We start from the raw sequence: 57,671 nt of genomic DNA, 5'->3' as shown, positions 1-57,671 counted from the left end.
CCTGCTTGCCGTAGCTATGCCCTACCTCACCGGCCTTTTCGGCCATCTCTTCGGTGTAGGTGGCTTCGTGCACCAGCACCTGCGCCCCCGCGCACGCCTGCGCCAACAGCTCGGGCCGGTCGTTGTCTCCGGCAATCACCACCTTTCTCGGGGTGTGTTTGAACAGCAGGTAATCCTGGCTACGCAGTTGCTTGCCTTCGAACGTTACATCCACGCCCTGCTTCAACTGCCCCCACAACGGCCCTCTGGGAATGCCATGCCGATCTAATGTATCCACATCCAGGGCGGCCTCCACGTTGCGCTCGGTGAACGCATAGGCGTAGCACGGCACGCGGTGGGAAAGCGCAAACGTCTCTACCGCCATGTTCTCGAATTCGACGCTGGGCAGTTCGTCCGAGCAGATGAATTCCAGCACAAAAGGCAAGCTGAGCTGCGTTACCTCGCACGTCGCCTCCAACCAAGTTTGAATACCCTTGGGTGCCACAAGGGTCAGCGGCGCCGTGCGCCCACCCATGGCCGCACTGGCCAGAATGCCCGGCAGCCCGTAGCAGTGGTCGCCGTGCACATGGGTAATCAAAATGGCCTTCAGCGAATGAAACGACAGCCTGGTGTGCAACACCTGATGCTGAGTGCCCTCCCCGCAATCGATTAGGTACCAGCCCTTGCCCTTGCTCTCGCGCAGTGCGATGCCGGAGACGTTGCGTTGTTTGGTGGGCACGCCTGCGGAGGTGCCTAGGAAGAGTAAATTCATCCCTTTTTCGAGCCACTCGTCATGAACTTGCTTTAGAAACATAGCCTCGGAATACCAAACAGGCTTCCGAAATACAGCTGTTAACAATACTAACTAATCAACCAGAATCTCAGCATAAAATCTTCACCTTACCTTAGCAAACAATATAAACTTTATATCTTAATCCACCGCTGTGACAATAAGCCCATCACAATGACCAAACGCTGAATCTCCAATTGATTTTTCAATTCGAAAACTAGGCTTAAAACCTAACTTTACAATTTCTCGACATAGGCATCCTAAAGCACTTATTTCATTTTCAGGACTACCATTTTTAAATTTCAATGAGAGAAAGCTAGAATTTCTTAAAGGTTTAAACATAACTTTACCAGGCACTGAATTTATTTTAGTATAAATATCCATATGATCCATATCAGGAGTCTTTACAAAAACGATTTCTTTCTTGACAGACATTGAAGCCAATTCCTTGAATGTTAAAAAACCAAATCCCTCGTCACGAACAATAAGAACATTTGAAACGTTGATTGGATCTACTTTAAAATAAGCTAAACTGTATGCCAAAAAACACCTTTCAATGGGATTGATCTTCAATTCATTAAGTATCTCAACTTGTTCTTTAGCCCAACTATCAATAGCATCTTGAGATGCCGAAAATTCAGAGATCTCTCTTTTAGCGGATTTTGGCAAATAATTGACAAAACCCACAAAATCCTCTCCACTTCGTCCATGAACACTGCTGCTAAGCTTATCTACAGTCTTGATACTCAAAAAATTTTGATTACTACTCGTCGGCGTAACTGAAATTGCAGCCAAACCATGCCAATGATCACCTTCAGCTATTGGGCGCAGCCTGTTATAATTAAAACGCACATACTCACTAACATCTTTAGATTGATATTCTGCATAAGATAATTTTTTTAACCAGCTTTCGTAACAATTACTATTTAATATATCTTGATGCACTTCATTATATTCACCTCCACCCATTGCAAAAAAAACTGAAACATCTAAAGCAGCACATATCGAAGCAATAAAATCACCCACATTTACGAGCAAGTTCTCACTACCAACTGTGTTTCGCTTAACCTCAACCATTCCATTTTCTTTTAAAACATTCGGTTTCAAACGCAACTTAATCTGTGTAGATACATCTGTTTTAAAATCTTGAGGTTGCTTATTTTTTAACAATGGCCGTAAAGACAAACCATTTTTAAAATTAAGCTGCCATACATCCGAAGCACCGCCATTCCATGGTTTGCTGGAAATAAAAACCTCATCAGCCCCCATGAAAACAGAATAAAATCCTATGCCAAATTTCCCCGAGGATTTAAATTTTGAAGAACGAAGACCTGGAAACTCACTATGCACCAACGATGAAGTCCAAAAACTTGTACCAAAGTCTAAAAGCGGCCCTGTAAGCACTCTTTTAGACATCCCAACACCATTGTCTTCAACATATAAAAAATAGCCTTCAACAGTGCTTTCTAAACGAATTAAAACCTTCCCTAAAAACCCATCTTCTACTTGTCTTCTCGCTTGAATAGAGTCTCGGGCATTTTGGATTAATTCTCTAACTATGACTTCAAATTTATCACAACCTTCACCATATAACTTTTCACCTCCAAGAGTACTAACAAGGTTTTCTATATTGCCAACATGCACTTCAGCCACACAGGGGTTCCAACCCTCTGTCTGAATATGTTTTGACATTAACTCTGGAGATTCAACCCCTCTAACTCGCTTCACTCTAAACTGCGCTTCAGACCTTTTTGACTCGAGTAGTGCATTACATGAACGAATTTCTTTTTCAATCATACAGACTGTATCGTAAGCAATCCACCATGCATCTGACTCACTCTCCAAAAAACCATGTGTAGAGGTGAAAAGTAGAGTTGAACCAGAGCTATCAGTTTGATCTATATCCACAGCTGCTAACTTATTTTGTGCTTTCCAGTGTGCGAATGACACCCCTCTCCTTTTAATTAACGCATGTAAGAAATCAGGAGCTCTTTCATTATCTATATGGGCTGCATCCGCACAACGCAGCATACAGGCTATTTTCACAGGATCAATACGCCACGGCCTCGGAAATCCAGCCAAAGCATTAATCTGACTTGGCAACTTACTTTCTACTTCTTCAATTGGCCAATGATGGCTTGCTGCTATTTTCCCTATAATTTCCCCTAAATGTTTTCTTAAGCTATTATCTTCTATTAAGTATAACGCCGCACCACTTTCAGGATCCAACCAGTTCTTTTCCGTCAAACGCTCTGCTTGATGTGCATGAAGATGTCTTAATGCAGCAAAATCGGCAATTTTTGTTGCCTCATCAACATCAATACCCGCAGACAAACTAGCATAAGTGTCTTTCCATATTTTTGTAGCACGAACACCATTCACTCCATTGTCGTAAGCCTCGAAGCATAGCGCTGAATCATGTAGTAAAACAGCACCTCCAAATACATAAGCTTCTAGAGGATTAAGTTCATAGTTCTCTCCACATATTAGATCAGCAGTCTCCCACAAAGCATCTAAGTGACTAACATCATGCTGCGTTAACCCAGGCAGAGACTCTGAAATCTTTGAAACCAAAGCAGAAGATTTATCCCTAAAATTAATATAAGAGCTTCTTAATCTCTCTAACTCCTTCGTATACTCTCCATCTCTTTGGCCTAATGTGCACTTCCATAATGAAGTTCTTTCAACTCTTTCAATAGACAAAAGGACACCCTCAAAATAAGAAAACATGGCAACTATCAATTTCAAAGAAACAAAAATATAGCTCATGCATACAGAGCTATTAGATAGCTATTTGCTTGACTGTACCTTATTACCTCTAATACTAGCAAAGGCAACATTGATATATTTGAACGCCTACCTTTCATTTCATTACGCCAACCCCACACACCCCATCTTCCTATCGAACCACTGCTGCCTAAGCCCCCGCTGCTTCTCTAACAACAACGTCAGATACTCACGCAACGGATGCACAGATGACAACGCGACGAGATGCTTACGAAGCCTACGCTGATAAGGAAACTGCTCAGCAGGCACATGCAATGGTGTGGCGTTTTTAGTAAGCCATTCGATGTCGGGCAGGAGCAAGTGAGTGGCGTTACTGTCGAGTGCTAGCGTGACGCCTTTTATGTCGAAGTCACCGGCGTAGATATGTGTTCGGCGGGTTTTGTGCCACGCCTCGGCCAGTAACGCAAAGCCGCCGCCGTAGTGGCTGTCGCCACGGTAAACGACCAGCGGGTTTGCGTAACCACTTAGTGCGGGTAGTTCCGGCGAAAATTCATAGAAGCTGTCCAGGTTTTCGACCTGAATCAGGGCGCTGAACGCGCTCAGCTTTATCCCCAGTACATCCACATCGCGAATAGCCCGTGGTTCATTGGCAAGCCCGGTTGTTGGCTGCGGCGGAAAGCTGACGAGCACCCGCCGCGCTCGGGGGCTTTCGCGGGTTGCTTTGTCTTCTTCTACGCCCTCTTTCGCTTGGGCGCTGCTGGGCAGGCCGCTGAGTGATCGGCCTAGCGGTGCCAAGCGGGCACTTTCCAGTACATCATTGATCTGCGCCAGCAGCTCGGCATCGAAGCGCAGGGCTTGGCTGGAGAGCCGCCTGCCGAGATCGATATCCTGCTGGCGGCACCAGGCCACCACGTCTTCCACCCATTGACCGCGCGTTTTGTCTACTATCGGCTGACGGCGAAGCTGTTGCGCTACGTCATTGAGACCAGAGCGGGCGCGCCCCGTTAGATTCATACCGCCACCGCCAGGGCCACATCGTGAATCAGCCGCAGGTCGTTATAGGCGCTGGCCCTGCTCTCTTCCTGGTGAAGGCGAAAGGCCTGTTGCTCGCGGCGCGGCAGACCCTGGTATTCGGCGATCACCTGAAACAGCCAGATTTCATCTGCCCACTCCAGGCCGCTCTGTTGCAGGTAGGCCAAGGCGCTGACCGGCTCGGCGGGCGGCTGGTCGAGCACCGCGAGGTAGAAACGCTCGACGTCCAGCTTGAGGGCCTGCTGGCGGGCGGCGGCCAAGCTCTCTTCGGCGAGCTGCACGGGGTTGGCCACGGCCACGTTTTGTGCGGCGTGGCGCGGGGCGGGCAGCTCGTGCAGCAGCTCGGCTAGAACGCGGGTGTCCAGGGCGCGGTCCAGCGCGGGGGCGGCAGCGGGGTTGAGCGGTGCGGCGCGGTTGAACAGCGCGGGCACCTCGCTGCGCTGGGCGTAGTTGCCGGGCACGAAGCCCGGGTGTTCGCGCAGGAAGGCGGCCATGCCGGTCATCAGGCGGCTGCGGGCTTGCTGCTTGCGGAAGCGGGCCATGAGTTCGATCAACCGCCGCTGCACTTCCCGCAGGCTGGTGTAGTGGTGGCTCAGGCGGTTCTGGAGCTGGCTGATGAGCAGCTTGCGCAGGCTGCCGTCGCTGCCCACCAGGGCGATCAGCTCGTCGAAGTCGATCAGCGCGAGGCCATCGAGCAGGCGCACGATCTGCTTCTGGGCGCGGTCGTTCTCGCGGATCTTGTCGTTGAGCTGGCTGACGAAGCCGAAATCGCTGTTGAGCCGCTGCCACAGGCTGTCGATGGCGTCGGCAAAGCGGCCGTTGAGGTCGTCTACCTCCTGGCGCAGGCGCAGTAGCTGCTGCTCCTGGCGCCAGTGTTCGCCCTTGCTGCGGGCTTCCCGGTAGCTGTCGACCTGAGTGCGAATCAGCTCCAGGGTTTCGGCCACGTCGGCATTGACGTGGCGGCGGGTTTCGTCGGCGAGCATTTCGGCAATCAGGTCGCGCACCTTGGGCGCGAGTTTGACGCCGCTCTGCTCGTCGGGCCGCCATAGCACCCGGGCGGCCAGCAGCTTGCGCAACGCGCCGTCGCTCAGGCCTTCCAGCGGCACGTCGTCGCGGGTGTAGGCCTGCATCAGCCGTTCGGCGTGCTTGCCCAGCAGCGCCAAGCGTTCCGCGCCGGTCTTGAGCAGGCGGCTCTCCAGCTCGCTCACGCCACTGTCCGCCCCATTGCCCATACTTCTACTCACAGCAGGGCCTCCTGCGTGCCCGTGTCCTCGTCGGCATCGATGGGCAGGTTCTCTTCGTCGCGGATGAAGCGCACCACGTCCACCAGGTAGTCCATCTTGCCAGTCACCACGAACACCTGGCGTTCGCTGTGGGGCTGCATCAGGTAGCCGTGCTCTTTCAGCCGTTTGAAGATCTGCTTCACCTGGGCATCCAGCTGGTCGCTCTGGGAGCCAAAGAAGCTGTCCGTGGCCAGCCGCTCCAGGCGCTCGCGCAGGCTCTGGTTGTCCTCGCACTTGGCGCTGAACTCGGCGGGCTTGAGCACATCGTCAGGAGCCGCCAGGGCGTCGCGGCCCAGCGCTTCCTGCACCAGTTGCAGCCACTCCAGCATGGGCAGCAGGCTGTTGAGGGTGTCGGCGAGCTGGCGGGAGAGCTGCTCCCGGGCGGTGTCGTCGAGCTGCCGCCAGGCCAGGAAGTAGACGCTAGCATCCTCGTTGCTGGCCAGCCGCCGATTGAGCGGGCGCAGGTAGGCGTCGATGGCCTCGCGGGTCTCTTCGTTGGAGAGGTGGCGGTAGGCGTTGTCGTCGCTGACGGTGCAGACGAAGTCGCCGGCCAGCAGGCGTTCCAGTAGAGGGCCGTGTTCGATCATGCGCTCACCTCCTGTTGGCGCTGCTTGATTTTCTGCGCCAGCGCGCTGAGGCGCGGTTCGATACGCTTGAGCTGGCGCTGTTGCTGGGCGTCCCGTTCGATGAGGTAGCGGTTGGCGAACAGCAGCAGCACGTCGGATTCCGGGTTGGGGAAGGCCCCGACGATATGGATGCGGTTGCTGTCGCAGGCATCGAACAGTTTTTCGACGTTGTGGTAGGCCAGCGTGCCGATCTCATCGATGGGCCAGTGGATGGCGATGTCCGCATCGCCCCGCAGCAGGCGGGTAAACGCCAGCAGGAACTTGCACAGAATCAAATACGCCATGCCATGGCTGGAGGACTCCAGCAGCTGGCGGTCATTCTTGATCACCAGGTCAGTGCCGCCTTCGTTCAGGTGCAGCTCCAGGCGCAGCAGGCTCTCGAAGCTGTACTGCTGATCGCTGCGCAGCAAATCGACCACGTCGGCCAGGGCGTTGAGGTAGTCGTCGCTGGGCAGCGTCTGGCCGGACTCCCGCCACGCCTTGTAGCGCTGGGCGAACAGCTTGAGCGGTTCCCAGAAGCCCAGCTCGTCGATGGTGGATTGAATGCGCACTTCCGCCTTGCTGATGCCTTCCAGGCGCAGGTCGTCGGCGACCTCTTCCGAGAGCCGACGGCTCTGAGCGCTGATGCGCCGGTTCAGGTCGCGGAAGACGATGAAGAACTTGTCCAGGTCGTCGCTGAGGTTGCGGCCTTCCTGAATCAGCTGCTGCTGTTGGTCTTCCAGCAGTTTGAGCATGCCGCGTAAAAGCGGCAGCAGTAGCCGTGGGCTGTCGCTGGGCAGCTTGTCGCGTTCGCTTTGCAGGGCATCGGCAAAGCCGCTGCTGGCGTCCTTGATCAGTTGGCTCTCGACGTCCAGGCAGCCTCGGCGCAGTTGCTCCAGCTGATGGTGGCGGCTGGTCAGGGCTTGGCGGGTGCGCTCGATGCGCTCGTCCACGTCGCCCACGCTAGCTTCCGCTGGCGCACCTTCGGCCACCAGCTCCAGGCCGTCCAACTGATTGAGCAGCGGCGTCAAGGTGTCCAGAGTGCCACGGGCGCTGTCGCGCTGGGCCTTCAGGCCGTTCACTGCCTGCTGGTGGGCCTCTCTGGCGGCGTGGAAGGCGTTTTTCAGATGCGCTTTATCGCGCTTGAGCTGCTGGTCCCGCTGGGCCAGTTCGGCCTCTTCCGCCACCAGCTGGGGTTTGTGCTGGCCCCACTCGATGCGCATGAAGCGCTGGTACTCGGCCAGCTCCTCCTGACGGGCGGCGGTTTTACGAATGCGCTCGTTCTGGGCTTCCAGGCGGGTTTTGGTGGCCTTGAGCTGGGCGGGGTCGACGCCCTGCTCGGCCAGCTCCTGGCTGAAGGCCTCTTCCAGCTCGGCGCACTGGCGCTGGTGTTCGGCGTTGGCATCGCTGAGCTGCTGTTTGTAGGTGCGTAGCTGGGCATCGAGGCTATCGAGCTGGCTCTGGGCGTCGGCCTTGAGCTCCAGCAGTTGGCCTTGGTGGGTTTCGGCCAGCTCGGCCAGGGCGTCGCGCTTCTCGTCGCGCAGCTCGGTTTGCGCCTGCTCCTGGCGGGCCAGGGCGGCTTCGATGTGGGCGCGGCGGGCTTTCTGGCTTTCCGCGTGGCGGGCCTGCTGCTGGCGGCGCGCTTCCAGGGCGTACTCCACCTCCTGCTCGGCGCGCTGGTGGGCCAGGCGGGCGGTGTCCTGGGCTTCATCGGCCTGCTGTACCCGCTCGTTGTGCTGCTTGAGGGCCTTTTCAGCGGCGGTGCAGGCGCTCTGGGCTCGAGCTTTGGCGCTCTCGGCTTCTTCGATGGCGGCCAGCAGGCTGGCTTCGTCCTGGGCGTAGTCGGGCAGCGCAATGGCGGAAAGATCCAGCGCCAGGCCGAACAGGTCGTCGCTGGCGTGGTCGGCCAGCTGGGGGGCGAGGTCGCGGCGCTCCAGCAGTTCCGGGGCGATCACCTTGCCAAGCTGCTGTTCCCAGCCGGGGCGGTGGTAGCGCAGGAAGTGGCGCAGGCTGCCCTGTTCGGGGGTCTGCTGCTGGTAAAGGGTGTAGCAGTGCTGCTCGGCGCGCTCCCGCTGCTGGCGGCACTGCACGAGATGCTGTTCGGCGGTGTCGCGCTCGCGCTTGTGGGCTTCCAGCTCGCGGCGCAGCGCTTCCAGGGTGGCCCCGGCCGCACTGCGGGCCTGCTGGGCATCGTCCAGCCGCGCCTGGGCCAGCTCGGCTTCCTGGGCTTCTTCGCGGGTTTGGCTGGGCATGGCCAGCTGGGCCTTCAGCTCGGCCAACTGCTCGACGCCTAGCTCCAGCTGGGCCTGATACTCGCTCTCCAGCCGCTGGCGGGCCTGCTGGTAACGCTCGTTGTGCTGCCGTTCGGTTTGCCACTGCTGCTCGCGACGCTCGGCTTTCTCCTCCACCAGCGCGTCGATCAGTTCCTGGTTCTCTTGAGTCTGGCGGGCGAGGTTTTCGGAGAGTTCGCGCAGTCGGCCATCCAGGCGCGCCTGGCTTTCCTTTACTGCGTCCTGCATCACTTGCAGGTGTTGCTGCAACTGGTCGCGCTGTTCGCGCCACTGGGGCAGCGCGTTGATGTCCCGCTCCAGGCCGGGCATATCGGCATCGGCGTACTGCTCGAAGCGGGTTTGCAGGTCGTTGAGGCGGTGCTGGGCGTGCTGCAGCTGGCTTGCCACTTCGCTGTGCTGGTCGTTGAGCGCATCCCGCCGTTCGCCGTAGGCCTGCTCTTCGGCCTGAAACTCCCGCTGGTGGCGGTTGAGTTCGCCTTCCAGGTCGGCGACCTGCCGCTGGGCCTGTTCGCGGTCGGCGGCCAGCTGGGGTTTGAGTTGCCACAGGGTGGTGTCGAGCTCGGCCAGCTCGCGGTCGATGCCGGAGAGTTTGACCAACGCGGCCTGCAGCGGCTCCAGGCGCATGGATTGGCGCATCTGGTGAATCCACTCGCGGGCCTTGGCACTGCGAATGCGGGTAACCGGCAGCTCGACGCCGTCCTCTTCGAAAATCGCCGCCAGCATGGTCTTGAGGGTGTCCATCTTGCCCTCTTTGGCGTGCACCGCCGAGACCAGCTTTTCGATATGGCGAATGCGCCGCTCGGGGTTGACCAGGCTGAACTGGGCGGCGATCTGGCGCAGCTTCAGGCCATCGCGGCTGTTGCCGTGGAGCTGGGTAAAGTCGTTCTGAATCACCGAGCGGAACTCGGAGGTGGCCCCCAGCTTGGGCGACATCGGCGTGCCGCTGCGGCGCAGCCCGCTGGCCCACTGGGTGTAGTCCAGCGCCAACGGGCCCTGCTCGGTGTCGACCAGGTAGTCTTCCGGGCGGTAAGGCGCGCCGACGAAGCGATACTCCACGCCGCCTTCCTGCTTGCGGGTCAGCACCGCCTGGCACACGTTACCCGCTTCGCGGCGGTATTCGTATACCAGGTAGCTGTTGCGATGGGGCAGATAGAACGCATCGAATTTCATGCGGGTTTTCGGCACCACCTTGTTGGGCAGCTCGCCGTAAAACACCGGCACCAGCCGCTGGAGCGTGGTTTTACCCGACGCGTTGGTGCCGCAAATATTGGTGTGGCCGTCCACACTGAGTTCGACCACGCCGTTCAGGTGGCCGTGAATCATCACGATGCGTAGCAGATGCGCCATGCCGTGTCCTTGATCGTTTAACGTCCGAAAACGCTATCTTGCCAGACACCTCCAGCGCTTGTCTTACTCTTCTCTAACGTGCGGGGGTCATCTCCAGGTCGCTATCAACGGCGTGCTCGCAACCCCTCAAAAAAGCTCACCGCGTTGGCTTCCAGCCCTTCCAGGTAGTAGCCGCCTTCCTGCACGACCAGGGTGGGCACGTTCAGGCTGGCTACCCTTTGGCCAAGTTCTGCAAACCCGGCGGTAGAGACGGCCACTTTGGCTTGAGGGTCGCGCTCGTAGATATCGAACCCCAGCGCCAGTACCAGCGCGTCGGGTTCGAACAGGCGAATGGCCTGGCAAGCGTCCGCCAACCTATCGAAGAACACTGCTTCTTTTGATCCGTGCGGCATGGGCAGGTTGAGGTTGTAGCCCAGCCCTGCCCCTTTCCCGCGCTCCTCTTCGAAACCGGAGACCGCCGGGTAGAAGTTGGTGGTATCGCCATGGATGGAGATATAAAGCACATCGTCGCGCTGGTAGAAGATCTCCTGTATGCCCTGACCGTGGTGCATATCCGGGTCGAGCACGACGATGCGCGGAAACCGTGCGGTGAGATGCTGGGCAGCAATGGCGGCATTGTTGAGAAAGCAGAAACCACCCGCAGAGTCGATGCCCGCGTGGTGGCCCGGCGGGCGAGACAACGCATAGGCAAAAGGCTCCCCAGCCAGTAACGCCTCCGCACCCGCCACGGCACTTTGCGCCGACCAGTACGCCGAGTGCCAGGTGTGCTGCCCCACCGGCGCGCTGCCATCGGCCAGGTAGCGCGCCGCTTCGGCCAGGATGCCGCGTAGGGCGTTGGGCGAACGCACGAAGATATTGGAGAGCACCTCCTCCCCCCAATCCTCGCCCACCGCCTGCCAGCGCCGATGAGCGCTTTCCAGAAAACGCAGATAGGGCAGCGAGTGCACGGCCCTGATCGGCCCCACGCCGTGATCCGCAGGGCTCCGAATATCAAAGCCCAGCCGCTTGGCAGCGGCCAGCAAGTGCATGGCGCGCTCGGGCACTTCTTGAGGCGTGCGCATTTTGCCCCGGGAGAAGTAGGTCTGCGGATGATGAAGCGCCTGATCCGCGTGAAAGAACGCCTTCATGGTAAGGGGGCTCCGCTGTCGCTCACCCCTTTCACCACGAAATCGCGGGCGACGCCGATGTGGTAATCGATGGCATCGCGGCACGTGGCCGCCTGGCCACTGGCTAGGGCATCCAGCAGCTTGAAATGACTGGTGGCGATGGTGTCGGGGGCTTCGTGGGTCTTGGTGATGAGCGTGATACATAGCCGCAGCTCGTGGGTCAGGTTATCGAAGGCGCGCAGCAGCCGCTCGTTGCCTGCGTAGTGCAACATGAGGCGGTGAAACTGCAGGTCTTCCTCGATACGGCGCGTCCCGTCGTTACTGGCGGCCGCCTCGCACAACACCTCTACTTGTTGCTTCAATGCGCGCTCAGCCTCGCCGCTGTAACGCTCGGCCAAACGCTGGATGGCGTGCCGCTCCAAGCACAGCCGCAGATCGAAGACGTCTTCCAGTTCAACGGCATTCAACGCCCGGACGAAAAACCCCCGCCGTGGTTTCGAGATCAGCAGGCCGCGACTCTCCAGCAAACGTGCTGCTTCACGCACAGGTGCACGACTCACGCCCAGGTCTTTGGAAAGCTGGACTTCTGACAGGCGCTCGCCGGGTAAAAAGTGCTGCTGAATAATCGCTTGCGTTAAGTAATCGGCCACCTGCTCGACAAGGTTATGCTGCTGAATGTAGGTATTGGGTGCTGCTAGCGGAGGGGCCATAAAGTGCACTCTCGATCATTCATATACTGCTCAGTATGACAAAAAAGGGCTCTTTGTCGACGGCCGATTGACGACTGTCGACAGTTTAACCAAGCACTGCTATGGTCAAAGAGGACCTCCAACAAACATCATAATCGGTCTCTACCGTCACGCCTCGCTCGCCTAACGACGACGTAAACACATTACGTGCTAATAACCGAGGAGCAGGAAACATGAAGACACCATTGGCTTTGGCCATTACCGCTGCAGCGCTTGCCCTTTCCACCGCCGCCACTGCACAAGAGCCCCAATCAGGCGGCACCATCGATACGATCATTCAGCCTGAGCCGCCGGGCCTGGTGCTGGGCATGATTCAAAACGCCCCTACCCGCACCGTCGCGGGCAATATCTATGAGGGGCTACTGCGTTACACCACGGATTTAGAACCCATGCCGCAGTTGGCCGAGTCGTGGGAGGTCAGTGACGATGGGCGCACTTACACGTTTCATCTTCGGGAAGACGTGACCTGGCACGACGGTGAACCCTTCACCGCCGATGACGTAGTGTTCTCCGCCGATGTTTTCCACCGTGAGTTGAATCCCAGCGCGCGGGCCGTGTTACAGCATGTGGAAAGCATCGAGGCCACCGATGACCACACGGTGGTGTTCACACTGACGGAGCCATTCGGGCCTTTCCTGATCTCGTTCGAGGCGGGCACATTCACCATGGTGCCCGAGCACCTCTACGCGGGCACCGACTTCCGTAATAACGAGCATAACGACCACCCCATTGGCACGGGCCCGTTCAAGTTTGCCAACTGGGAGCGCGGCACCGTCATCGAGCTGGTCAAAAATGACGACTACTACGAAGAAGGGCTGCCCTATCTGGATGGCGTCAACTGGCACGTGATTCCCGATGGCGGCTCCCGCGCGGTGGCGTTCGAAAACGGTACCATCGATGTCTTGCCCAGCGGCACCGTAGAAAACTTCGATATTCCGCGCCTCTCGGCCATGGATAACGTCTGTATGACCGAAGAAGGCCACGAGTACTTCAGCCCCTTCGCCATGCTGTGGATGAATAACCGTGAAGGCCCGACCGCCGACAAACGCTTCCGCCAAGCGGTCATGTACGCCATGGATCGCGAGTTTGCCAAGGACGTGCTGTGGAACGGCCTGGGCAACGTACCGCTCTCGGCGTTTGGCTCTAACGCGCGTTTCCAACACGACGACCTGGAGCCCTACGATCACAACCCTGAGCGTGCCCGCGAGCTGCTCGACGAAATGGGCTACGACGGTGAGGAGATCACCATCCTACCGCTGCCCTACGGCGAGACCTGGACCCGCTGGGCCGAAGCCGTGCAACAAAATCTGCGTGAAGTGGGTATCAACGTCAGCACCCAAGCCACCGACGTGGGCGGCTGGAACCAGCGCCTGGGCGATTGGGATTACGACCTGGCCTTTACCTACCTTTATCAGTATGGCGACCCGGCACTGGGGATTTCACGCACTTACCTGTCCGACAACATCGCCAAGGGCTCGCCCTGGAATAACGTCGAAGGCTATGAAAACGAGCGCGTCGACGAACTTTTCAACGCGGCCGCCACCGCCTTCCCCGATGAAGAGCGTGAAGCGCTGTATCACGAAGTACAGGAAATTTTGCATGAGGATGTCCCGGTCGGCTGGCTGATGGAACTGGGTTTCCCGACGCTGTACCGCTGTGATGTGAAAAACCTCGTCACCTCGGGCGTGGGGGTCAACGACGGCTTTAAAGATGCTTGGTTAGATCGCTAGGCAAGCCACCCAGGTAGCGCGAGCTGCCTGGGTTTTTTTAGCTATCGCTCGTTAGCTATGTCTCGAAGGTATCCGTCAGGAAACGACTTATGGTTTATGCGCGCCTCGTTCTGATGCGGCTGTTCAAAGCCGTGATTGTGCTGTTCCTCATCGTCATTTTTAACTTTTTACTGATTCAAATGGCCCCCGGGGACCCGGCCGCCATTCTGGCGGGCGAAGCCGGTGCCGCCGACCAGGAGTTTCTCGACCAGCTGCGCGAGCGCTTCGGTCTCGACCAGCCGATGTACGTGCAGCTGTGGCGCTATGTATCGGGTATCGCCATGCTCGATTTCGGCTACTCCTACCGGCTGGGCGTCCCGGTGTTCGATCTGATCATGGATCGCTTACCTGCCACCCTACTGCTCACCGGCACCGCCTTCGTACTCTCGCTGGTGTTGGGCATCGTGGCCGGCTCCATGGCGGCCGCCCGTGTCAAGAAACCGTCCGGCTCGCTGATCATGGCGTTAGCGCTGGTGTTCTACGCCACGCCGCTGTTTTGGGTGGCGCTGATGTCGGTGGTGGTGTTCTCGGTTTACCTGGGCTGGCTGCCCGCCTACGGGCTGTATACCGTGGGCGCGGGCCACACAGGGTTTGCGCTGGTGCTCGATGTGGCTAAACACTTGGTGCTCCCCGCCACCACGCTGGCGCTATTTTTCATGGCGATTTATACCCGCATGACGCGCACCTCCATGCTGGATGCCGCTCAGCAGGATTATGTCAAAACGGCGCGGGCCAAAGGGCTCAAGCCGGGGGTCATTCAGCGCCGCCACGTGCTGCGCAACGCTCTGCTTCCCATCATTACGCTGGCGGGCCTGCAGGCCGGGCAAATGGTGGGCGGGGCGATCCTGACCGAAACCGTGTTTGCCTGGCCCGGTATCGGCCGCCTGATGTTCGAAGCGCTGCAGCAGCGGGACTACAACCTGCTGCTGGGCATTTTCTTCTTCTCGGCGGCGCTGGTCATCGTCTTCAACATCATCACTGACGTGGTGTATCGCCTGGCCGATCCGCGTATCAAGGGGGCGTCATGAGCTTTTTCGCACGCTTTGCGCAGAACCGTGGGGCCCTCGTAGGGCTGGTCATTCTGCTGCTGATGATTGCCATGGCGGTGCTGGCCCCCGTGCTGTTTCCTGAATCGCCCTGGCGCATGGTGCAGCGGCCTTTTTTGCCGCCGCTCTCCCAGGAGGGCTTTTTGCTGGGCACCGACACCATGGGCCGAAACGTGGCGGCGGGCCTGATGCATGGGGCGTGGGTCTCGCTATTGATCGGGCTGGTATCCACCTGCGTTGCTTTATTGATTGGCGTTCCCCTGGGGGCCATTGCCGGTTACTACGGGGGCTTGGTCGACGACGCGCTGATGCGCTTTACCGAGTTCTTCCAGACGATTCCCAACTTTGCGCTGGCCATCGTCCTGGTGGCGATCATGCAGCCCAGCGTCACCTCGATCGTCCTGGCGATTGCAATTGTGAGCTGGCCGCCGGTGGCGCGCTTGGTGCGCGCGGAGTTCATGTCGCTGCGCAACCGTGAGTATGTCGAAGCCGCCCGCTTGGTGGGCCAGTCCAATAGCACGATCATTCTCCGCCAGATTCTGCCCAATACATTATCGCCGATTATCGTGCTGGCCTCGCTGATGGTGGCCACCGCGATCCTGCTGGAGTCGGCGCTGTCATTTCTCGGTTTGGGCGATCCCAACGTGATGTCCTGGGGCTACATGATTGGGGCGGCGCGAACGGTCATTCGTCAGGCGTGGTGGCTAAGCTTCTTTCCTGGTTTGGCCATCCTCCTGACGGTGCTCGCGCTCAACCTAGTGGGCGAAGGACTCGACGACGCCCTTAACCCGAAACTTTCCCGCGAACGCTAGGAGCTCCCCATGACGGATGTCACTACAGAAACGGTCCTCAGCATTCGCGAACTGAGCATTGGCCTCCCGAGAGGGGCCGACCGAGCACTCGCGGTCGAGGGCGTGAGCTACGAGGTCATGCGCGGAGAAATCATGTGCGTGGTGGGAGAATCGGGCTCCGGCAAGTCGATGGCGGCGAACGCCATCATGGGCCTACTGCCCAAAGGCGTGAACGCCACCCAGGGCGAAGTGCTGTTCGAAGGGCAGGACCTGCTCGCTATGACGGAAAAGCAGCACCGCACCCTGCGCGGGTTGAAAATCGGCATGATTTTCCAAGAGCCGATGACCGCCCTGAACCCGCTGATGCGCATCGGCGCACAGATTGCCGAGGTATTCGAAGCCCACGGCCAGCTTACCCCCAAGGAGCGCCAGGCCCGCGCACTGGAACTGCTCATCGAAGTCGGTATTCCGCAGCCGGAGAAAGCCATTCGCGCCTACCCGTTCGAGCTTTCCGGTGGCCAGCGCCAGCGAGTGATGATCGCCATGGCGCTGGCGCTGGAGCCCACGCTGCTGATTGCCGATGAGCCCACCACAGCGCTGGATGTCACCACCCAGGCGCAGATTCTGGAGCTGATTCGCGACCTGCAGCAGCGGCGCGGCATGGCCGTGATGTTTATTACTCACGATTTTGGCGTGGTGGCCGAGATTGCCAGCCGCGTTTGCGTGATGCGCCACGGCAAGATCGTCGAACTGGGCGACGCCCGCTCGGTGCTGGAGAACCCTCAAGACGCCTACACCCAGGCGCTGATTGCGGCCATTCCCAGCAATGCGGTGCCGCCCCACCGCGACATCGGCCATGTAGCGCCGCTGCTGGAAATCAAGGGGCTGCAAAAAGTGTTCCGCTCGCGAGGCGGCTGGTTCAAGCCTGCCCGCGAGGTACATGCGCTGAATGACGTATCGCTCACGCTCGCCCGGGGGGAAACCGTGGGTATCGTGGGCGAATCCGGCTCGGGGAAATCGACTCTGGGCCGCTGCGTGGTGCGCCTGGAGCATCCGGATAGCGGCGAGCTGCTGCTGGACGGCGTCAACCTCTCGCAGCTAAAAGGCGACGCGCTGCGCCGCGAGCGCCACCGGGTGCAGATGATCTTCCAAGACCCCTACGCCTCGCTCAACCCACGCACCAAGGTGGGCATGGCGATTGCCCAAGGGCCGATGGCAAACGGCACGCCGAAGGCCGCCGCACTGAAACAGGCGGGAGAATTGCTCGATATGGTGGGCCTGGGCGCCAGCGCCGTGGAGCGCTATCCCCACGAATTTTCCGGCGGCCAGCGCCAGCGGATCGGCATCGCCCGAGCGCTAGCGCTCAACCCGGAACTGATCGTTGCCGACGAAGCCGTCTCCGCCCTCGACGTCTCCATTCAAGCCCAGGTGCTGGAGCTGCTGGAGGAACTGAAACAGCGCCTGTCGCTTTCGCTGCTGTTCATCACCCACGACCTGCGCGTCGCTGCCCAGCTGTGTGACCGCATCGTGGTGATGCAACACGGCCGTATCGTCGAGCAAGGCAGCGCCGAGCAGATTTTTCTCGCCCCGCGTGAGGCGTATACCCAAGACCTGCTCGACGCCATTCCAGGGCGCGAAGCGCCCGTGGCCGCCACCGCGTGATTGACGAAATGGACACGATAGGCGAAGGAACCCACATGCAAATACCCCTGAAAACGCTGCGTGCCATCGTCGGCGCGCCTCATGTATTGACCGGCGACGATGTGAGCAGTCGGCGTGAGGATTGGATGACCGGTGCGCCCTGCCAAGCAGGCGCTATCGTTCGGCCGGCGGATACCGAACAGCTCTCGGCGGTGATGCACGCCTGCCATGAGTCAAGGCAGCCAATCGTGACTCACGGCGGTTTGACTGGGCTGGTGCACGGCGCCGAAGCATGCCCCGACGAGCTGGTGATTTCCCTCGAACGCATGACGGCCATCGAAGAGATAGACCGCGTGGGCGGGACGCTGACCGTGCAAGCAGGAGCACCGCTGCAGCGGGTACAGGAAGCCGCCAGAGAGGTGGGCCTACAGTTCCCGCTGGATTTGGGCGCGCGGGGCAGTTGCACCATCGGCGGCAATATCGCCACCAACGCCGGGGGCGTGCGGGTGATTCGTTACGGCATGATGCGCCAACAGGTGCTGGGGCTAGAGGCCGTGATGGCCGACGGCCGGGTGGTCAGCTCCATGAACCGGATGCTGAAGAACAACGCCGGGTTCGATTTAAAGCAGCTCTTCATCGGCAGCGAAGGCACGCTGGGGATCGTTACCCGCGCCGTGCTGCGCTTGCAGCCCCCGACGCCTTTTGAACAAACCGCCATGGTCGCCTGCCCCTCCTTTGAAGCGCTGACAGAGTTGCTCAGCCAGATGGGGAAAGCGCTGGGCGGCAGCTTGGGCGCTTTCGAAGTCATGTGGCAGAACCACTACCGTTTGCTGACGGAAACGCTTGGCCGCCACGCTCCACCGATTGCCCCTGAGCACCCTTTCTATGTGATCATCGAATCGCTAGGCAGCGACGCCGAGCGTAACGCTACCCAGTTTCGTGACGCCTTGGAAAGCGCGCTGGAGAGCGAACTGATCGTCGATGCCGTCCTGGCGCAGTCGAGCACCCAGCGCGACGGCCTGTGGGCGATACGCGAGGATATCGAAGGCCTGGTCAAAGGCCTTGCCCCCGTATTGACCTTCGATGTCAGCCTGCCGATTGCCGAAATGCAGCGCTATACCGATGCGCTGGAAGCGCAGTTGACCCAACGCTGGCCCGACGCACGACTGGTGGTGTTTGGTCATTTAGGCGATGGCAACCTGCATATTTCCGTCAGCGCGGGCAGTGCCGAGCTGTCGGTTCGCCGCGAGGTAGAGGCCATGGTCTATCGACCGCTGGCCGCGCTGGGCGGCTCGGTCTCTGCAGAGCACGGTATCGGCCTGGAGAAACGTCCCTGGCTCAGCACCTGCCGCTCTACCGAGGAAATCGACCTGATGCAGACGCTAAAGCACGCGCTTGACCCATACCGGCTACTGAATCGCGGTAAGATTTTAAGTTAACCACTTTTATAGTTAGGATTCGCCCATGTCCTCGCATACAACGCCCCGCTACCCCGCGCACCTTACAGGCGAAGGTCCCCACAACCCTTTCCCGGGCATTAAAGTGCTGGAGCGGAAACTTGGCCGGGAGCTTCCGCACCGGCTGGGCTCTAACGAGGGGTTAGACATGCCCCACCGCGCCCTGCGGGAGCACTTTGGCGACGCGGTGGCACAGCACGTGTACTGCTATGGCGATGCCGAGGCCTTGGGGGTACGCCAGCGCTTGAGCGCACAGCAGAACATTCCGCTGGAGCATCTGCTGGTGGATGCCGGTGCCGATAGCCTGATCGCCCTGGCGCTGCGCACCACCTGCACGGCGGGCGATGCGGTGGTGAGCACCGCAGGCACCTACCCCACGTTTGGTTACTTCGCCCAAGGCCAGGGCTGCCGGTTGATCGAGCCCAGCTACCATGAAGCCCCCGGCGTGCTCGCCCCGGATTTAGAAGCGCTGGCAGCCGCCGCCCATCAAGAAGAGGCGCGGTTGGTGTATCTAGCGAACCCCGATAACCCCAGCGGCCACCTGCATAGCGATAGCGCGATTCTCAAGCTGCGCGAGGCGCTGCCGGAGGCATGCTGGCTGCTGCTGGACGAGGCCTACGGCGATTTTCGTGACGACGCGGGCAGCGAGTTCCTCGGCAAGGCGCTGCCGGGTGTGATTCGCCTGCGTACGCTCTCCAAGGCCCACGGCCTGGCCGGCATGCGTATTGGCTACGCGATTGCCGAGCCCGACGTACTGGCGATGATGATGAAAGTGCGTATTCACTACGCGGTGTCGTCGTTCACCCAGGCGGCGGCTGAAGTCGTGCTCGATCACCCCGACGAAGTACGCCAGCACATCGAAGCGGTGAAAGCCCGCCGCGAGCAGCTGGCGCTGCACTTTATCGGCCTGGGGGCCGACGTGCTGCCCAGCGCGACGAACTTCGTCGGCATTCGGCTACCCAGCGCGGAGTTGGCGGCGGCGGTGCATCAGGAGCTGTTGGCCGAGGGCGTGCTGGTAGCCCGCCTCGCCCACCCGGAATTGGCCAACGTGATCCGGATTACAGCGGTCGAAGACGCGTTGGCACCCGGCAGATTGGCCACGCTGGAAAAAGCGCTTCAGCAGCACGGCTAGCGCCGTTTGCCCCGGTGCGATGCCGGGGCGATTAAAAAGCGATCAGCCACCGTTATGCCGGTGTTAGCCAGTGCCGGTAGGCGTCTAACTCGCCGCGCACTGCTTGGCGATAAAGATGCTGCAGCTGGGCCGTCACGCTATTCGCCGCCATCGGCTCGCTAAGGGGCGGCGCCCCGGCGCGAGTGCCGATTCTGCGCCCATCCAGCTCTCTTAGCGGCAGAATTTCGGCGGCGGTGCCGGTCAAAAATGCCTCATCGGCGGTGTAAAGTTCGTCGCGGGTAATGCGCCGTTCTTTGACTTCGATGCCCAACACATCCCGGGCCAGTTGAATGACGCTATCTCGGGTGATGCCCTGCAGGCAGGAGGTCACTTCCGGGGTGTGTAGCACGCCATCGCGCAGTAAAAAGACGTTCGCCGCCGAGGCCTCGGCCACATAGCCTTCGGGGTCGAGCATGATGGTTTCATCAAAGCCCGCTTTGACTGCCGTGTTGAGCGCCAGCATCGAATTCACGTAGTGGCCGCTGGTTTTAGCACGGCAAAGGCTGATGTTGACGTGATGGCGCGCCCAGGAAGAGGTCAAGGCGCGCAGTCCGTGGGACGCTGCGTGCGGGGAAAGGTAGGGCCCTAAATCCCAGGCGGCAATCATGACATGAGTGGTCAGCCCTTGTGCACGCAGCCCCAGGCCTTCCGCGCCTAGAAACACGGTGGGCTTTAAATAGGCGCTGCTTAGCCCGTTTTTGGTCAGGCTCTCACGCTGAGCATCGATCAGTTCGGCTTCGCTAAACGGCAGCGGAATATCCAGCGCGTGGGCGCTTTCCACTAGCCTTCGCGTGTGCTCCGCCACCCGAAACAGCTGCGGGCCTTGCGGCCCTGCGTAGGCGCGCACGCCTTCAAAACAGCCCATGCCATAGTGCAGCGTATGGGTGAACACATGCACTTTGGCGTCCCGCCAGGCCAGCCACTGGCCATCCTGCCAAATCCAGCCGTCACGATCATAAAGCGGTGTCATCGGGTCATTGTCTCCCACTGTCGTTGCCAGCCATCGATGAGCGCCTGCTGATGCGGCTGCAGCGCTTGGTAGCCCCAGGCGGCAATTTCGTCGTTTTGCGGGTCGAACACAGCCGTGTGACTGCCCGCGAGGGTTTGGATCACCGCGTGACCGCAGAGCGGCACATAACCTTCGGAGTAGCCGCCCTCATGCACCATCACCAGCTTGCCGTTGCAGCAGCGTTCTGCCACGGCCATGACGTGGGCCGTCATGGTGGCGAAGGCTTGGCTGTTGAGCAGCATCTTGCCGAGCGGGTCTTTGGCGCAGGCATCATAGCCACAGGCCACCACGATCAGGTCGGGGGCGAACGCTTCCAGCGCTGGCAGCACCAGCGTTTCCATGGCATACGCATAGGCCCCCAGGCCACAGCCAGGAGGCAGCGGCAGGTTCAGGTTGGCGCCTATCCCGGCTCCTTCGCCCTGCTCATCGAAACCACCGGTGTCCAGCGGGTAGTTGGCCGCTTGATGTATGGAAACGGTGAAGACATCGGGGTCGTGATAGAACGCCGCCTGCTGGCCGTTGCCGTGGTGAACGTCCCAATCGAGTATCGCCACGCGCTTGACTTGGCCAAGGGCGCGAGCACGCAGCACCGCCACGGGAATATTGCCCAACAGGCAGAACCCTCGGCCCTGGTCGGCTTCGGCATGGTGGCCCGGCGGGCGGCACAGCGCATAGGCGTTAGCCACCTCGCCCAGCGCCACGGCCTCCACAGCGGCAATGGCCAACCCTGCTGAGCGCGTCGCCGCCGCCCAACTGCCCGGCATGTAAGGCGCGCAGTCGCCGCCATTGCCGCCCTGGGCATTGTCTCCTGCCTGCAGTTCATCCAGGTAGCACGGGGTATGAAAACGCTTAAGGTCGGCCAGCGTGGCAGCGGGGGGCTTGACCACGTGCAGCTCGTCGATCAGCCCGCTGACTTCCAGGATATTTTTCAACCGCCGCTTACTCTCGGGGCTTTCCGAGGCGGCTTGGGGCTGCAGAAATTCGCCCGGCGCAGAGAATACGCCGATGGCACCCTGATCGTGCCAAAAGCAGCGCTCGTGCCAATAGAAACCGGTGCTGATCATACGTTAAACCCCTGCATAAAGGCCGCCAGGTTGGCGCTTAAATGCTCGGTGGGGTAGCCACCCTCCTGTACGATGACCGTGGGTAGCGCGAGCGCTCGCAGGCGTTTTCCCACCTCGATGAACGCCTCGGTTTCCACGTTGAGGCCCGCGAGCGGGTCCTCTTTATGGGCATCGAGTCCGAGTGCCACCACGACGGCATCCGGTTCAAAGCGCTGCAGGTGGTCGATCAGGATCGCCAGGGCATCCAAATAGACCTCGCCATCGCTGCCCACCGGCAGAGGGAGATTGACGTTGGCCCCTACACCTTCATCGCTGCCCTCTTCGTCCGCGCCGCCCCAGAAAAAGGGATAAAAATCACTCGGGTCAGCGTGCAGCGAGCCTGTCCATACGTCGCCCCTGGCGTAGAAAATATCCTGGGTGCCGTTACCGTGGTGCAGGTCCACATCGATGATCGCCACCTTGGCAAAACGTTCGCGCAGCACGGTGGCGGCCAGCGCCGAGTTATTCAGCAAACAAAAGCCGCCAGCCCGCTCCGGCCCGGCGTGATGGCCCGGCGGGCGGCATAGCGCATAGGCAACTTCCTCCCCCGCCAGCACGGCTTCAGCGGCTGCCTGGGCAGTGGCGGCGGAGGCCAGTGCGCCTTGAAAACTGGTCGCGCTAAGCGGGCAAGCCATATCGTGCAGGTGCCAGCCCGCTTGCCCAATGGGATGGCGGGGATAGTGGAAGCCGCCGCCGCAGGGGTGAATATTGGGTGCCACGAACTCGGCGGCATTGGGCAGCGCCTGCCAGCGGGCGTAGATCGTTTCGAGAAACGTCAAATAACGCGGCGTATGAATCTGCTCCAGGCGTTTACGCAGCGTGGGAGAGTCTGACTCCACTGGCGCAGTGAGCACTAAGCCAGCCTTCGCTAACCCCTGCGTTAGCAGCTCGGCACGCACCGGGCCCTCTGGCGAGGCGGCGGGCTGGCCACGTAGCAGGAAGGTAGGCGGCGCATGCATCGCTTGGTCAGGGTGGTAAAAACACTTCATGAGTCGCAGTCCTTAGCTAGTCACAGCAGTGACGGTATCCAGGTGGAGAGCGCCGGGAAGGCCGCCAGCAGCACGATCACCACCAAGAACGAGACGTAAAACGGCAGCGATGCCACGATGGCCCGTTCGTAGGGCACCTCGGCTATTCGCGCGGCCGTCATTAGTGTCATTCCCACCGGCGGTGTAACGTTAGAGATATTGAGCGCCACGATCATCAGGATAGCGAAGTGGAGCGGATCAAAGCCAAGCTGAATCATCGCGGGCACTAGCACTGGCGCAATGACCACCAGCGCGGGCAGTACGTCCATCACCGTTCCCACCACCAGAAGCAGCAGGCAGACCAGCATCAGCTGCACGAAGGCCGCATCGCTAAAGGTGGTGATGATACTGGCCGCATCCCGAGCGATACCGGAGCGGGTCACGAACCAGCCCAGCACAGCCGAGGTGGCCAGCAGGAAAAACACCACCCCAGAAAAGCGCACGGTGGTGACGAGCGCCTCCCAGATTTTTCGCCACGTCAGGTTCCGGTAGAACACCACGCCGATCACGATGGCGTACACCGCCGCAAACCCCGACGCTTCGGTAATGGTCGTGAGGCCTGAGAGAATGCCGCCCAGAATGATCAGCGGTACCACCAGCGCGGGTAGTGCCAGCACGAACGACATGATCGCCATCTTAAACGGCGTGGGTGCCTGCTTCGGGTAGTTGCGCTTCCAGGCTAAAAAGAAGCTGACGCCCAACAATGCCAAGGCCATTAGCAAGCCAGGGATGATTCCACCGGCAAACAAGTCGATGACCGAAATATCCCGCAGCAACGTAGCGTAGACCACCATCACCACGCTGGGGGGAATGATCGGCCCGATGATCGACGAGCATGCAGTCACTGCCGCCGCATACTCCGCGTCGTACCCCTGCTTTTTCATTTCGGGAATCATGATTTTGCCGATGGCCACCGTATCGGTCACCGCTGCCCCCGTGAGGCCCGCAAAGAATACCGAGACCGAAATGTTCACGTGAGAAAGCGAGCCCCGTACTCGGCCAAACAGCGCATTGTTGAAGGCAATCAGCTTGTGGGTTAGCCCGCCCTGGTTCATTAGCTCAGCAGTGAAAATGAAGTAGGGTACGGCGATCAGCAGAAAGCCGGAAACGCCGGAGAACATACGGTCGGCGATGATGCCGAGCATCCGTTCGCCGCCAATGGCAAAACCGCCCGCCAACCCGGACATCGCCATCACGACGGCTACCGGCGCGCCAATCAGTAGCAGGACGACGAACGCAATGATCGCAGGTGTCATGAGCGGTGCTCCCTATCAGCGGTGTCGATAAGCTCGCCAATCACGTCCTGCTCGTCCATAAAGTGTTCCAGCAGTGCAAACCCATGCACCAAGTGCAGCAGCATCATCACGCCGCTTATCGGCACCACGATGGCAGTGACCTTGCTAGGAATGCGGATTTGGTCAGAGACCATGTACACCTGGGTGGCGCTAGTGAAGTAGTCCCAGCCGTACCAGGTGAGCAAGAGTGCAAATAGGCCGATCACCGCTAGGCAGAGCCCGGCGGCCACCTGCACCATCACTTTTGGCAGGCTGCGTACCAGCAGTGTCATGGCGACGTGCTCGCCATAGCGCAGTGAAATCGTCATCGAAAGAAAACCAATCCAAGGTAGGAACAGCCGCGCAAGCGAGTAGGTCCAGCTCAGCGTGCTGCCCGTGATCAGTTTGTATAAAAATGCGGTAAAAGAGATGCCCAGCATCGCCAAAATACAGCCTACACACACCACGATAGCGACCTGATTGACCAGATCGCTCACGCGACGTAAAGGAGTCAAAACGCCCATGGCCATTCCTCACGCTGGGGCGTAAGGCCCCAGCGTTGATTACCGTTATTGTCCGTAAATTCGCAGATCATCTTCCGCTAGCTGCTGGCCCACGCGTTCGACCTCATCCAGCAGGCCCTGCACACGCGCTTCGTCCATTCCGAAGTCATTGACGATCCACTCCTGCCAGGCGGGGCGGGCAATCTCGGCCATGCGCTCACGTTCGGCATCGGGCATCAGATAGCAGGCCTCGAAACGCTCGCATGACTCGACCCAACTGGCGGTGGCAAGGGCGCCCGACATGCCGTGGCTGAGCTGAATAGCCTCCCGTGCCGAGCTAATTACCGCCTGCTGATGGGATTCCGGCAGCGATTGGTACCAGGACTCGCTCACCATCCAGGGCGCGCTGTTATACACATGCCCGGTGAGCGTGGTGTAGTCGGTCACCGCATCGAAGTTGAACGTGGTATTGAGCACCGGCGCGTTGAACTGGCCATCGGCTAATCCGGTTTCCAGTGCGGTGATCAGCTCGCCCCAGGGCAGTGGCGTCGCGGAGGCGCCTAGCGAGCGCATGATGGCAACGTGGGCCGGGTTCTCTTCAGTACGAATATTGAGCCCTTCTAGGTCTTCCAGGGTCTCGATCAAGCGGACGTTGTTGGTGAAAGCCACGAAGCCGCCGCCGTCATCGAAGGTACCTAGATAGCGCATGCTTGCGGCCTCCACGGTGCCCGACATAAAGTCGGCAAACCACTCGCTATCGAAGAACGTCCACGCCTGCCGCCAGCTGGTAAAGAGGAACGGCGCGGTCACCGCTTGGTAGTCGCCATAGAACGACGACATGGCCCCGGCAGACATGATGGTGGACTGTAACGTACGGCCACCCTGCACTTCCGAGCCATTTTCTACTTCAGAACCGAGCTGGCCACCGCCGAAGATCGTCACTTCGAGATCGCCATCGGTGCGGGCTTCCACGAGATTCTTAAAATGCACCAGCGCCGGATAGATTTCGTTGTTGCTCATATCCTCCGGAAGTTGGGTCGCAATCACCATTTCATAAGATTGGGCCTGGGCCGTGTTGCTGGCAATGGCCAGCGGGAGGGCTGCTAGGGCAGTGAAGAGTAAAGAGCGCTTAGCGTTCATAACACACCTCGTTTTGGTTATTGATGGTCTTCGTTATGACTGGCGTTGCAGTGCTGCTGGCGTAGCGGCCTTTATTGTTGTTGTCTGGCCAGGCCTGCAGCGTGGTTTTATGAATGATGCTTGGGCAGTGACTCCCATAGTTCGATGGCGGCGGCGAGATCCTCAAGAGAGGCGCCTACCGATTTAAACAGCGTGATGGCCTCCTTACCCGAGCGCCCTGGTTTGGCCCCGGACAGCACCTCGGCCAGCTCCGCTTGAATGGCGTCAAACTGAAAAGCGCCCTCCTCGATGGCCTGCAGAATATCCCCCGCTTCGCCTTTTGCGCCTGCGTAGGTGTCTACGAACACCTGCGCACGGCCTAAACACGCGGCATCGGTTTCGCGCATTTGTGGGCGAAACGCGCCGATTAAATCCACGTGCGTACCCGGCGTGAGCCATTCGCCTTTGATGATCGGTTGGGTGGAGAGCGTCACACAGCTGATGATATCGGCCTCCGCGACAGCGTCGGGTAACGCGTCTACCACCTGAGTAGCAAAGCGGTCTGCATACTCCTCGGCAATCGCGGCGGCTTTATTGGGGTTACGGCCCCATATCAGCACCCGTTTGATGGGGCGCACGCTGGCGTGGGCTTCGATCACCATCGGGGCCAGTTTGCCGGTACCCACCACTAGCAGGGTGTCGGCATCTTCATTGGCCAATGCTTGAGCCGCCAGCGCCGAAGCAGCGGCGGTACGGCGGCGGGTTAGTTCGCTGCCATCGATACACGCCAACGGCTGGCCGTGTTTGCCTTCGCTGAGCAAGTAAAGCCCCGAAATAGCCGGAACACCGTGCTCGGCGTTTTGCGGAAACACGTTGACCATCTTCACACCGATATAGCCAGCAGCTTCCCAGGCGGGCATCAGCAGCATGGTGGCTTCGCCGTCTGGCCGGTGCATGGCGTGATGGTGGCGCGGTGGTGACTCCACTCCGTTCACAAAGGTATGCCGCAAACGGTCGATGACGCCCTGCCAAGTGAGATGCTGTGCGACTTCCGCTGCCGAAACGACCTGCATATCAAGCCTCCGGCAGCGCAGCAATGACCATGATTTCCACCTTCCACTCGGGCTTGGCCAATTTGGCTTCTACCGCAGCACGCACCGGTGGGCGACCAGGCACGACCCAGGCATCCCAGGCTTGGTTCATTTGGTCGAATTCCGCCATGCTGGTGACCCAGATTTGCGCCGAGATCAACTGCTCCTTAGAGGTGCCTGCCTGGGCCAGCAGTTGGTCGATACGTGCTAACACCTGCTCCGTTTGTCCGCGCATATCGGCGGTGGCATCCGAGGGTACTTGGCCTGCGAGATAGACCGTGCCGTTATGCACGGCGACTTGGCTCATGCGGAGGTTGCTGTCTTGATAGGTCACGCCCATGGGGTCTCTCCAAGGAAGGTGGGGTTCCTCTTGAGACTACGACGATGCCTTGGCGTGTGCTTGCCCGAAACTCGGGTAAATTTGCCCGCAAGTCAGGCAGACAGGGACGTCAGCCATTAGCGGTCAGATGAGGGGGAAATCTCAAAGTAGCGCCGGTAGGCGCGGGAAAAGCTGCCCTGATCGCGAAAGCCCACCAGCATGGCAATATGGCCAAGGCTTAGCGCGCTATGTCGTACCAGCGTGCGCGCATGCTCTAGCCGCCTGCGCTGCACATAGGCCAGCGGCGTCACCCCGGTTAATTCACGAAAACAGCTGTGAAAGTGCCCAGGGCTCAATGCACACAGGGCTGCTAGCTGCTCGACACGTATGTCATCTGCCAGATGTTGGTCTAGCCAGGCATCCAAGCGCTCTAAATCCAGCCGCTCGCTAATACAGCGAACCCCGAGCTGGTCAGCCGTCTGTTTTGGCGCATCGTGCAGGTACATATAGAGCGCCCGCAGCAGCAGAACGGCAATTTCGTTTTGCAGCGCCGGGCACTGATCCAGCTGATGCGCCAGCGCATGAGTCAGTTGATTCAGGGCGGGGGGCACGGTAAAGAAGCGCGGCTTATCGAATAAGCGCTCGATCTCACTGCCTTTTTCCAGCGTGGCCAAGTGCTGCACAGGGATATCCAGCACCAGCGTTCGATTGCTGCCATCGCCTTGGTACTCATGATGGCGGGCCGAGGGGATCAGGCAGCCTCGACGAGCGGTTACCCGCTCCCCTTGGCCTTCCATGGAGAGTTCAGTCACGCCACACGTCGCCAGTATCAACTGGTGAAAATCGTGAGTGTGTGCCACCTGTTCTTGCGCTAGGTTGCGGCTATGCAGCTCGAACTGGGACATGACCGTACCGTTCGGGAAGTGTGAGAAGAAGACTCCACTATAAAACGATCGCGGAATAAAAAGCGAGGGGGCGTTAACGCTTGGTTAACGCCCCCTCGCTACTGCCTTGAGATAACCGATCAGGCGTCGGGCAGTGCCGCGATGACCATGATCTCCACTTTCCACTCGGGCTTGGCCAGCTTGGCTTCCAACGCGGCGCGCACCGGCGGGCGACCCGGCACTACCCAGGCTTCCCACGCTTCGTTCATTTCTGCGAACTCGGCCATGTCGGTGACCCACACCTGGGCAGAGATCAAGTGTTCTTTCGAGGTGCCCGCCTGCGCCAGCAGCTCATCGATACGCGCCAACACCTGCTCGGTTTGCCCACGCATGCCCACCGTGGCATCCGCCGGCACTTGGCCCGCAAGGTAGACGGTACCGTTATGAATGGCCACTTGGCTCATACGCGCATTGCTTTCGTGATAGGTCACGCCCATGGGGGTATCTCCAGCGAAGAGAGGTATGTTATTGCGTTGATATGCCATAAAGCACCGCCTTTATACGACGCTTGGCGGCATTCAACAACAGAAAGGGCGCGTCTGGGTGGTGTTAGTGCGGGGGGAACAGCCCCCCAGCAGCCTTGCAGCTGCTGGGGGTTTGCTTAGTCATGCATTAGGTAATGGAGTAATTGGTGTTCCAGTTGTCATCGAGGAAGTTATTGAGATCCAGGTTTTCGAAGTTGGCTAGTAACTGAGTATCGAAACCTGTATCAGTCTGCTCTACTCGGAATAGTTGAGCATCATCATTGATCTCAACCGTATCGCCATTACCCGCTAGTAGATACACAACTTCGTCATTGACTAAGCTCAAGTTTGCCAATAACCCCGTTCCATCGTTAAAAAATTCAGCCGTTGTAAAAACAGCAAAGGCTATATCGCTAGAACCATCATTGAATGCTTGAGCATCATCATATTTGGCGAAGTCAGCACTAACTCCACCTCGTAGGCCCGGAATTTCTGTCGCCTCATCCCCAATTCGAAAGGCATCACCTGCCGCACCTGTAGTGAAGTTGGTAATGAGATAAGGCGTGCCTTCGGTTGAGGTTGAGGGCAATTCTCTAGCCGAGCCAAGCTCGGCCACTTGGCCATCTATAGATTGATAGCGATTGCCAAACGCATCAATCATCTCCTCATTTTGATTGCCGTTAATAGTGTTGTCTGTAAGTCTAATATTAGAGGCGTTTTGAACAACAAACTCTTGCTCTAAAGATCTAACATTAGCAAATTCATCCTGTATCTGCCATTTGAAAATACTTGTTAAGTCTTCAGCAAAATCGCTTTGATTGATAGCGCCATCAATGATATTCACTATGTCGCTTCTAATTTCTTCGGCTTGACTAACCGACAGCCAATCGTAAACGACAGGAACGTTTGCATCGATAACGTAATCACCGCTGACATCTGCACCTGCCAGTGCGTCCTCCAAAGTGTATACATTGTCAAAAACAAAGTTATCTAATTCACTAAGCTCTAAGTACTGCGTCTCAGTTACACCTGAGTTTGCCACTAAACTAACACTTTCGGCCAGCACTACCGCATCTGTACCTATAGCATTTATTATGCTGCCAGGCTCATCAACAATATTCCATGTTGCAAACTCACGCACATTCCATTGCCCGCCTTCTGGAGGCTGATTAACAGCACCGTCTAGGAACGCTCTAATATTCGTTATATCCGCGCTTGCCCTTTGAACCGTCAAGTCTTCTAAATCCAGGAAATCTGTGTCTTCGTTAACGTAATAAAACTCAGTCAGCTCTCTGGTTCCGTCGACTATGCCCGAGGTCAACCTAAACTGCACAGGCGTATCATCAATGTCAAAACTAAATGCGCCAGAGTCTCTTAATGACACATAATCTTCAAAAGTCAGGAAATTATTTCCTTCATCAAGATCAGCATAAACAACATCAGCACCACTCAGCCATTCTTCATTTGAGCTCACTAAATCGAGCAACACTGATGCCGCATCTCGAATAGACCAATTAATTAAGCTATCAAGCTGAAGTTGATCACTATTGCTCGCGCCATCAATTGCCGCGTTAGTGTTTTGCACTAATGCTTGAGCACCTTGAACATCGAAGATCCCCGCATCAAAAGGACTTTGAGGCACAACGATAGCATAACTAACATCGTCGCCTTCGCCTGACTTATCAAGCGGCTCACTCGCCTCCAACACGCCCAAAGCTTGCTGGATGGTATAAAGCACTTCAATCGGATCCGATTGATAGTCATAATTATCTAGCGCAACTAACGATTGGTATTGCGCATACGTAATTTGATTATTCGTAACCGTGACACTTTCTGCCAATAAAACATGTGCCTGATTGATTGCCTGTATAATATTGCTGGCGCTGTCGGTAACCGTCCAATTGAATAATGCCTGAACGTTGCCATCGTTATTTTCGAGACCAGACGCTCCGTTTAGAACCGTTCGCACATCTGTCAACTCTGCAGCAGCATCTTGCACAGATAGCTGCCCGGCAACGTAAGGCGTACTACTATCAACCAAAATAAAACTATCTACGGGCGCTAAAACATCAGATTTTACCGCACGCACTGCATCAGACATGTCAGTGTATTCGACAACTGTTTCCCCTAACACGAATCCTTCAGAATCAGGATTATTACCTTCGACGAGGGTATAGGCATTTACTAAGCTTTCATAATCAGCAGACGTAATGGCTGCATCCGTCAACCTGATTCTGTAAGCTTCTACCAACACTTCTCTATTTAGATCAGCGTTAATAGCCGCAAAACTATCAACAACAGACCACTGATAGATCGCCGTTAACTCCACTCCCCTATATTCAGGCACACTTCCTGCAATCAAATCCCTTACATCGCTAATATACGCTTCAGCAGTTGCTATATCAATTTCACTGTCAACGCCCAAACCCTCGTTTATATCGAACTGATCTTCAGAGAAGAAGTAGTCGTTGGCCAAGTCGCCTGGAGCCGCAAAACTGTTGTCTGTGTTATCGAACACGTAAGCTAACGTGTACACCACTAAGTTATAATCAAAGCCGCCTTCACCCAGGCCATTGACCAAGGCATCATACTCAGCGGCCAGAATGTTGCCATCTGCGCCACCATTGGCCGCAAAGATACTATCTGCGCCTTCAAGTACTTCTGGAATGCCGCTTGTACTGCTCTCAATGACAGCCAGAATATTGCTGGCAGAATCGGTGATGTTCCAATTATAAAAAGCTTCAAAATTGGCGGCATTGCGGTTGGTAGAACCTTCAAGAATGCTCTTGACGGTTTCAATATCCGTCAGCGCATTGGCGACACTCAACGGGCCATTGGGGTTTGTATAGGGCGTGTTGCCTGTAATGGAGTAAAACTCACTGGGAGCGAGTACACCCTCAGCCTCGGCACCCACGGCTGCGTTCAGGTTCGCATAGGTGACAGTAGTTTTGACTGCACTTTCCCCGGCATCTAAGCGCAGCGTATTCCCTAACACCCCCAATAGCTCTTCATACTGAGCTTGAGTGATGGTGGTACCTGTCACACGCACCGTTTGGGCGTTCACAACAGCATCGTCGCCAAACGCAGTATCACCCGCGTTGACGTTACTGATTCCGTCGAGCAGGTTGCCAATGCTGTCTTCGACCTGCCACACCACTGCATCACTGCCGAGTAGCGCAGTGCGGTTCTCTGCACCCGCGATAATGGCGAAATAGCTCGCTCCCTGGGCGACGGTCCAAACGTCGTTGAACGATGTTTCCAGGTCGATCACATAGTCGACAACCAGGGGGCCATTGCCAGCATCGATGACAGAGATGGCGTTAGCCAACGTGTATTCCACTAGCTCACCGAGGCGAATGTAGTTGAAATCCGCTGTGCTTAGCGCTTCGAACTGCGCAATCGTAATGATGTCGTCACTAACGTTGACTGCATCTGCTCGAGTGAGATGAGGAACGTTACCTGCCGCGAGAATGGCGGACGCACTGTCGACGACCGTCCAGTTGAACAGCGCATCGGCGTTGGGTGTTTGAGTGTTAAGGGCGCCATCGAGGATTCGTTCTACCGCTGCCAGCGTTGTGGCGGCGGCGTCGACGCTGACCTCACCAGCTTCAAAGGGCACGGTGGTGTCGATGTCGTAATTGGCGGCTAGCTCATCTGCATTGACGGCGTTTTCCAGCGTATAGCGAACGATGGTCGTACCCAGCTCGAAGTTGTCCAGCGTGTTGAGCTGGTCGAATTGAGCCGACGAGATCACTCGGTTGCTGGCCGAGACTTGGTTCGCCTCGGTCACGTGCCCTTGATCCAGGTCGGCGATGATAGCGTCTGCTGTATCGCGAATGACCCACTCGAACAGCGTGAGCGGCGGCTGATTATTCGCGCCTTCCAACACCCGGCTAACATCGGCAAACGCAGTTTCCGCCTGGGCGACGGTCACCGTGCCTGCACTGAGTACTTCTTGTAGATCGATGATGTAGTTGCTGGCGAGAGGATCGGCAGCCAGCGCTTCGGCCAGCGTGTAATCGACCTCGGTCTCGCCGAGCACGAAGTTAGGCAACGCATTGAGCTGTACGAACTGCGCAGGGGTAATGATCGCTTCCGTCACGCTGATGCTATTGGCTTCGGCAATTTGTGGGCGTGCGGAGGGCGTTCCTAAAATCGTGGCAAGGCTATCGACGATATTCCACTCTAGGAGCAGATCACGGGTGAGATTGTCGCTGTCAGTGTTTTGGGCGAGATCCAGTAGCACACGCGTGCTATCGATCAACTCAGCAGCCTCGCGCACGGTTAAGTCACCCGCGGAGAAAGGCCTACTTGGGTTGAGCGTGTAGTTAGCAGGCATTACGTCGGTCGCCAACGCTTGTTCCAACGTGTACGGCACGACCGTGCTGCCCAGGTCGAAATTATCCAAGGTATTGAGATCAGCGAACTGATCAGGACGGATGGTGGTGTTAGTGAGCGTCACGCTTTGCGCCCCAACGACCTCAGGGCGACCTAGACCACCGCTCACCAACACATCTTCGGCATCCGCGCGAATCGACCACGTATAAATATCGCCTAATGCAATGGGGGCAGTCGCCACATCGAAGTCGCCCGCCAGCACGGTTTCGACCAGCGCCAGCTGGTTGCCTGCAGCCGTCAACCCCAACGTGCCTGCCGCAAACGGCTGATTGGGGTTGATCAAGTAGTTCGCTGGCAGTTCGTCATTGGCCGCCAGCGCCACTGCTTGTTGTAGCGTTAGATAAGGTACCTCGGCACGGGTACCGATCGTGTCGGAAAGGTCGCTATTCGGGTCTTGAGCATTTCTTTGCGCGTCCCGAAGCGGGTTATTGTTGCCGTCTCGGTAGGCATCGATATTAAGGCCGTCACTGGCGTTATCGATGGCGTCCAGTGCCTGCTTTACTTGGCCAGCAATGGAAGGAAGGCCCAACGCATCGGCCATTTCCTGATTGGTCAACTCCCGGCCAGCGTCGCTCGCTTGATTGAAGGCAGTTCCCAGCCGCGAGAGCGCATCGGCACTGCTAATCCCTGCCGTGGCCACCATGGCCAACAGGCTCGCCACTTTGACACCCGCAATGAGCAGATCCAGATTAGGCGATGCCTCTGCCAACGGATCTGTCGTCATCAGATCGATTCGCTGGTCGAGGCCAAGCGCCGTTTTGATCGCCGTTTGGGCATCAGCATCGTTCAAGCCGAACTGTTGCGAGAGCTGCACCATCAGGGTGGTCAACGGGGTAATCACCGTCGCATCTTCCGGTGCCCGTAATACGCCGGTAAACGGCAACCCTGTGGAGATATCTACACCACCAGTGGCAGTCAAGATACCGCTGCCCTGCAAACCACTGAAGAAGCCATCGTCATTCGTGGTGACTTGATTCGAGTTGACGGCACGCGTCACGGTGGCCCCGGAAATATACCCATCGACCACATAGCCGCTGATGGTGGCAGGACCACCATCACCACCGCCACCGCCGCCTCCACCGCCCGCAGCGGCAGCCCCTACCGCAATGGCGCCGCCGCCGACATACAGCCAGGGGGGAATATCACCAAACGAGCTGACTGGCTCGCTACTACTGCTTGCGGTACTCGGGAAGCTGCTGGTGCTCGACGGCTGATTGGCGAAAGACGCGCTAGGCACGAATAATAAGTTGCCGAAATCTTCGCCGCTGGCAATGCCTTGTTGAAGGGCATTGCTAGGACTGATGAGAAATAGATCGCCCTGCTGGACCAGCGCGCCGCGCTCGATGACCATTTGCGTGCCGTCGGGACGGGTGATCAAGACATTGCCGTCGGGCAATAGCTCCCAGGTTTGTACGTCAGGAAGCTGGCTAAGCGGGACGAGAAGACCGCTATCATTGCCCAGTAGCTCCATCAGCGAATCGATATCGACGACGACACGGCCGTTTTCCAGCGCCACATCCGCGGCGGCCATGTCGATACGCTGACCGCTGTTCATGATGAGCGTTAGACTACCGTTAGGTTGGCGAATCACTTCCGCCACCCCTTGTAGATCATTGACGGCGACCATTTGGTCGGCCAGCGCCTGCTGTGCGAGTAACGGCAGCACCAACGTCGCGGCCATCCCCCCTTGCTTCAATGCTTTTTGGTTGTTGGCCATCCAACGACGAACGAAGGCCATGCGCTCTTGAGGATCGGCCGGAACGTCGATACGCACCACGTCGTCACGCGTATTGGCCAGTGAGTCCCAGTCGCTTTGGGCTTCTTGATGGCTGACCCTGACACCGTTGAGCAGATGGCCACTCATAACTCCGGGCCGCGTTGACTTAAGCATATCGGCTGATGACTTCGCCATTGAGCACATCTCCACTAAAGATTCGCAAGCGCGTTGCGCCAAACGTTTTTATGTAAGTCTGGCGTTGACCGCCTTAGCGCTCTCATCCGTCGTGGATGACGAGCAGCCATAAAAAAATTGATCCGAGTATTTCATAAAAAAGCAGGAAATAAACCTGCAAAAAGGCGGGGTAATCCCGTTCTTCCCGGGATTAGGGGAGAGCATCGCGGGCAAAAACATCAGCACGGCTTGAGAGGCAGGCACAAAAAAAGGCCTAGCGATAAACGCTAGGCCTTTGATGTTGGTGCCGGTGGCCAGACTCGAACTGGCACACCCGTAAAGGCGGCGGATTTTGAATCCGCACAGATGTACTTTAAAGGCCGCGCTTGCACAAGGCCTTGTAGCTAAATCAGCACTTTAGCGTTTTACATTCTTTACACACAGCACGTTGGTCACACCCAATCTGCGACCAAAACGCGACCACAATAGCATTTGAGTCCCCGACTAATGATTGGCAACTGCTTAGGCGGCGACTCTCTATCGAGGGCTTAATCAACATAAGGACTATTTTTCCTGACACGCTCACAACGCGAAGGCGTCTCATTGAACCGCCGCCAGCCTTTGGCTATTCACCATGTTACGAACATGAAGGGAGTATGAGTGCATACCAAAAAACTTTGGGATCGCGCCTGCAATGCGTAAACAAAGGCTTTTCAATGAGTTAATTTTTTCCATTTTTTTCAATCCAATAGCAGCCGAATGACAACCAGCCAACCAATTGGCAACCAAATTACCACCGCTGCAGCAAGACGAGGGTGACTACATAGCAGGCCGCATAAAGCGGCTTAGACAGTGAATCAGGGTACAACCTGATAAGCGCACCATTGGAAAAGCAGGCTTCTGCGCTCAGCCCTACCTTCCGTCAGCAGACGTTAGCCAATTCGTTCACTGTTTGTAATGCTTCACTTCAGGTAACAGGCTCATCATGATAAACCAGCGGGCCAATAAAACGCCCGTAGCGATCCAGAGGTATGAGGTTAGTCTTTAAGCACCCGAGGCCATAGAGCAGCTCATCTGCTGGGCTAGTGACAAATTGTGTATGCTGGTTGTCGGACTGAGCCACTGCCCAGTGCGTAGCGGCTCCGTTACTCTTTTGTTACGTATATTTCATTCAGCACTTTTGCAACTGTTATGATGACTACACTTTTCCGAAAGGTAGGTGAGATGCAATAGCATTGACACCTCGCCCGCCAGGTACAGTTCATGACATTGATATCTAATAAAAATGCCTCTTCCAAGCATCGCCCCCAACACTCGTTCATACGCTTGATCATGCTTCCCTTTGCTACTTTGCGTGGGCGCTTGGTCGTTGGTGCCGTAGTGCTGTGGAGCTTGCTTTGTCTTGTCATCTTAACGTTCGGTTGGCAGGCAGGTAAGTACCTGGTTAATGAGACTAATCACCAGCATCTGCGTTATGAGACAGAGCTCATCAGTAACTCGATCACCCTTCAGGTGAATGAGCGGCTCAGAGAACTTGAACGCTTGGCCGAGAGGGTTCCGCTGCCTAGAGAAGGGGCTCTATTTGAACAGCATGGTCACAAGTTGGAACCTCTCTTCGAAGCGCTAATACTCTTTGATACGAGTAGCCAAGTCGTTGATGAATGGCCTATCGACGGAGGACGCCGTGGCAACAATTTCGCCGACCGGGAATATGCTCGATTCATGAGCGCTTTTAAAACGCCTTATGTCAGTGAACCTCTCATGGGTCGCATCACTAACACGCCGTTGGTGCTCATGCTAGTTCCTCTTCGTGACGATGAGGGACACTACACAGGTTTCTTAGGTGGGTTAGTTAACCTCAAGCAAAGCCAGCTATTTAGAAACTTTGACCTACTTCGATTAGGTGAAGGTGGCTATGTGACGATTACGACAGCGTCTGGTCAACGCATCTACGACCCTTACCAAACAGACGCCATCGTGACATTACCTAGCACCATTTCACCTGTCTTAGCACAGGCGCTGGATGGCTGGGAAGGTGAGAGTCATGAGCGCTCACTATCCGGAGAAGATCAACTGGTTGCCTATCGACAAATTTGGCCTGCGAATTGGATTGTCGGTGTGCATCTGCCACAAGTGCAAGCTGAAGCACCTCTTATTGCGGGTATGAAGAAAATTACCACCTACGTATGGGGCATACTCATCTTTATTTTGCCTCTTATCTGGATATTGATTTGGATGGCGTTGCGACCTCTAACGCATCTTGCTCGGCAGGTACTGGAGCTACGAAGTGGTTTCCGCCCTGTATTGGATATTCCGACCACGATGAAAGAAGTTCGCCGTGTCGTTGATGTGATTAACGTGACGGAACTTGCTCGCCAGGGGGTCTTACGTGACTTAGCCGAACGTGAAGCTTTATTGAGAGGTACGTTGTCTGCGTCTCCACAAGGCATGTTTGTAACGGATCAGCGTGGCCGATTGACGTTTATCAACGATGCGTTACTTCAGCTTCTAGGCGATGATACTCCTCGAAGCATGCAAGCCTGGAGCCGCCGGATTCACCGTGATGACCGCCGAGATGTCAGAAAAGCTTGGTTGCGCAGCCTTGTAAAACAAACGAATTTTGCGCGTCAATTTCGCTTTATAAGCGCCAATGAAGGCGTGCTCTGGCTAGATGTGAGTACCGCGGCTGTACGTGTTGAAGGGCATTTTATCGGGACTGTCGGCACAGTGCTCGATATCACTCAGCACCAACAAGACTATGCTCAAAAACGCTGGGAAGCAGAGCATGACTCTCTAACCGGTTTGCTCAATCGTCGCGGTCTGACGAGGCACCTCGAAGAGTTGCTTATTCAGTGGCAAGGCTCGGAAAAACCAACCGCGGTCATGCTTTTCGATTTAGATCACTTTAAGCCAGTCAACGATCAAGGGGGGCACGCTCTAGGCGACCAAATGCTTCAACAGATTGCGCGTATCGTACAGAGCGAAATTCGCAGTAGCGATTATGCCGCTCGACAAGGGGGAGATGAATTTGCCGTATTGCTACCGGGCTGTACTCCAGCACGTGCACTCACCATTGCCGAGTCTCTGCGTGCAAGCATCGCGGATAGCTCGATTGAGGCGCAAGGACGCCAATGGCAAGTGACCGCTAGTATAGGGGTCAGTCATTTCCATCAAGGTGACAAGACAATCGACGACATTCTTAGTCGTGCCGATACGGCCAGCTATCGGGCAAAGCAAAGTGGACGTAATAAGGTTGAAGGAGATGCCGATGGCTAGCCGAAAATCACTTTACCAAGCTGACACTTAGTTACTTTCGTCCAACTTAGGCCCTTAATGTATATCAAAGGCTCTTAGATTTGATATTCGCCTTACAGATTAAGGGATAATTATTTGCTCCATGGACGAGTCACAACAGCACACGACTTCGACGCGCTTATAGTTGATATGTTCATTCGCTTGCCAAAACGCTAGCTGGTTCATGCAAGCGCTATAGAGCTGATGTGGGTTTGCTTAGGCAAAGATAAAGCCATCATCATTAAGCTTATACTCGTTGTTTTCACATAAAAATTTTACCATGTATAAAAAGCACTACCTATGACTGCTTTACTCTTTTAATCAGTTAGCGATGAAACTGCTTTTCTCGTTCTGGCTGCCAAAATATAGCATCAATACGCAAATTTACTTTGGTGTTGTTAGATAGCGGCCACTCGATCACATCACCTACTCTTAAGCCAATCAATGCAGCTCCAATAGGTGCCATAACTGAAATCCCATCCTCAACAACCCCAATTGAATGAGGGTAAATCAATGTGCGCACCATCTGACTACCGCGGGTTAAATCAGTAAACCGTACTTGGCTATTCATGCTTACTACATCATTTGGAATATCTTGAGGATCAAGCACTTCTCCGCGAGCCAGCTCTTCCTCCAGCAGCTGCGCCACCATCAAGTCTTTTTCTGTTGCACTGTCAATCAAGCGCTGAAGACGCTCAGCGTCAAGACGATTGATAATTATAGGAGGACGTTGGACCATTTTAATTTCCTTAACACATGAAAAACGTACTTATAGCCAATATAAGAACACCACATTCATATCGTCATGACAGAAAAGCCCTTCCCCAATAAGGGAAGGGCATCTATTGAATAGTCTATGCCTTTTTACCAAAAGGCTAGATTACCCCCTGATCAATCATTGCATCAGCTACTTTTCTAAAACCCGCTATATTAGCCCCTAGCACTAGATTATCAGGCTCGTCAAACTCTTCTGCTGTTTCAGCACATTGTCGATATATATCGGCCATAATTTTTTTAAGTTTCTGGTCTACTTTCTCTAATGTCCACTGTTCCATACTGCTATTCTGGGCCATCTCTAACTGGCTAGTCGCCACACCACCAGCGTTTGCTGCTTTACCAGGCCCATAGGCAAGATTTGCCGCTAAAAAGGCATCCATTGCTCCTTTCGTTGAAGGCATATTAGCCCCTTCGCTCACACAGACTATGCCGTTTGATATTAACGCTTTAGCATCTGCCTCAGTAAGCTCATTTTGTGTTGCACAAGGAAATGCTGCCTCGCCTTCAATGCGCCACACCGCATGGCCATCTTGAGGATATTCTTGTACTGATGTGTAATGTGCTTCTGGACGTACGTTGACATATTCGTATAACGATTCTCGCCGCTTTTCTTTTATTTCTTTGAGCAAAACTAAATCAATACCTTTTGGGTCATAAACCATACCCTTAGAGTCACTACACGTAACTGGTTTAGCACCCAGCTCGTAGAGCTTCTCAATCGTATAAATGGCTACGTTCCCTGCTCCTGACACTAAGCAACACTTACCACGCAATGTGTCATTTTTAGCCGCCAACATATTTTCAGCAAAATAAACGGCACCATATCCCGTCGCCTCTTTACGGCCTAAGGATCCACCCCAGTTCAATCCTTTACCCGTGAGAACGCCTTCATAACGACCGGTCAAGCGCTTATATTGCCCAAAAAGATAGCCAATCTCGCGGGTGCCCACGCCAATATCACCAGCAGGGACATCCGTATGCGGCCCAATATGGCGATAAAGCTCCGACATAAATGATTGGCAAAAACGCATAATTTCATTATCTGACTTACCCTTGGGATCAAAATCGGATCCGCCTTTCCCACCTCCAATGGGTAGCCCTGTCAGCGCATTTTTAAAAATTTGTTCGAATCCTAAGAACTTAATGGTGCCAGATGTCACACTAGGGTGAAAACGCAAACCTCCCTTAAAGGGGCCTAGTGCTGAATTGAACTGCACACGGTATCCTTTATTGACCTGAACACACCCCGCGTCATCTACCCAGCTTACACGGAACATAACCTGACGTTCAGGCTCAACGATACGTTCAATAATACTGTGGTCATGGTAGTGCGGTGCTCGAGCAAATAATGGACGAAGGCACTCTAGTACCTCTTCAGTTGCCTGATAAAATTCTTTTTGAGCAGGGCTGCTTTGAGCTAAACGCGCCAGTGTATCTCCAACATACGGCATGACTCTCCCCCTTCATAATTAGAGCGCAAATGATCTAGTAGATGCTGAGAGAGATTTAACTACGAGCACTGTAAGCCGCATACCCTATGCAGCTTCGGCATGAGAAAATAATTTAAAAAAATAGACTAAAGTAGCAAATCAAAAGCACCAAAATAGTGCAATCAAACATCACTAATAAACGATTTATAAACGATATTCCTGGGGGGGAGGTTCATCTTTCTGTCCAGACACTAAATTCAGAACCTACCTATATGCCTAGTAATACGAAAACTGCACCAGGATTGAGCACGTATTTCGATTTCCCCTTCTATCTCATCGACATAGGCCACAGCTAACTCTCCCAGTACCAAGCGATCAGACCTACCGGATTCTCAGCACTTTCGCTGGACTTTAACGTGAACCGTAGGGCACTAATATATCTTTACCCGTGGGCCATAGAGATATAACTCGGTTCCTCGCATCTCTCCGCAAGCTGCAGAAGCCAAAATCATAGCGTTTGACGTGTTTCACATGGGGGCGATAGCTAACTTGAGAATAACGGAAAAAGGGCGAACCATGACGGCTCACCCTCTCTTATTTGATATTAAAAACCGCTAATGTTTCACTTATTCAGCATTGGCAGCTCAACAGGCGAGATATGTTGAGCATCACCCACTTGCTGACTCGACATGGATTCAGGATAAGAAATTTTATTATCTTCTCCAGATCCTCTTTCGGCCATCGCCATGCTAGAAAATAGAGCTAACGCAACAACGGCAGAAATATGAATAATTTTCATGCTACAAAGCCTCATACAAGAGAAAATATGAATTAAATGGGCCAATGATTAAACAATGGCTTGATTAGTTGCCACGATAGGTCGAGTAGCCATAAGGGCTTAATAGCAACGGAATGTGGTAGTGCTGTTCAGTGTCTTCCACTTCGAAAGGCACCGGAATATCGGGGAAAAAAGTGGCTATGTCGCGCTCTTCAAACCAAGCCCCCGTCTCGAAAGTGACGCGATAGACACCCGGCAAAAATTCTTCACTGTCTGGATAAAGTGCGGAAACACGACCCACTTCATCCGTGGTCGCCGTTGACAAAGACTCCCAGCCTGCATCGGTACGGCGCTCCAACTCCACCTCAACGCCGGATGAAGGCAATCCACTTTGAATGTTAAGCACATGGACGCTGAGCGGGTTATCGCTTGCCTCCGCCATGGCTACCACACTACTGAAGATAATGCCGGTTACTAATGCAGTGAGTGTACGTCAGGGATTACCTGTAAGAGTCAAAAAATTATAGTTCTTGGCCGCAGAGCCTGAGTGCAAGGTGACTTGCCTGATAGTCAAAGCCTAGCACTCTAGCTCTGCGTTTAACTCACAGCTTTTTAAGCTACACAACAACCAATGTAGCGCATGGTAGTATCGATAACTCCTGTATATCCGTTCGGCGAACAAACCTTCCTCTGCGCCGCGACTTCGATAACGCTAGGTGTCCACCTATTTGTTAGTGAACACTAGCATAAGTAAATTAAGCGTATTGGAGGCACCTTACAAGCGCCGCCGCTTCAGTGCCGTAAATTGTCGAAACATACCAACAGCCCGGTGCCTCGGTGGCAAGCATCGCGCTGGAGCATGCACTGAATGCCAACCTGGTGCACAAGTGGATTCGTGAAGCCCGCCAATAGGCGCCCAAGAAGCTGACGGCTGGACGGTTGCTGCAAAAGGCATTTTGCCACTCAACGAGCAGTTCGGAGTGTTCAGCAAGCTTGGCGTAATTATGTGACATTAAAGGGATTGGTGAAGCTTCCGGCATTACCGACGATGGCACTGATCTCTTCTTTGGCCTAGGCGCTCAATTCATGTTAACTGACCAGCTCGGCATTTTAGGTAAATGGAAGTGGTATGACCTTTACAACGACATTGATCTGCTGTCCATCGGGGCGATGTAAAAATTCTAGAATGCTCTAACTGCCACCAACAAAAAAGGGGGAGCTGCCTCCCCCGTTTTTGCTCACATTAGCTGGGATGCTGCCTATCAATAGACAAAACATTACTTAATTTTTTTGACCTCCGATCGGCACTCGAGAGTGAATCGGCGACTTTATATTTGCTAATACGAGCGGACATTTCTTCAGCCTGCTCATCAAGTGAACGACTGGCAGCCGCCACTTCTTCGACAAGCGCGGCATTTTGCTGGGTCACTTCCTCTAGTTGACTCATAGCGCGATTAATCTGCTCAACACCTGCTGACTGCTCGTGGGTCGCTGATGCCATTTCTTCCATCAGGCGGGCTACTTGTTGTACGCGCTCCGCAATAGTCGTTAAGGAATTGCTAGTGGATGTCACTAGCCCTTCACCCTCATTAATAGTGGCGATGTTATTTTCAATCAACTGGCGTATTTGGCTGGCCTCCTCAGCACTGCGACTGGCGAGCTTACGCACTTCACTAGCCACGACAGCAAACCCTCGGCCATGTTCCCCTGCACGCGCAGCCTCTACAGAAGCATTCAGGGCTAATAAGTTGGTTTGGAAAGCAATATTATCAATTGCCGCAATAATCGTCGTGATCTGGTCACTAGAAGAATGAATGTTTTGCATGGCTTGTTGTGCTTGCTGGGCAACGGCTGCGGCACCTTCCGCTTCCGTAGCCACATCATGTGTCATGCGTTGCGCTTCATGGGCATTGCCAGCCGTTTGGCGCACGGTAGCAGTGATCTCTTCAAGGCTCGACGCTGTTTGTACTAATGACGCTGATTGCTCTTCGGTGCGTTGTGCCAAATCTTGATTGCCTTGGGCAATTTCACCACTGGCCAGTTCTACTGACTGTGCGTTGCGCTTGATCTCTCCAATTAGTGCTTCTGTATCTTGTGACGCATCATTGAACGCATGATAAAGCTTAGACAGTTCGTCTGTTCCAGGCACGGCAAGCCGCTGGGTTAAGTCATTGCCTCGTGTAGAGATATTCTTTAACGCTGCGGTTAAAGGGCGCGTCAGCGTGAGGACAATCATCGCGGCGGCAGCCACAGCAAACAGTGTGGCCAAAACCGAAATAATCATAAAGCGCCACAGGGCACGTTGTGCATCACGTTGCAATGCAGCGGTTGTGGTAATGACTTGCTGCGACAGATTGTCTTCAAGCGTTTTTAGACGGCTAATTTTCACCGTTTGCCACTCAAACCACTCGTTGGGGTCTACATTGTACCCACCTACATCGTACTGCTGAATAGCAAGCTCTCGGCGGTCAATTAGGCGATCAATGTCCTGGCCACTCAAAGCATCTGTAAGTTGGCGTCGTTCATCTGCGCCAGCAAAGGCACGAAAGCCTGTTAAAAAAGCTGCTTCTTCACCTATCAGTGTCAAGTAACGGTTGAGTGTCTCAAACGTCATGCTATCTGCACCAAACGCTGCAGAGAGGATAGCGCGCTCAATGCCGGCTAAATCCTTGGCTTGTAAAAGGTTGAAATAAGCAGCCAGCTGTCGGCTGATCTCCCCTTCGCGAGTTTGCTGAGCAAGTGATCCAATTAACCCCATGAGCTGCTGATTGATGCCTGTATAGTGTCTTAGTGTGGCATTGACCTCGATAGAAAGTTGTTCTACATCTTGGCGTAAGCTGGCTGTTCGTTGCCACTGCCGCTCCAGTTGATCAAGCTGTTCATTGGCAGCAGCACTTAGAACGTCGTCCGGAAGGCCTCGACGCTGTTCAATAAATGCCTCAGCTGCAGTATCCGTTTGTGGCCGCTGCTGACTTAGTCGTTGACCAAAGGCCTCCCCGCCACTTGCTAAATAACCTGACGACATACCACGCTCAATTTGTATTTGATGTATCAAGTCTCCAGCACTTTGTGCCAGCGCTGTCATGGTTTGGAGCTGTTTTAATTCCCGGACGGTGGCTTGTCTATCAAGCACACCATTGATAGCAAACCATGCTAAGGCAAGTAGAGGGAGGGCGAGCACCAAAGAAAATTTGGCATACATGGGCAGTCTATTTAATAACGTGTTCATTGCTCAGCTTCCAATCAGCGCATATCAAAAATTAGCTATAATTTGCATGCTAGCAATTTAGCTAGCGATATGCAGCGGTAATTATTCAATACTACTTGCTTAGCCAACCATAGATTTCTCACCATGCTAATAAACCTGACGAATGTATCAAGACGCTGAACATGACATTTCGCTTCGCTCTCCTCTATCACGCGCTGGCCTTCAGGTAATGATACGACTTAAGTGGAAGGCAAAACCTGCTCTGCGTCATTTTTTCGATGCCATGTTTACTGATCCACACAGGGTACACTTTTGTAAAATCTTGTCTGGCATCAGAAAGATGCTATCAAGCTGGTTAAAAACCCAGTATAAATAAAAGGCCTAGTGTCAGCCCTCTTACTAACCGTCCATACACCAATATTGCCTATAAGCTTGAACGGTTACGATCGTTGATAGAATAAACGCCTTGCCAGATGAAACCCGCGCAATATAAATAATTCTCATACTCAAATTCAAAGCTCATCATCCCCGCCGTGAACGTGTTGCAATCAGCACACCCTTCACATATAGTGCACATAACCTTATAACTTTTACTAAAGAAAGCATTGTGACAGCCGATAAAATCATAATCGCCAGGCATGTCGTTGTGGCAGGGATCGCTACCTTTCTCATCCTCAACACGAACTGATGGGCTTTCAATGCGTACTAATTTACCAATTACTCAGGTCGAGTACCCTTACGCTTCAGATAACCTTTTGATTTCTCGAACAAATTTGAAAGGGGAAATCACTTATGCTAACCCAGCATTTGTTGAAGTCAGCGGTTTTGAGCTTGAAGAGCTGTTGGGGGCCAATCACAACCTCGTCCGTCATCCTGATATGCCACCAGCGGCTTTTAAAGATTTTTGGGAGACCATCCAACAAGGGAAACCTTGGTCAGGCCTAGTCAAAAACCGACGTAAAAATGGCGACCATTATTGGGTGCGCGCCAATGCAATGGCTATCCAAGAAAACGGTCACATTGTGGGTTATGCTTCTCTACGCACTAAGCCATCTGCTGAAGAAGTACAGCATGCGGAAAAGATTTACCGCGACTGGAGTAACGGCAAAGGTAAAAATTTCACCCTGCATCGTGGTCAAATCCGTCGACGCCATCCTTTAGCATTTTTGGGCCGCTGCAAGTGGGGATCGGCTACGCTGCAAACTCGCCTTTTAGCTTTTGTTGCTAGTTTTTCGATTGGTTGGCTAACCCTTACAAACTGGACACTCTCTCATGACCTCTTTCAACTTGGGCTAGGCGTTTTGCTATTCGTTGTGGTTGCAGCACTGGGCCTAGGCTTGTGGAATAGAGTGCGCCGGATGGTTGAAACCTCACGTGAGTTTGTCCTTCAAGTAGCAGCTGGCAATCTAGCAGCCGACGTTCCACCTCACCAAAATGATGACGTTGATCGGCTTGTCGATGCACTGGTCACTATGAGAAAAGGCCTCAGTGCCATCGTCAGCGATGTAAATGACGGTATCAGCAAAGTAAACCCTTCTGTCGCTAGTATTCGGCAAAGTAACGAGTCCATTGCCGAGCGTAGCGATAACCTAGCCTCTTCAGTTCAAGAAACCGCAGCCAGTACTGAGCAGTTGACGGCCACTGTTAAGCAAAATGCCGAAAATGCGCAACAAGCAAGCCACCTTGCAATGTCCAATATGCAGGAGGTGCAGAACGCAGGCGAAAGCATGTCACAGGTGGTTCAACGCATGCGAGCCATTACCGCAAGCGCTAAACATATGGCCGATACTGTCTCTTTAATCGACTCTATAGCATTCCAAACGAATATTTTAGCCCTAAATGCGTCCGTAGAAGCAGCACGTGCAGGTATTCATGGAAAAGGGTTTGCCGTCGTTGCCAGCGAAGTACGTAGGCTTGCAAATCGTTCCTCAGAAGCGGCCAAAGAGATTCACCACTTAATCAGTACTTCTAATAGTGAAATTGCGGCAGGTGCCAATTTAGTGCAAACAACCGAGCTGGTCATCACACGTGTCATGGAAGCGAGCCAGCGGGTGACCGATATTATGAGTGAAATCAGCGCAGCCTCTTTAGAGCAAAGCAGCGGTATTTCACAAATAGGCAGCGCCATCAATGTAATGGAGCAAGGCGTTCAGCATACAGCCGAGCAACTTCAGTCTACGAATACGTCAACTCAAAGGCTAGAACAAGAGGCTCATCAGCTATTGAATGCAATTCGCGCATTCCGCACCGCTCCTAGCGGCACTGAATTGACCCTTGAAATTTCAGCAGCCGCTGAAAGAAACGTCGACCTAACGCGCAAATCGTTTACGTTGCCATCCTCGATATTTATTACATCGAAGGGAGCTATGTAATGAAAATGTGTGTCCCCCCTATACCTCGTAACGAACCAGAACGCTTGAAAGCATTATGGCGTTATACCATGAACGACCGGCGTAAAGATGCGCTTCTAGAACGCATTACGTCGATGGTCGCGAAGCTTTACGATGTTCCTTATGCGCTAGTGAGTTTTGTAGACGACGAATGCCAGTGGTTCAAAAGCCACCATGGATTAACAATAAAAGAAACGCCCCGTGATATCTCTTTTTGTGCACACGCCTTGTGTGCAGAAGGCATATTCGAAATACCGGATGCTACTCAGGACGCCCGCTTTCTCGATAACCCCCTGGTGACGGGCCCACCTCATATTCGTTACTACCTCGGTGCACCGCTGGTTTCGAAGGAAGGTTATAGCCTAGGCACGCTATGTATCTTAGATACGAAAATAAGAGCTTTCAGCGAAGCACAGCGAACACATCTAGCAACGCTGGCAGACCTAGTGGTACAGCGCCTTGAGCTTCATCGATTGCATTGCCAAGAGCGCGTTGTAACCACATCGGGTCTTGGGCTTTGGGAATTAGATACCTCCTCAGGTACCACGTGGTGGAATGACGTCGTGTACACACTTTATGGTGTGAGCGCTGACTACCCTCATGATAAATCAAACGCTATTAGTGTTTACATGGCTGAGGATCAACACCGGCTGGAAGCCGCTTTGACACAGGCTGCCGAGCAGCGGGTGCCCTTTGATCTTGAGTTACGCCTCGTGCACAAAGATAAAGAATTCCCTACATGGGTTCGCGTAACAGGAGCTCCCGTCTCAGTAGGCAAGGATATCATGCAAATAGCGGGGACTATTCAAGATATTACGCCACTCAAACAAAATGAGCGACGCTTACAACGACAACAGCGGCTTGAAAGACTGGTAAATCATTTACAGACGTCCTTTATTGCTGAACATGAATTATCCCAAGCTTTTTCCGATACCTTGGCTGAACTGGTGTCGCTAACGGAGAGTGACTCAGGCTTTATCGGTGAAGTCTTCTATGATGAAGAAAATGCACCTTTTCTAAAAACCCATGCCATTACAGATATCAGTTGGGATCAAGCTTCACGCAGACTGTTTGAAAAAGCGTCTCAAGGGGGAGTTGTATTTAGTAAACAAACGTCTCTTTTTGGATACGTATTAAAAACGGGCAAAATGTTAATTGCTAACACGCCTGACCAAGATCCACGGCGGGGCGGACTGCCTAACGAACACCCTCCTCTCAGTGCATTTGTTGGCATTCCAATCACCGATAATGGCAAGCTGATCGCGATGATTGGCTTGGCAAACCGTCCTGGCGGATACCAGGCAGACCTTATAGATGAACTTTCTCCATTTTTACGCAACCTTGGCCAATTAATTAGTTCGTTACGTTTGCGTATTCAGCATGAAGAAGCACATAAAAGACTCGAGCTGTCGGCAAGGATTTTTTCTGATAGCCAAAACGCCATCATGATCACGGATCAAGACAACCGAATCGTTGATGTGAATCGCGCCTTTGAGATTATGACTGGGTATACCCTCAGCGATGTTGTAAACCGTCAGCCCAATTTTCTCTCCTCAGGCTGTCATCCCCGAGCGTTTTATAAAGACATGTGGCAATCATTGTTAAACGATGGTAGTTGGCGTGGTGAGCTTATTAACCGCCGCAAAGATGGAGAACTACTTTATGAGGCATTATCTCTTTCGTTGATTCATAACGCCCAGGGAGATATCACCCATCACGTGGCTATTTTTTCAGACACGACGCGGCTCAAGAAGCATGCTGAAGAACTACACCTTGCGAGCCATTTTGACAGCCTGACGTCTTTACCTAACCGACATCAAATGCTTAACCAAGTACGTGAAGCTATTGCACACGTCCATGACGGAAACACACTTGCCATTGGTGTTTTAGATCTTGATGATTTCGAAAAAATCAATAAAAAACTTGGCCATAAAACTGCCGATAACATTTTAATATCTGTTGCTAAACAATTACGAGACCGTGTGGGCCCCCAAGGAATTGTGGCACGAATAGGCGGCGATGAATTTGCTTTGCTACTTCCCGATATGAATGCTAAGCCAGATCAATTGAGTGCAATCATTAAAAGCTTTGTAGTTGAGCAGCCGAATGGGCGTGATTCACCTGCCATATCAGTAAATGTAAGCTTAGGAATTACATTATTTCCACTTGATAATGCTGATTCAGATACGCTATTGCGCCACGCAGATCAAGCTATGTATCAAGCCAAGCTTCAGGGAGGAAACACGTTTGCCTTCTTTGATCCTGGCCATGAAAAAAAGTTAAAAGCACAACAAACAATGAGGGATGATATTTCTCAAGCCCTTCAAAAAGGTCAATTTGAACTATATTTCCAACCACAAATTGACGCAGCCTCTCTTAAATTGCTGGGCGTAGAGGCACTTATTCGCTGGAACCATCCACAGCGTGGTTTAGTCATGCCAGATCAATTCTTGCCTATCATCAGTGGTACTAATACTGAGTTATCATTAGATGCCTGGGTTATGGAAACAGCCCTAGCACAGCTGTCAGCATGGCAAAAAGAGGGCTTCAGCATTAGCGTTAGCATTAATCTAACCCCTCAGTCACTTGTGCATAACCAGTTCATTGACATGCTGCGGGACACGTTATCCAGGCACCCTGACGTACCACCAAACTTCATCTGCATTGAAGTTTTGGAGTCAGCAGCACTGGATGATTTATCCAGCGCGACCAAAATATTAAACTTATGCCGTAAGATGGGCTATAAAGTCGCCCTTGATGACTTTGGTACAGGTTACTCATCATTAAGTTACCTTCGTAATTTGCCGATAGATTTAGTTAAAATCGACAAATCTTTTGTGATGGGAATGCTGAAGCGCTCAGAGGACCTGGCGATTGTTGAAAGCATTACCTATTTAGCCAAACGCTTTAGCAAGCAAGTCGTCGCAGAGGGCGCTGAGAGCGACGCACACATTGAAACATTACAGCGAATGGGTTGTGACGTTGTCCAAGGCTATGGGGTGGCCAAGCCTATGCCTGCAAGCCAGCTCATCTCTTGGGCAACATGTGAGCAATCTGGGGGAAAAAGTCAGTAAAAAGCAAACAACATAATTATACAAAAATAATACAAAACACCTGTGGCGTAAAATAAAAAATAATCTTAGGATATGTATTTTGTTATCCTGCTAACATATTTTTTTTAGTCATCAACTACCTGTTGTTAGGGAATATGATCGCCCTGTAGGCATTCACTAAGCACATGATTTTCAGAATTTAAGAGTGATCACAAAAGGAATTTATATGTACAGCCACTACTCAGATCACTTATGTAATGGCGATAAATCGGCCTATTCGCTTTCAAAACTGTGGCTTTCGAGGGTCTGTATCGCCCAATTGGATTCGGTGATCACTAATGAACCATAGATCGACTCTTAGTTCAGGCGACTTTGAGGAACGTCGGCTTCAGGCGCTTGCAGATTACCAGATTCTCGATACGCAGAAAGACGACGCATTTGATGAAATTGTCGAGGCGGTCTCATTGATTTGCGACACTCCCATTGCGGTCGTCAACTTTATCGACCGTGATCGGCAGTGGTTTAAATCTGAAAAAGGACTAGGTGTTCAAGAAACACCTCGCGATATTTCAATTTGTGCTCATGCTCTGCTGCAGCCAGGCGTTTTTGTTGTGCCGGATACTACGAAAGACACCCGTTTTGCTGATAATCCCTTGGTTACAGGAAAGCCTCACCTACGTTTTTATGCGGGTGCACTACTAAAAAGCCGAGATGGTTATCCGCTGGGAACGCTATGTGCACTTGATTATGAACCTCGCGAGCTGACAAAGCGCCAACGTTTTGCTCTCCAGGCATTAGCCAACCAGGTCATGGCCCATATGGAGTTGATGCGCAGTCATCGTATACAGGAAGCGTTAATTAGTGAATTGCAAACCATACGTCAGAAGCTAGAGACATTATCCTCCACCGACTCATTAACAGGCTTACTAAACCGCCGTGCTTTTGATGAACGTTTTCAACAAGAAATAGCTATGATCCAGCGTGGAGCCCCTTCTGGAGCATTAATGCTGATTGACCTAGATAACTTCAAAGTTATTAATGATACTTAAGGTCATCAGGGAGGCGATGAAGTCATAGTATGCTTTATCGAGCTTTGCCGTCGGGTATTTCGTCAGTACGATGTGATTAGCCGGTGGGGCGGTGATGAATTTATGGTCATGCTGCCACGAACCAGCCCATCAGATGCTACCCATGTGGCAAGCCGCCTGCATCAGCAACTTGCTGATACGCCTATGATCATGAACAATGGAGCCTCACTTTATTGTACGGTCAGTATTGGTATTTGTGCGGTTACCAGCGCTTGTACGATGGATACATGTTTATCGATGACTGATGCTTTACTTTACCAAGTCAAAGAAGCGGGCCGTAACAGCACTGCGGTTCAAGCAGAAACATAAGGTAAGAGACTTGAAAGATTCTACTTTTAGCTTTCTGGAGGCCATTATAGCTATATAAGCTAAATGGCATTTTCAGCCACAATCAAAAAGAATCGAAGTCATGAATAGGTGCCATGTGAGTTGAAGAAGTCCGATGAACAGCATCAAAGGCATCCTGGAGATCTCTGACTACGTGCTCAAACGTTGGTCTCGCATAATAGAATCCTTGTTGCAGAGAAATGCCAGCATCCATCAGCCAACGAGCTTCTGTGACAGTTTCTACACCTTCAGCAATTAATGTCATGTTCAAACGGCGCCCCAGAGAGACTAGCGTGATCAACAACGTTTGGCGGCGTGGATCGTGATCACAATTCATGACCAGCTCGCGATCAATTTTGAGCTTGTTCGGTGACAAGGTGGTTAGTAAATCTAGGTTGGCATAGCCGCTACCGAAATCATCCAGAGCCACTGTAAAACCCATCTCTTTATAGGCATCGATAATATTTTTAATGTGCTGACGGTCACGTACCTTTTCCGTCTCAGTAATCTCAAAGATTAGCTGATCCACAGGCCAACCGACGCGCTCGGACACCTCTAAGGTCGACTTAATACACGCCTCAGGCTCATAGACAGCATTAGGAAGAAAGTTGATTGATAGTGGCTTATCCATTCCCAACCGACTAGCTAGCTCAATAGCTTTCACCCGACAGGCTTGGTCAAAACGATAAATCAATTCATCGGTGACTTGATTCAGAATAAAAAAAGCCGATTCGTCGTTGACACCCCTCACCAGAGCTTCGTAGGCATAAATTTCGCGCTGAGCGACATCAACGATCGGCTGAAAGGCCATTGAAAACTCAAACGGTATGCCGCCGCTACAATGTGGGCACTGCCCCTCAGTACCATCGCAGTTCACCATAATTTCTTTCCTTATGCTTAATAATATTTATTGCCTTATTCAGACAAAAAAAGCCTTCACCGACTCATAAAAACTATAAAATACAGTCACTTAAGACATTTTTAGCTGTTTTTTTTCGATTTTATTTTACTTGGTCTTCTTGCCAATCAAACCCTTAAGCTAAGCTCTTTTTCACTGCTCAACGTTCTTGAGTAAATGCCTTATTCGCGGAAATAAATGCCAAGCACAGTACGATGGCTACATCGTGCTCTGACTCATGCAAATGGCGGAACTGTGGCAAACTCATGTTGATGCCTATAGAAGTATAACCGTGCTAGAGCATGGGACGACAGTGGCAATAACAACTGTTGGTCAAATCTAGCTCCAACATCGAAAATGAATTGCTCAGCACTGTTTGAAATTTCTTCTGCGAATCATGCTGCCGATATGATGCGTGCCGACGTACATTCGGGATGCCTTCACAAGAGATTCTCATCCAAAGGCACTTCGAGTCCTATCCAGAGGGAGTACAATTGATCGTATGGCATTCGTGCAAGAGACATATGCGAACATACGCTTTTCTCAACTCGCCGTAGGCACCAGCATTACGTGGTTATCTTACTCTTCCCTAGGAGCAGGCAGTTGCGCTGGAAGCGACATGATAGCTGCCCGTGTCATCGGCCTAGCGAAGTAGAACCCCTGCAGCAGGTCGCAGTTGCGATGGATCAGATCCTGCTGCTGGGCCCATTCTTCAATACCCTCAGCTACCACCACCAAATCAAGGTGGTGAGCCATGGTGATAATGCCCAGCACGATGGCAGCATTGCTGCGGTTGGTGCTGATATCGTGAATAAAGGCACGGTCCAGCTTGAGCTTATGGATAGGCAAATCGCGTAGGTAGCTGAGGCTAGAATAGCCGGTGCCGAAATCATCCAGAGCGACCCGGATGCCCATCGCTTTGAGCGCATTGATCAGCGCTATGGCAGGCTCAACGCCGTCGAGCAGCACACTTTCGGTGACTTCAAGCTCCAACCATTCGGGCGGTAAGCCAGTTTCATCCAGCGTCTCCTGGAGGTCTGCCAAAAAGCCATCACGCCGAAACTGCAGCGAAGAGATATTCACGGCGACTGGAACCACCCGCCCACCGTCAGCACGCATCGCCTCAGCGTCCTGACAGGCGCGTCGCAGAATCCAGCGCCCCAGGGGGATAATCTGACCAGTCTGCTCTGCCAATGGAATGAACACCCCCGGGGAAATCATCCCTCGCTCGGGGTGATGCCAGCGGATCAGCGCCTCAAGCCCACGGATGCGCCCGCTCACCGCTTCTACAATCGGCTGGTAGTAGAGTTCGAACTGCTCCTCTTCTAGTGCTGTATGCAAGTCGTGGCGCAAAAGCACGGCCTCTTCCGTGAGGCGATGCTGATCACCCTGGTACCAGTACCAGGTATTGCGGCCCTGCCGTTTAGCGTCAGCCATCGCTAAGTCGGCTCGCTGCATCAGCTGGTAGGCGTAATCCACTCCCTCACAGTTGCAGGCTAGCCCGATACTGGCACTGATATGCAGTGGCTTTTCTTCAATGACGAAAGAGCTGGAAAACGCTCCCAGCAAGCGCTCGGCCATGTCGATGCAGGCTTGGCGATCATGGAACCCAGAGAACAGTAGGGAGAATTCATCACCGGTATTGCGTGACAGAAAAGCTTCAGCACCAACCACCTCTCGCAGCCGATCACCTATCGCTACCAGCAGCTGGTTACCAATGTGGTACCCCAAGCCATCGTTGACGGCCTTGAAACCGTCCAGGTCGATGTGCATCACTACCAGATGCCAATGGCACTTCTTGGCGTTCTCGAACGCATCCTGCAGGCACTCGTCAAAGGCGCTACGATTAGGTAAGCCAGTCAGCAGGTCGTGGGTCATCTGATAGGCCAGCTGATCCTGCTGTTCCCGCTGTCGGGTGATGTCCTGCTGAATTCCGATGTAATGAGTGCACACTCCTTCGGCATCGAGCACGGGACTCAACGAGAGATGGTTCCAAAAAGGCGTGCCGTCCTGTCGATAGTTGAGCAGGATGACATCCAGGGGCTGGCGCTCACGGATCGCCCTACGAATGGCGGTGAGCGACTCTGGGTCAGTGTCTGGCCCCTGCAAGAAGCGGCAGTTGCTGCCTAGGACGTCGTCCGGCCCGTAACCCGTGAGCGCATAGAAGGCGTCGTTAGCATAGACAAGCGGCATGTTTGGCTGAGTGGCATCGGCCATCACCACACCGTTAGGCGTTGCCTGGATGCCGCGCTCCAGCAGGGCGAGCTCGGCGATGGCTTGGCTGTTCTCAATGGCCACAGCAGCACTGGCAGACAGAGCCTCAATAAAACCTACCCGGGTATCCTCGCGCGAGGTAGGTTGCTCATGCTTTAGCGGTAACCATGCGACCATGGCGCCAATAGGCTGGCCATGACGATTGAGTAGAGGCGTGGCGACGCGAAGGGTGTCCTCGACCACCTCCATCTGGGTGCGACAGTGGCTCACCGATCCAGCAATCAGCCCTTCTTCCTTGACCCGCACTCTTAAAGGGGGGCTTTCCTCATCTTGCGTGGGATTGTCTCGCAAACAGGCACGTACTAGCTCGCCCTGCTGTGTTAGCTGATAGATAGCACCACCGCTAGCGCGGGTAGCATCGAGCACGGTGGTCAATATTCTGTCGAGCACGGTATCGATATCGCGCTCACGGCTCAGTGCTACGCTAGTATCAAGAAAGTTGGCCAAGGTTCGCTGCAGCTGGGCAGTGGCATTAGCGAGCTGATCGATTTCAATGATATTCGAGTGCACGGCCGGGCGTTCGGTGAAGTCGAACGCCTCGATGGCGCGGGTATGGCGGGCGATACGCTGAAGGGACACCACGGGATGACGGGCAAGCCTTAGAGTAATCAGCACGGAGAGGACGAAGATCAACAGCGATACCCACAACTGCTTGGAGAGCAAGCGCCCAGCGTCAAGGAAAAGCTCCTCCTCGGGTACCGCCAACACGGCAACAAGCTCCAGAGAGCCGATCGGGGCCAAGGGGATACGCACCTGATACCAGCCCTTATCACCCTGCTCAATGGCGGGGCCTCCAGCCCTGTTGAGTTCGAGCGCATAGGCGTCTTTGAGTGCCTGCGATTCCAACTCTTCTAGCGCCGCTAAGCGAAAACGCTCTTCCCCCTCAGGCACCAGCAGCTGCATCGCTTCATGGTGGGCCACCACATTGCCCTTGCTATCGACGATGGCAATCTGGCCGGATTCAGTGACACGCAGGCCATTGAGATGTTCAGTGAGCTGCTGAAACGCGATATCGAGGCCAATGACCGTATCACCATCGGCACTGCGTCGTGCCATGGTGACGCCTGGCACCTGGGTGGTAAAGAAAAGGTAGGGGTCGGTAAGGATGGTTTGCTGCGTATCAGCAGCATCGCGATACCAGATCCGCTCACGCGCGCTGAACACATAGTCTGGTAGATCGCGGGTCTCGATCAGCTCATCGTCGGTACCGAAGAAGTGATAGCGCCCGCGGACATCCTGGGGCGTCGGCTGCTCTATCGTCTGTACCATGATCTCGGCCCCAGGGGGTGCTGAAAAGCGCTCCATCATCTCGGCACTTAGCAACGGGCGAAATAGGACAAAACTGCCGTTGGCATATCCAGCATAGACCGCCTGCGCCATGGAATTACCGGCCAGCACCTCTCGTGCCAGAGGCACCAGATCGAGCTGATCCTCGTAAGAAAAAGCGGTTACAAAATCACTATAGGTCAGCAGGCGGAGCTGGTTGTCAGCGGGTTCGAAGACGCGACCGATATGCTCGTCCAGTAGAGAGGCGATCTGCGTGACACTGTTGTCGGTCGCTGTCGCCAACGACTGCTGTGTGTCCCGATAGCTACTGTAACCCAAGGCAGCGACCACAACGCCCGCTATCAGAGTGACCACGATGGCCACGGCAGCGCGTAAAGAGATGCGGAAGGTTCCACGCGTCGCAGATCGATATCGGTTCGGCATGAGTCAGCTCAATATGGGCAATAAAGGCAGATAGCTCTCACTGAATGCTAGCACCATTTACCAACCACTAAGTATTTATTATTGGATGCAATTCAGTATTTATTATCAGAGGTAAGAATGGATAACTCCATCCACATGGAGACTGGTTCAGGTGCTTAGCTTTTCCGCGCTGGCAGTCACGATCTGGTAGCGATCACGGCCAGCTGACTTTGCTCGGTAGGCGGCTTGGTCGGCCAGCCGCATGAGCTGGTCGCCATCGCAGGGCGCCGCATGATCTAGCATCGCCACCCCGAGACTGCCGGAGACGCTGACATCGATGGTGGTATTCAGGCTGATGGGGACACGCAAATCGTCCAGCACCCGCTGAAATACGCCCTCTCCCTCGGGGTTACGCAGTAGTAACACAAACTCATCTCCTCCCAGGCGCGCCACGCTGTCCTCAGTTCGCAGCAGAGCGCTAAGTCGACGGGCGACTTCAATCAGCACTTGGTCACCAGCCTCATGACCGTAGGTGTCATTGATAGGTTTGAAGTTGTACAGGTCCAGCATGCAGACAGCCAGCGACTCACCACTGCGAATGGCATGAGCGATAGCCTGGGTTAGGCGGCTGCTCAGCAGGCGGCGATTAGGAATCCCGGTCAACAGATCGTAATAAGCGATGAACTCTAACTCTTGTTCATGTTGCTTAAGGGTCGTGATATCACGGATATAGCCGTGCCAGAGCGTACCTCCATCCTCCTGTCGCGAAGGAGTGGCACTACCCTCCACCCAAATCAACCCCACGGATGGATGGTTCACCCGGTAATTGGCTCGCCAAGGCGTCAGCATTTCCGCAGACGCTTGAATACTGCGCTTGATCTCTGCTCTGTCATCGGGGTGAATAACCTCGAAGACTGCTGTCGCATCTTGCTCGACATCGGCTGGATGACAGCCATAGAGGTTGAGCAAGCGCGGCGACGCAAAGGGGAAGTGTGAGGTTCCATCAGGGCGCAGGTGGTACTGGTAAAGCACACCGGGTACGTTGTCAGAAAACTCCTTAAACCGCTTAATCCACATTTGCTGAGCGTCGCCCAGGAGGTGTGAGTCAGAGACATCGATATGAGTCCCTACTACCCATTCGGGGGCGCCCTTAGGCGTTCGGGTTTTAAGCTGCCCGCGGTCATAGATCCACACCCAATGACCATCGCGATGACGCATACGCAGTTCACAGGCATGGTAGGGCGTTTCTCCGCTCAGATGGCGCTCAAGTGCGTCGTTAACACGCGGTGCATCCTCCGGATGCATGAGAGATCGATACACCTCTCTGCTTAGGGGTTCAAGCTCTGCAAGAGAGTAGCCGAGTATCTCCGCCCAACGCTGGTTGCAGCGGTACTCGCCGGTTAGCACGTTCCACTCCCAAGTCCCCGCTCGGGTTCCCTCGATGATCCACTGAAGCCGCTTGGAAAGCTCCTGAGCATTGTCACGCAGCCGTCGCTGACGGCGATAGTCCAACCCAAGCAGGATGAGCAACACCATAA

General features: G+C 54.4%; 36 protein-coding genes and 1 pseudogene (2 of these 37 only partly in view). 10 read left to right on the top strand and 27 right to left on the bottom strand.

Translation table 11 applies throughout. The annotated features are described in order from the left end of the window. The 8 genes from FRH_RS09305 to FRH_RS09270 form a co-directional block, all read right to left on the bottom strand. Nucleotides 1-751, bottom strand: partial view of a ribonuclease Z gene (locus FRH_RS09305; protein WP_281996751.1) — the 5' portion only. 212 nt of this gene lie to the left of the window's left edge; the window shows 751 of its 963 coding nt (coding positions 1-751); it begins with the start codon at nucleotides 749-751; the stop codon falls past the left edge of the window. A 159-nt stretch (nucleotides 752-910) separates the two neighbouring features. Then, nucleotides 911-3,538: an ATP-binding protein gene (locus tag FRH_RS09300; protein ID WP_281996750.1), complete on the bottom strand. Its 2,628-nt coding sequence runs from the start codon at nucleotides 3,536-3,538 to the stop codon at nucleotides 911-913. Between the two features lie 102 nt (nucleotides 3,539-3,640). After that, entirely contained in the window at nucleotides 3,641-4,510 is an 870-nt protein-coding gene (locus FRH_RS09295; RefSeq protein ID WP_281996749.1) for a hypothetical protein, read from the bottom strand. After that, nucleotides 4,507-5,760 (bottom strand): hypothetical protein, encoded by a 1,254-nt coding sequence (locus tag FRH_RS09290; protein ID WP_281998157.1) that lies wholly within the window; start codon nucleotides 5,758-5,760, stop codon nucleotides 4,507-4,509. Before FRH_RS09290 ends, FRH_RS09295 begins: the two co-directional genes overlap by 4 nt. An 8-nt stretch (nucleotides 5,761-5,768) precedes the next feature. Then, a complete protein-coding gene (locus tag FRH_RS09285; protein WP_281996748.1) occupies nucleotides 5,769-6,398 on the bottom strand; it encodes a hypothetical protein in 630 nt (209 codons plus the stop codon). After that, nucleotides 6,395-10,054, bottom strand: coding sequence for an ATP-binding protein (locus tag FRH_RS09280; RefSeq protein WP_281996747.1), 3,660 nt, complete (start codon nucleotides 10,052-10,054; stop codon nucleotides 6,395-6,397). Before FRH_RS09280 ends, FRH_RS09285 begins: the two co-directional genes overlap by 4 nt. Nucleotides 10,055-10,158: 104 nt before the next feature. Next, complete coding sequence (locus FRH_RS09275; protein WP_281996746.1) at nucleotides 10,159-11,181, bottom strand: histone deacetylase family protein; 1,023 nt, start codon at nucleotides 11,179-11,181, stop codon at nucleotides 10,159-10,161. Beyond that, the gene (locus tag FRH_RS09270; protein ID WP_062373147.1) at nucleotides 11,178-11,870 is read right to left on the bottom strand and encodes a GntR family transcriptional regulator; all 693 of its coding nucleotides are present in this window, start codon (nucleotides 11,868-11,870) and stop codon (nucleotides 11,178-11,180) included. The genes FRH_RS09275 and FRH_RS09270 overlap by 4 nt, the downstream gene beginning before the upstream one ends. A 212-nt stretch (nucleotides 11,871-12,082) precedes the next feature. Between FRH_RS09270 and FRH_RS09265 the strand changes: the two genes are divergently transcribed. The 6 genes from FRH_RS09265 to FRH_RS09240 all read left to right on the top strand — a co-directional run bounded on the left by FRH_RS09265 (nucleotide 12,083) and on the right by FRH_RS09240 (nucleotide 19,745). Next, nucleotides 12,083-13,639: an ABC transporter substrate-binding protein gene (locus FRH_RS09265; RefSeq protein ID WP_139525079.1), complete on the top strand. Its 1,557-nt coding sequence runs from the start codon at nucleotides 12,083-12,085 to the stop codon at nucleotides 13,637-13,639. Nucleotides 13,640-13,728: 89 nt separating this feature from the next. Beyond that, nucleotides 13,729-14,706: an ABC transporter permease gene (locus FRH_RS09260; protein ID WP_139525078.1), complete on the top strand. Its 978-nt coding sequence runs from the start codon at nucleotides 13,729-13,731 to the stop codon at nucleotides 14,704-14,706. Further along, complete coding sequence (locus tag FRH_RS09255; protein WP_281996745.1) at nucleotides 14,703-15,536, top strand: ABC transporter permease; 834 nt, start codon at nucleotides 14,703-14,705, stop codon at nucleotides 15,534-15,536. Before FRH_RS09260 ends, FRH_RS09255 begins: the two co-directional genes overlap by 4 nt. Nucleotides 15,537-15,545: 9 nt before the next feature. Further along, nucleotides 15,546-17,177, top strand: coding sequence for an ABC transporter ATP-binding protein (locus tag FRH_RS09250; RefSeq protein ID WP_281996744.1), 1,632 nt, complete (start codon nucleotides 15,546-15,548; stop codon nucleotides 17,175-17,177). A 35-nt stretch (nucleotides 17,178-17,212) separates the two neighbouring features. After that, nucleotides 17,213-18,595, top strand: a complete 1,383-nt coding sequence (locus FRH_RS09245) for an FAD-binding oxidoreductase (RefSeq protein WP_281996743.1) — start codon at nucleotides 17,213-17,215, stop codon at nucleotides 18,593-18,595. A 25-nt stretch (nucleotides 18,596-18,620) separates the two neighbouring features. Further along, nucleotides 18,621-19,745, top strand: a complete 1,125-nt coding sequence (locus tag FRH_RS09240; RefSeq protein WP_281996742.1) for a histidinol-phosphate transaminase — start codon at nucleotides 18,621-18,623, stop codon at nucleotides 19,743-19,745. A 52-nt stretch (nucleotides 19,746-19,797) separates the two neighbouring features. On the opposite strand, the gene FRH_RS09235 is transcribed toward FRH_RS09240, so the two are convergent. From FRH_RS09235 to FRH_RS09185, 11 genes are all read right to left on the bottom strand, one after another. Further along, nucleotides 19,798-20,754, bottom strand: a complete 957-nt coding sequence (locus FRH_RS09235) for a branched-chain amino acid transaminase (protein ID WP_281996741.1) — start codon at nucleotides 20,752-20,754, stop codon at nucleotides 19,798-19,800. After that, entirely contained in the window at nucleotides 20,751-21,857 is a 1,107-nt protein-coding gene (locus tag FRH_RS09230) for a class II histone deacetylase (RefSeq protein ID WP_281996740.1), read from the bottom strand. Before FRH_RS09230 ends, FRH_RS09235 begins: the two co-directional genes overlap by 4 nt. Further along, nucleotides 21,854-22,885, bottom strand: a complete 1,032-nt coding sequence (locus FRH_RS09225; protein WP_281996739.1) for a histone deacetylase family protein — start codon at nucleotides 22,883-22,885, stop codon at nucleotides 21,854-21,856. The genes FRH_RS09230 and FRH_RS09225 overlap by 4 nt, the downstream gene beginning before the upstream one ends. Before the next feature lie 20 nt (nucleotides 22,886-22,905). Next, the gene (locus FRH_RS09220; protein WP_281996738.1) at nucleotides 22,906-24,180 is read right to left on the bottom strand and encodes a TRAP transporter large permease; all 1,275 of its coding nucleotides are present in this window, start codon (nucleotides 24,178-24,180) and stop codon (nucleotides 22,906-22,908) included. Continuing rightward, complete coding sequence (locus FRH_RS09215; protein ID WP_139525070.1) at nucleotides 24,177-24,722, bottom strand: TRAP transporter small permease subunit; 546 nt, start codon at nucleotides 24,720-24,722, stop codon at nucleotides 24,177-24,179. The genes FRH_RS09220 and FRH_RS09215 overlap by 4 nt, the downstream gene beginning before the upstream one ends. 45 nt (nucleotides 24,723-24,767) lie before the next feature. Continuing rightward, nucleotides 24,768-25,841, bottom strand: a complete 1,074-nt coding sequence (gene dctP, locus FRH_RS09210; RefSeq protein ID WP_281996737.1) for a TRAP transporter substrate-binding protein DctP — start codon at nucleotides 25,839-25,841, stop codon at nucleotides 24,768-24,770. Between the two features lie 107 nt (nucleotides 25,842-25,948). Next, nucleotides 25,949-26,893: an ornithine cyclodeaminase family protein gene (locus tag FRH_RS09205; protein ID WP_139525068.1), complete on the bottom strand. Its 945-nt coding sequence runs from the start codon at nucleotides 26,891-26,893 to the stop codon at nucleotides 25,949-25,951. Between the two features lies 1 nt (nucleotide 26,894). Then, nucleotides 26,895-27,251, bottom strand: a complete 357-nt coding sequence (locus FRH_RS09200; RefSeq protein ID WP_139525067.1) for a RidA family protein — start codon at nucleotides 27,249-27,251, stop codon at nucleotides 26,895-26,897. A gap of 116 nt (nucleotides 27,252-27,367) precedes the next feature. Beyond that, nucleotides 27,368-28,135 (bottom strand): AraC family transcriptional regulator, encoded by a 768-nt coding sequence (locus FRH_RS09195; protein ID WP_281998139.1) that lies wholly within the window; start codon nucleotides 28,133-28,135, stop codon nucleotides 27,368-27,370. 119 nt (nucleotides 28,136-28,254) lie between these two features. Then, nucleotides 28,255-28,611 (bottom strand): RidA family protein, encoded by a 357-nt coding sequence (locus tag FRH_RS09190; protein WP_016914906.1) that lies wholly within the window; start codon nucleotides 28,609-28,611, stop codon nucleotides 28,255-28,257. A gap of 175 nt (nucleotides 28,612-28,786) precedes the next feature. Further along, nucleotides 28,787-34,948, bottom strand: coding sequence for a calcium-binding protein (locus tag FRH_RS09185; protein WP_281998138.1), 6,162 nt, complete (start codon nucleotides 34,946-34,948; stop codon nucleotides 28,787-28,789). 1,242 nt (nucleotides 34,949-36,190) lie between these two features. Between FRH_RS09185 and FRH_RS09180 the strand changes: the two genes are divergently transcribed. Then, entirely contained in the window at nucleotides 36,191-38,203 is a 2,013-nt protein-coding gene (locus FRH_RS09180) for a diguanylate cyclase (protein ID WP_281998137.1), read from the top strand. Between the two features lie 343 nt (nucleotides 38,204-38,546). Here the strand turns inward: FRH_RS09180 and rnk are convergent, their stop codons facing one another. The 5 genes from rnk to FRH_RS09155 all read right to left on the bottom strand — a co-directional run bounded on the left by rnk (nucleotide 38,547) and on the right by FRH_RS09155 (nucleotide 44,435). Further along, a complete protein-coding gene (gene rnk, locus FRH_RS09175) occupies nucleotides 38,547-38,960 on the bottom strand; it encodes a nucleoside diphosphate kinase regulator (RefSeq protein ID WP_281998136.1) in 414 nt (137 codons plus the stop codon). A 136-nt stretch (nucleotides 38,961-39,096) separates the two neighbouring features. Continuing rightward, complete coding sequence (gene gdhA / locus FRH_RS09170; RefSeq protein ID WP_281998135.1) at nucleotides 39,097-40,449, bottom strand: NADP-specific glutamate dehydrogenase; 1,353 nt, start codon at nucleotides 40,447-40,449, stop codon at nucleotides 39,097-39,099. A 601-nt stretch (nucleotides 40,450-41,050) separates the two neighbouring features. After that, nucleotides 41,051-41,227 carry a hypothetical protein gene (locus tag FRH_RS09165; RefSeq protein ID WP_281998134.1) on the bottom strand — a complete coding sequence of 59 codons (177 nt, stop codon included), beginning with the start codon at nucleotides 41,225-41,227 and terminating at the stop codon, nucleotides 41,051-41,053. Nucleotides 41,228-41,291: 64 nt separating this feature from the next. Then, nucleotides 41,292-41,648, bottom strand: a complete 357-nt coding sequence (uraH, locus tag FRH_RS09160) for a hydroxyisourate hydrolase (RefSeq protein ID WP_281998133.1) — start codon at nucleotides 41,646-41,648, stop codon at nucleotides 41,292-41,294. 801 nt (nucleotides 41,649-42,449) lie between these two features. Further along, the gene (locus tag FRH_RS09155) at nucleotides 42,450-44,435 is read right to left on the bottom strand and encodes a methyl-accepting chemotaxis protein (protein WP_281998132.1); all 1,986 of its coding nucleotides are present in this window, start codon (nucleotides 44,433-44,435) and stop codon (nucleotides 42,450-42,452) included. A gap of 677 nt (nucleotides 44,436-45,112) precedes the next feature. Here FRH_RS09155 and FRH_RS09150 point away from each other — a divergent pair. The 3 genes and pseudogenes from FRH_RS09150 to FRH_RS09140 all read left to right on the top strand — a co-directional run bounded on the left by FRH_RS09150 (nucleotide 45,113) and on the right by FRH_RS09140 (nucleotide 51,254). Then, complete coding sequence (locus FRH_RS09150; RefSeq protein ID WP_281998131.1) at nucleotides 45,113-46,786, top strand: PAS domain-containing methyl-accepting chemotaxis protein; 1,674 nt, start codon at nucleotides 45,113-45,115, stop codon at nucleotides 46,784-46,786. Then, nucleotides 46,786-49,878 (top strand): EAL domain-containing protein, encoded by a 3,093-nt coding sequence (locus tag FRH_RS09145; RefSeq protein WP_281998130.1) that lies wholly within the window; start codon nucleotides 46,786-46,788, stop codon nucleotides 49,876-49,878. The genes FRH_RS09150 and FRH_RS09145 overlap by 1 nt, the downstream gene beginning before the upstream one ends. A 317-nt stretch (nucleotides 49,879-50,195) precedes the next feature. Further along, nucleotides 50,196-51,254 (top strand): annotated as a pseudogene (locus FRH_RS09140) (sensor domain-containing diguanylate cyclase). Between the two features lie 82 nt (nucleotides 51,255-51,336). On the opposite strand, the gene FRH_RS09135 reads toward FRH_RS09140, so the two are convergent. The 3 genes from FRH_RS09135 to FRH_RS09125 form a co-directional block, all read right to left on the bottom strand. Beyond that, nucleotides 51,337-52,152, bottom strand: coding sequence for an EAL domain-containing protein (locus FRH_RS09135; RefSeq protein ID WP_253505231.1), 816 nt, complete (start codon nucleotides 52,150-52,152; stop codon nucleotides 51,337-51,339). A 597-nt stretch (nucleotides 52,153-52,749) separates the two neighbouring features. Then, nucleotides 52,750-56,154 carry an EAL domain-containing protein gene (locus FRH_RS09130; protein ID WP_281998129.1) on the bottom strand — a complete coding sequence of 1,135 codons (3,405 nt, stop codon included), beginning with the start codon at nucleotides 56,152-56,154 and terminating at the stop codon, nucleotides 52,750-52,752. 147 nt (nucleotides 56,155-56,301) lie between these two features. Further along, nucleotides 56,302-57,671: the 3' portion of a diguanylate cyclase gene (locus FRH_RS09125; protein WP_281998128.1), read on the bottom strand. Its footprint extends 943 nt past the window's final position; 1,370 of the gene's 2,313 nt are visible here — the last part of the coding sequence; its start codon lies beyond the right edge, outside the window; it ends in the stop codon at nucleotides 56,302-56,304.

The organism is Halomonas sp. A020 (assembly GCF_027943625.1).
Taxonomy (GTDB): domain Bacteria; phylum Pseudomonadota; class Gammaproteobacteria; order Pseudomonadales; family Halomonadaceae; genus Vreelandella; species Vreelandella piezotolerans.
The sequence above is the reverse complement of the archived record's forward strand: the minus strand, read 5'-3'. Positions and strand labels throughout refer to the sequence as shown.

Bases quoted from the DNA above. Each gene is read 5' to 3' on its own strand.
- FRH_RS09300 (WP_281996750.1), bottom strand. From the start codon at position 3,538: ATGAGCTATATTTTTGTTTCTTTGAAATTGATAGTTGCCATGTTTTCT.
- FRH_RS09295 (WP_281996749.1), bottom strand. From the start codon at position 4,510: ATGAATCTAACGGGGCGCGCCCGCTCTGGTCTCAATGACGTAGCGCAA.
- FRH_RS09290 (WP_281998157.1), bottom strand. From the start codon at position 5,760: ATGGGCAATGGGGCGGACAGTGGCGTGAGCGAGCTGGAGAGCCGCCTG.
- FRH_RS09285 (WP_281996748.1), bottom strand. From the start codon at position 6,398: ATGATCGAACACGGCCCTCTACTGGAACGCCTGCTGGCCGGCGACTTC.
- FRH_RS09280 (WP_281996747.1), bottom strand. From the start codon at position 10,054: ATGGCGCATCTGCTACGCATCGTGATGATTCACGGCCACCTGAACGGC.
- FRH_RS09275 (WP_281996746.1), bottom strand. From the start codon at position 11,181: ATGAAGGCGTTCTTTCACGCGGATCAGGCGCTTCATCATCCGCAGACC.
- FRH_RS09270 (WP_062373147.1), bottom strand. From the start codon at position 11,870: ATGGCCCCTCCGCTAGCAGCACCCAATACCTACATTCAGCAGCATAAC.
- FRH_RS09265 (WP_139525079.1), top strand. From the start codon at position 12,083: ATGAAGACACCATTGGCTTTGGCCATTACCGCTGCAGCGCTTGCCCTT.
- FRH_RS09260 (WP_139525078.1), top strand. From the start codon at position 13,729: ATGGTTTATGCGCGCCTCGTTCTGATGCGGCTGTTCAAAGCCGTGATT.
- FRH_RS09255 (WP_281996745.1), top strand. From the start codon at position 14,703: ATGAGCTTTTTCGCACGCTTTGCGCAGAACCGTGGGGCCCTCGTAGGG.
- FRH_RS09250 (WP_281996744.1), top strand. From the start codon at position 15,546: ATGACGGATGTCACTACAGAAACGGTCCTCAGCATTCGCGAACTGAGC.
- FRH_RS09245 (WP_281996743.1), top strand. From the start codon at position 17,213: ATGCAAATACCCCTGAAAACGCTGCGTGCCATCGTCGGCGCGCCTCAT.
- FRH_RS09240 (WP_281996742.1), top strand. From the start codon at position 18,621: ATGTCCTCGCATACAACGCCCCGCTACCCCGCGCACCTTACAGGCGAA.
- FRH_RS09235 (WP_281996741.1), bottom strand. From the start codon at position 20,754: ATGACACCGCTTTATGATCGTGACGGCTGGATTTGGCAGGATGGCCAG.
- FRH_RS09230 (WP_281996740.1), bottom strand. From the start codon at position 21,857: ATGATCAGCACCGGTTTCTATTGGCACGAGCGCTGCTTTTGGCACGAT.
- FRH_RS09225 (WP_281996739.1), bottom strand. From the start codon at position 22,885: ATGAAGTGTTTTTACCACCCTGACCAAGCGATGCATGCGCCGCCTACC.
- FRH_RS09220 (WP_281996738.1), bottom strand. From the start codon at position 24,180: ATGACACCTGCGATCATTGCGTTCGTCGTCCTGCTACTGATTGGCGCG.
- FRH_RS09215 (WP_139525070.1), bottom strand. From the start codon at position 24,722: ATGGGCGTTTTGACTCCTTTACGTCGCGTGAGCGATCTGGTCAATCAG.
- dctP (WP_281996737.1), bottom strand. From the start codon at position 25,841: ATGAACGCTAAGCGCTCTTTACTCTTCACTGCCCTAGCAGCCCTCCCG.
- FRH_RS09205 (WP_139525068.1), bottom strand. From the start codon at position 26,893: ATGCAGGTCGTTTCGGCAGCGGAAGTCGCACAGCATCTCACTTGGCAG.
- FRH_RS09200 (WP_139525067.1), bottom strand. From the start codon at position 27,251: ATGGGCGTGACCTATCAAGACAGCAACCTCCGCATGAGCCAAGTCGCC.
- FRH_RS09195 (WP_281998139.1), bottom strand. From the start codon at position 28,135: ATGTCCCAGTTCGAGCTGCATAGCCGCAACCTAGCGCAAGAACAGGTG.
- FRH_RS09190 (WP_016914906.1), bottom strand. From the start codon at position 28,611: ATGGGCGTGACCTATCACGAAAGCAATGCGCGTATGAGCCAAGTGGCC.
- FRH_RS09185 (WP_281998138.1), bottom strand. From the start codon at position 34,948: ATGGCGAAGTCATCAGCCGATATGCTTAAGTCAACGCGGCCCGGAGTT.
- FRH_RS09180 (WP_281998137.1), top strand. From the start codon at position 36,191: ATGACATTGATATCTAATAAAAATGCCTCTTCCAAGCATCGCCCCCAA.
- rnk (WP_281998136.1), bottom strand. From the start codon at position 38,960: ATGGTCCAACGTCCTCCTATAATTATCAATCGTCTTGACGCTGAGCGT.
- gdhA (WP_281998135.1), bottom strand. From the start codon at position 40,449: ATGCCGTATGTTGGAGATACACTGGCGCGTTTAGCTCAAAGCAGCCCT.
- FRH_RS09165 (WP_281998134.1), bottom strand. From the start codon at position 41,227: ATGAAAATTATTCATATTTCTGCCGTTGTTGCGTTAGCTCTATTTTCT.
- uraH (WP_281998133.1), bottom strand. From the start codon at position 41,648: ATGGCGGAGGCAAGCGATAACCCGCTCAGCGTCCATGTGCTTAACATT.
- FRH_RS09155 (WP_281998132.1), bottom strand. From the start codon at position 44,435: ATGAACACGTTATTAAATAGACTGCCCATGTATGCCAAATTTTCTTTG.
- FRH_RS09150 (WP_281998131.1), top strand. From the start codon at position 45,113: ATGCGTACTAATTTACCAATTACTCAGGTCGAGTACCCTTACGCTTCA.
- FRH_RS09145 (WP_281998130.1), top strand. From the start codon at position 46,786: ATGAAAATGTGTGTCCCCCCTATACCTCGTAACGAACCAGAACGCTTG.
- FRH_RS09135 (WP_253505231.1), bottom strand. From the start codon at position 52,152: ATGGTGAACTGCGATGGTACTGAGGGGCAGTGCCCACATTGTAGCGGC.
- FRH_RS09130 (WP_281998129.1), bottom strand. From the start codon at position 56,154: ATGCCGAACCGATATCGATCTGCGACGCGTGGAACCTTCCGCATCTCT.